44 protein-coding genes (2 of these 44 running past the window's edge) are annotated in these 57671 nt (G+C 72.3%); 27 read left to right on the top strand and 17 right to left on the bottom strand.

What is annotated here, in order from left to right; genetic code table 11:
- Positions 1 to 456 carry the 3' end of an SPFH domain-containing protein gene (locus tag QSK22_RS19570; protein WP_285495680.1) on the top strand. The gene continues 543 nt to the left of window position 1, outside the view, so 456 of the gene's 999 nt are visible here — the last part of the coding sequence; its start codon lies off the left edge, out of view; its stop codon occupies positions 454 to 456.
- 571 nt (positions 457 to 1027) lie between these two features.
- Here QSK22_RS19570 and QSK22_RS19565 read toward each other — a convergent pair.
- Positions 1028 to 2473: a catalase gene (locus QSK22_RS19565; RefSeq protein WP_285495679.1), complete on the bottom strand. Its 1446-nt coding sequence runs from the start codon at positions 2471 to 2473 to the stop codon at positions 1028 to 1030.
- A 27-nt stretch (positions 2474 to 2500) separates the two neighbouring features.
- A complete protein-coding gene (locus tag QSK22_RS19560; protein ID WP_285495678.1) occupies positions 2501 to 3016 on the bottom strand; it encodes a Fur family transcriptional regulator in 516 nt (171 codons plus the stop codon).
- Positions 3017 to 3734: 718 nt separating this feature from the next.
- Between QSK22_RS19560 and QSK22_RS19555 the strand changes: the two genes are divergently transcribed.
- From QSK22_RS19555 to QSK22_RS19540, 4 genes are all read left to right on the top strand, one after another.
- Complete coding sequence (locus QSK22_RS19555; protein ID WP_285495677.1) at positions 3735 to 4628, top strand: isocitrate lyase/PEP mutase family protein; 894 nt, start codon at positions 3735 to 3737, stop codon at positions 4626 to 4628.
- Between the two features lie 120 nt (positions 4629 to 4748).
- A complete protein-coding gene (locus tag QSK22_RS19550) occupies positions 4749 to 5735 on the top strand; it encodes a bile acid:sodium symporter family protein (RefSeq protein ID WP_285495676.1) in 987 nt (328 codons plus the stop codon).
- A gap of 59 nt (positions 5736 to 5794) precedes the next feature.
- Complete coding sequence (locus QSK22_RS19545) at positions 5795 to 6040, top strand: hypothetical protein (RefSeq protein WP_285495675.1); 246 nt, start codon at positions 5795 to 5797, stop codon at positions 6038 to 6040.
- Between the two features lie 112 nt (positions 6041 to 6152).
- Positions 6153 to 7205, top strand: a complete 1053-nt coding sequence (locus tag QSK22_RS19540) for a CapA family protein (RefSeq protein ID WP_502872338.1) — start codon at positions 6153 to 6155, stop codon at positions 7203 to 7205.
- Between the two features lie 49 nt (positions 7206 to 7254).
- Here QSK22_RS19540 and QSK22_RS19535 read toward each other — a convergent pair whose 3' ends face one another.
- Positions 7255 to 8586 (bottom strand): GH1 family beta-glucosidase, encoded by a 1332-nt coding sequence (locus tag QSK22_RS19535; protein WP_285495673.1) that lies wholly within the window; start codon positions 8584 to 8586, stop codon positions 7255 to 7257.
- 148 nt (positions 8587 to 8734) lie between these two features.
- Here QSK22_RS19535 and QSK22_RS19530 point away from each other — a divergent pair, with 148 nt between their 5' ends.
- A complete protein-coding gene (locus tag QSK22_RS19530) occupies positions 8735 to 9358 on the top strand; it encodes a TetR/AcrR family transcriptional regulator (RefSeq protein ID WP_285495672.1) in 624 nt (207 codons plus the stop codon).
- Positions 9359 to 9637: 279 nt separating this feature from the next.
- Here QSK22_RS19530 and QSK22_RS19525 read toward each other — a convergent pair whose 3' ends face one another.
- Complete coding sequence (locus QSK22_RS19525) at positions 9638 to 10672, bottom strand: CE1 family esterase (protein WP_285495671.1); 1035 nt, start codon at positions 10670 to 10672, stop codon at positions 9638 to 9640.
- Positions 10673 to 10843: 171 nt separating this feature from the next.
- On the opposite strand from QSK22_RS19525, the gene QSK22_RS19520 reads away from it, so the two are divergent.
- From QSK22_RS19520 to QSK22_RS19510, 3 genes are all read left to right on the top strand, one after another.
- Complete coding sequence (locus QSK22_RS19520; RefSeq protein WP_285495670.1) at positions 10844 to 11950, top strand: ferritin-like domain-containing protein; 1107 nt, start codon at positions 10844 to 10846, stop codon at positions 11948 to 11950.
- Between the two features lie 335 nt (positions 11951 to 12285).
- A complete protein-coding gene (locus QSK22_RS19515; RefSeq protein ID WP_285495669.1) occupies positions 12286 to 13206 on the top strand; it encodes a hypothetical protein in 921 nt (306 codons plus the stop codon).
- A 534-nt stretch (positions 13207 to 13740) separates the two neighbouring features.
- Complete coding sequence (locus tag QSK22_RS19510) at positions 13741 to 14421, top strand: septal ring lytic transglycosylase RlpA family protein (protein ID WP_285495668.1); 681 nt, start codon at positions 13741 to 13743, stop codon at positions 14419 to 14421.
- 88 nt (positions 14422 to 14509) lie between these two features.
- Here the strand turns inward: QSK22_RS19510 and QSK22_RS19505 are convergent, their stop codons facing one another.
- On the bottom strand, positions 14510 to 15535 hold the full coding sequence (locus QSK22_RS19505; RefSeq protein WP_285495667.1) for an alpha/beta hydrolase: 1026 nt from the start codon (positions 15533 to 15535) through the stop codon (positions 14510 to 14512).
- Positions 15536 to 15939: 404 nt separating this feature from the next.
- Here QSK22_RS19505 and QSK22_RS19500 point away from each other — a divergent pair, with 404 nt between their 5' ends.
- The gene (locus tag QSK22_RS19500) at positions 15940 to 16305 is read left to right on the top strand and encodes a YkvA family protein (RefSeq protein ID WP_285495666.1); all 366 of its coding nucleotides are present in this window, start codon (positions 15940 to 15942) and stop codon (positions 16303 to 16305) included.
- A 47-nt stretch (positions 16306 to 16352) separates the two neighbouring features.
- On the opposite strand, the gene QSK22_RS19495 is transcribed toward QSK22_RS19500, so the two are convergent.
- The gene (locus QSK22_RS19495; protein WP_502872337.1) at positions 16353 to 17024 is read right to left on the bottom strand and encodes an IclR family transcriptional regulator; all 672 of its coding nucleotides are present in this window, start codon (positions 17022 to 17024) and stop codon (positions 16353 to 16355) included.
- 304 nt (positions 17025 to 17328) lie between these two features.
- Here QSK22_RS19495 and QSK22_RS19490 point away from each other — a divergent pair, with 304 nt between their 5' ends.
- The 5 genes from QSK22_RS19490 to QSK22_RS19470 all read left to right on the top strand — a co-directional run bounded on the left by QSK22_RS19490 (position 17329) and on the right by QSK22_RS19470 (position 24642).
- The gene (locus QSK22_RS19490; RefSeq protein WP_285495664.1) at positions 17329 to 18519 is read left to right on the top strand and encodes a hypothetical protein; all 1191 of its coding nucleotides are present in this window, start codon (positions 17329 to 17331) and stop codon (positions 18517 to 18519) included.
- 245 nt (positions 18520 to 18764) lie between these two features.
- The gene (locus QSK22_RS19485; RefSeq protein ID WP_285495663.1) at positions 18765 to 20573 is read left to right on the top strand and encodes a fatty acyl-AMP ligase; all 1809 of its coding nucleotides are present in this window, start codon (positions 18765 to 18767) and stop codon (positions 20571 to 20573) included.
- Positions 20574 to 20649: 76 nt separating this feature from the next.
- Positions 20650 to 23280: an MMPL family transporter gene (locus QSK22_RS19480; protein WP_285495662.1), complete on the top strand. Its 2631-nt coding sequence runs from the start codon at positions 20650 to 20652 to the stop codon at positions 23278 to 23280.
- 119 nt (positions 23281 to 23399) lie between these two features.
- Positions 23400 to 24122, top strand: coding sequence for an SDR family NAD(P)-dependent oxidoreductase (locus QSK22_RS19475; protein WP_285495661.1), 723 nt, complete (start codon positions 23400 to 23402; stop codon positions 24120 to 24122).
- The gene (locus QSK22_RS19470; protein ID WP_285495660.1) at positions 24112 to 24642 is read left to right on the top strand and encodes a MarR family winged helix-turn-helix transcriptional regulator; all 531 of its coding nucleotides are present in this window, start codon (positions 24112 to 24114) and stop codon (positions 24640 to 24642) included. Before QSK22_RS19475 ends, QSK22_RS19470 begins: the two co-directional genes overlap by 11 nt.
- Positions 24643 to 25081: 439 nt before the next feature.
- Here the strand turns inward: QSK22_RS19470 and QSK22_RS19465 are convergent, their stop codons facing one another.
- The 3 genes from QSK22_RS19465 to QSK22_RS19455 all read right to left on the bottom strand — a co-directional run bounded on the left by QSK22_RS19465 (position 25082) and on the right by QSK22_RS19455 (position 29420).
- Complete coding sequence (locus QSK22_RS19465; RefSeq protein WP_285495659.1) at positions 25082 to 25465, bottom strand: YybH family protein; 384 nt, start codon at positions 25463 to 25465, stop codon at positions 25082 to 25084.
- A gap of 142 nt (positions 25466 to 25607) precedes the next feature.
- Entirely contained in the window at positions 25608 to 26849 is a 1242-nt protein-coding gene (locus tag QSK22_RS19460) for a glycosyltransferase (RefSeq protein WP_285495658.1), read from the bottom strand.
- A gap of 9 nt (positions 26850 to 26858) precedes the next feature.
- Positions 26859 to 29420, bottom strand: coding sequence for an MFS transporter (locus QSK22_RS19455; protein ID WP_285495657.1), 2562 nt, complete (start codon positions 29418 to 29420; stop codon positions 26859 to 26861).
- A gap of 310 nt (positions 29421 to 29730) precedes the next feature.
- Here QSK22_RS19455 and QSK22_RS19450 point away from each other — a divergent pair, with 310 nt between their 5' ends.
- Together QSK22_RS19450 and ccrA are read left to right on the top strand one after the other, a co-directional pair.
- A complete protein-coding gene (locus tag QSK22_RS19450) occupies positions 29731 to 36198 on the top strand; it encodes a type I polyketide synthase (RefSeq protein ID WP_285495656.1) in 6468 nt (2155 codons plus the stop codon).
- Between the two features lie 44 nt (positions 36199 to 36242).
- Complete coding sequence (ccrA, locus tag QSK22_RS19445) at positions 36243 to 37577, top strand: crotonyl-CoA carboxylase/reductase (protein ID WP_285495655.1); 1335 nt, start codon at positions 36243 to 36245, stop codon at positions 37575 to 37577.
- Positions 37578 to 37584: 7 nt separating this feature from the next.
- Here the strand turns inward: ccrA and QSK22_RS19440 are convergent, their stop codons facing one another.
- Entirely contained in the window at positions 37585 to 38319 is a 735-nt protein-coding gene (locus QSK22_RS19440) for a serine/threonine-protein kinase (protein ID WP_285495654.1), read from the bottom strand.
- 480 nt (positions 38320 to 38799) lie between these two features.
- Here QSK22_RS19440 and QSK22_RS19435 point away from each other — a divergent pair, with 480 nt between their 5' ends.
- The 3 genes from QSK22_RS19435 (at position 38800) to QSK22_RS19425 (ending at position 42169) form a co-directional block, all read left to right on the top strand.
- Positions 38800 to 39420 carry a TetR/AcrR family transcriptional regulator gene (locus QSK22_RS19435; protein WP_285495653.1) on the top strand — a complete coding sequence of 207 codons (621 nt, stop codon included), beginning with the start codon at positions 38800 to 38802 and terminating at the stop codon, positions 39418 to 39420.
- Positions 39421 to 39424: 4 nt separating this feature from the next.
- Positions 39425 to 40582: a GDSL-type esterase/lipase family protein gene (locus QSK22_RS19430; protein WP_285495652.1), complete on the top strand. Its 1158-nt coding sequence runs from the start codon at positions 39425 to 39427 to the stop codon at positions 40580 to 40582.
- 339 nt (positions 40583 to 40921) lie between these two features.
- On the top strand, positions 40922 to 42169 hold the full coding sequence (locus tag QSK22_RS19425; protein ID WP_285495651.1) for a helix-turn-helix domain-containing protein: 1248 nt from the start codon (positions 40922 to 40924) through the stop codon (positions 42167 to 42169).
- Positions 42170 to 42258: 89 nt separating this feature from the next.
- On the opposite strand, the gene QSK22_RS19420 is transcribed toward QSK22_RS19425, so the two are convergent.
- On the bottom strand, positions 42259 to 43023 hold the full coding sequence (locus QSK22_RS19420) for a helix-turn-helix domain-containing protein (protein ID WP_285495650.1): 765 nt from the start codon (positions 43021 to 43023) through the stop codon (positions 42259 to 42261).
- 827 nt (positions 43024 to 43850) lie between these two features.
- Between QSK22_RS19420 and QSK22_RS19415 the strand changes: the two genes are divergently transcribed.
- The 4 genes from QSK22_RS19415 to QSK22_RS19400 all read left to right on the top strand — a co-directional run bounded on the left by QSK22_RS19415 (position 43851) and on the right by QSK22_RS19400 (position 46504).
- The gene (locus QSK22_RS19415) at positions 43851 to 44207 is read left to right on the top strand and encodes a hypothetical protein (RefSeq protein ID WP_285495649.1); all 357 of its coding nucleotides are present in this window, start codon (positions 43851 to 43853) and stop codon (positions 44205 to 44207) included.
- Between the two features lie 86 nt (positions 44208 to 44293).
- A complete protein-coding gene (locus tag QSK22_RS19410) occupies positions 44294 to 44614 on the top strand; it encodes a hypothetical protein (RefSeq protein WP_285495648.1) in 321 nt (106 codons plus the stop codon).
- Positions 44611 to 45162 carry a hypothetical protein gene (locus QSK22_RS19405; protein ID WP_285495647.1) on the top strand — a complete coding sequence of 184 codons (552 nt, stop codon included), beginning with the start codon at positions 44611 to 44613 and terminating at the stop codon, positions 45160 to 45162. Before QSK22_RS19410 ends, QSK22_RS19405 begins: the two co-directional genes overlap by 4 nt.
- Positions 45163 to 45325: 163 nt before the next feature.
- Complete coding sequence (locus QSK22_RS19400) at positions 45326 to 46504, top strand: methyltransferase domain-containing protein (protein ID WP_285495646.1); 1179 nt, start codon at positions 45326 to 45328, stop codon at positions 46502 to 46504.
- 128 nt (positions 46505 to 46632) lie between these two features.
- Here QSK22_RS19400 and QSK22_RS19395 read toward each other — a convergent pair whose 3' ends face one another.
- Both QSK22_RS19395 and QSK22_RS19390 read right to left on the bottom strand, forming a co-directional pair.
- Positions 46633 to 47625 (bottom strand): TIGR04222 domain-containing membrane protein, encoded by a 993-nt coding sequence (locus tag QSK22_RS19395; RefSeq protein ID WP_285495645.1) that lies wholly within the window; start codon positions 47623 to 47625, stop codon positions 46633 to 46635.
- 79 nt (positions 47626 to 47704) lie between these two features.
- Positions 47705 to 48550 carry a helix-turn-helix transcriptional regulator gene (locus QSK22_RS19390; protein WP_285495644.1) on the bottom strand — a complete coding sequence of 282 codons (846 nt, stop codon included), beginning with the start codon at positions 48548 to 48550 and terminating at the stop codon, positions 47705 to 47707.
- A gap of 154 nt (positions 48551 to 48704) precedes the next feature.
- Between QSK22_RS19390 and QSK22_RS19385 the strand changes: the two genes are divergently transcribed.
- A complete protein-coding gene (locus QSK22_RS19385) occupies positions 48705 to 49712 on the top strand; it encodes an aldo/keto reductase (RefSeq protein WP_285495755.1) in 1008 nt (335 codons plus the stop codon).
- 12 nt (positions 49713 to 49724) lie between these two features.
- Here QSK22_RS19385 and qcrB read toward each other — a convergent pair whose 3' ends face one another.
- Positions 49725 to 51371: a cytochrome bc1 complex cytochrome b subunit gene (gene qcrB / locus QSK22_RS19380; protein ID WP_285495643.1), complete on the bottom strand. Its 1647-nt coding sequence runs from the start codon at positions 51369 to 51371 to the stop codon at positions 49725 to 49727.
- Between the two features lie 332 nt (positions 51372 to 51703).
- On the opposite strand from qcrB, the gene QSK22_RS19375 reads away from it, so the two are divergent.
- Positions 51704 to 52978 carry a PucR family transcriptional regulator gene (locus QSK22_RS19375; RefSeq protein ID WP_285495642.1) on the top strand — a complete coding sequence of 425 codons (1275 nt, stop codon included), beginning with the start codon at positions 51704 to 51706 and terminating at the stop codon, positions 52976 to 52978.
- Positions 52979 to 53021: 43 nt separating this feature from the next.
- On the opposite strand, the gene QSK22_RS19370 is transcribed toward QSK22_RS19375, so the two are convergent.
- From QSK22_RS19370 to QSK22_RS19360, 3 genes are all read right to left on the bottom strand, one after another.
- Positions 53022 to 54095: a sensor histidine kinase gene (locus tag QSK22_RS19370; protein WP_285495641.1), complete on the bottom strand. Its 1074-nt coding sequence runs from the start codon at positions 54093 to 54095 to the stop codon at positions 53022 to 53024.
- Positions 54092 to 54787, bottom strand: a complete 696-nt coding sequence (locus QSK22_RS19365) for a response regulator transcription factor (RefSeq protein WP_285495640.1) — start codon at positions 54785 to 54787, stop codon at positions 54092 to 54094. The genes QSK22_RS19370 and QSK22_RS19365 overlap by 4 nt, the downstream gene beginning before the upstream one ends.
- Before the next feature lie 70 nt (positions 54788 to 54857).
- Entirely contained in the window at positions 54858 to 56339 is a 1482-nt protein-coding gene (locus QSK22_RS19360) for a glutamate-cysteine ligase family protein (protein ID WP_285495639.1), read from the bottom strand.
- A gap of 332 nt (positions 56340 to 56671) precedes the next feature.
- Between QSK22_RS19360 and QSK22_RS19355 the strand changes: the two genes are divergently transcribed.
- On the top strand, positions 56672 to 57671 hold the 5' portion of the coding sequence (locus tag QSK22_RS19355; RefSeq protein WP_285495638.1) for a sensor histidine kinase. 395 nt of this gene lie beyond the right edge of the window; only the first 1000 of its 1395 coding nucleotides appear in the window; its start codon is at positions 56672 to 56674; its stop codon lies beyond the right edge, outside the window.

Raw genomic sequence — 57671 nt, 5'->3', positions numbered from 1 at the left:
CAGATGCGCGCCGAACGGGAGCGGCGCGCCACGATCCTGACCGCCGAGGGCATCCGGCAATCCAAGATCCTCACCGCGGAGGGGGAGAAGCAGGCGGCGATTCTCAAGGCCGAGGGCGCCAAGCGGTCGGCCGTCCTGGAGGCCGAGGGACAGGCCATCGCGGTGGAGCGGGTGTTCCGGTCCGTCCACGACAACGACGCCGATCCCAAGCTGCTGGCCTACCAGTACCTGCAGATGCTGCCGAAGCTGGCGCAGGGGGAGGGCAGCACGTTCTTCGTCGTCCCCAGCGAGATGACGGCCGCCCTGCAGTCCTTCGCCAAGGCGTTCGCCGGCGCCGCGCCCGCCGGGCAGCCCGCCCGGACCCCGGCGGCGACCGCCGGCCTGCCCCCGCAACCGGAACCGGACGGAGTCGAAACCCACACCCCGCCCTACGAACTGGCCCCCGGCCAGCGATGACCGCCCCCAGGGTGCGAGACACGCCCGCGTGAGCGACCGGTGCGGCGTCCTCGCGGTGCGGCGGCCACCGCCTCGCCTGGGCCGGTGGCGGCAGGCGGGTCGCGCTCCCACACCTTGCCGCTGCTGTGGCAGAGTCGGCCCGACGATTGCGGCCACCGTGTGTGCTTTCCAGAGGGATGCGCCCGCCGAACCTGTGGTGGCGGTCTTGCTGTGTGGCGGCCACGGCTTCGCCTGGGCTGGCAGTGGTGGGCAGCATGACTCACGCTTGGCCGCCGTTGCGGCAGGGTGTGGTGTGGCTGCTGGGGACGCAGCCTGGCGGGGATGTGCTGGCCGAGTCTGTGGTGGTTACCGCCACCACAGGCCCGGCACGGGGCGCCGACCTGGTGTGGGCGGGGGGCTGCCGCCCAGCCGCCAGAAGCGGGCGCGCCTGGCCGCTGTTGCGGTAGGGCCGGTCGGACACGTGTGCGCTGTCCGGCGGTATGTGTCTGTTCGGTGTCCGCGTGAAGAAGAGGCAGGGGCGGCCCCGAGTGCGGGAGCCGCCCCTGCCTCGATCCGGGAGGGGATGGCGTGCTCAGGAGCCGTTGACGCCCAGGCCCGCGGCGACGCGGTCGCCGAGGTCCTTGTGGACGTTGCGCCAGTACTCCACGATGCGCTTCTTCATGTCGGCGGTGACCTCGGGCGCCGAGGCGTGGCCGACGATGTTGCTCACCAGGTGGTCGCGGTCGACGTCCGACAGCACCTTCTCCCACAGGGCGCGCGGCTGGACGTAGTCGTCGTCCTCGCGGTGCAGGGTGTAGGCGCTGCGCACGATCTCGCCCGCCACCTCGTAGGACTCGCCCTTCCACAGCTCGGGGTCGGCGACCGGGCCGCCGAAGGAGTTCGGCGCGTACACCGGGTCCTTCGGGTTCCGGTACGCCATCGGGCCGTCGAAGTTGTACGAGTGCACCTCGGTCTTCGGCCGGTTGACCGGCAGCTGCAGGTAGTTCGGGCCGATGCGGTAGCGGTGGGCGTCGGGGTAGGAGAACAGCCGCCCCTGCAGCATCTTGTCCGGGGACGGGCCGATGCCGGGCACGAAGTTGGCCGGTTCGAACGCGGCCTGCTCGATCTCGGCGAAGTAGTTCTCCGGGTTGCGGGTGAGCGTCCACTTGCCGATGGTGATCGGCGGGTAGTCCGCGTGCGGCCAGACCTTGGTCAGGTCGAACGGGTTGAACCGGTAGTCGGCCGCCTCCTCGAACGGCATGATCTGCACCTGGACGGTCCAGGACGGGTAGTCGCCCCGCTTGACGGCCTCGTACAGGTCCTTGATGTGGACGTCCGGGGGCTGGCGGTCGGCCTCCTCCGCGGTGAAGTTCTTGATGCCCTGGTCGGTCTTGAAGTGGTACTTCACCCAGTACTTGTCGCCGGCGGCGTTGTACCAGAGGAACGTGTGCGAGCCGTACCCGTTCATGTGGCGCCAGCTGGCCGGGGTGCCGCGGTCGGTCATCAGGAAGGTGACCTGGTGGGCCGACTCGGGCGACAGCGTCCAGAAGTCCCACTGCATGTTGTGGTCGCGCAGGTGGTTGTCGGCGCGCCGCTTCTGCGAGTGGATGAAGTCGGAGAACTTCTGCGGGTCCCGGATGAAGAAGATCGGGGTGTTGTTGCCGACGAGGTCGTAGTTGCCGTCCTCGGTGTAGAACTTGATCGCAAAGCCGCGCGGGTCGCGTCCGGCGTCCGCGCTGCCCAGCTCGCCCGCGACGCTGCTGAAGCGCACCAGCGATTCGGTGCGGGCGCCCTTCTGGAACAGCTTGGCCTTGGTGAACTGGCTGACGTCCTCGGTGATCTCCAGGACCCCGTACGCACCGCCGCCCTTGGCGTGCACGACCCGCTCGGGCACGCGTTCGCGGTTGAAGTGCGCCATCTTCTGGATCAGGTAGTGGTCCTGCAGCAGCAGCGGGCCGTTGGGCCCGACGGACTGCGAATGCTCGTCGCTCGGCGCCGGGATGCCGGCGTCGGTCGTGGTGGTGGGCCTGTCGGTCATGAACGCGGTTCCTCCGTGTCTCGTTGGCTATTCGGATCCGCGGGCGGTGGACGGTGCACCCGGTGACACCGCCGCGGCGGTGTCGGACAGGGCGGTGTCGGACAGGTCGTCCACGAGCCTGTCACGGCAGTCCGGGCACAGCCCCCAGAACGTGACCTCCGCTTCGTCGACCACGTATCCGGCGGTGTCGGACGGTCGCAGGCACGGGGCGCGTCCCACGACGCAGTCGACGTCGCTGACCGCTCCGCACCGGCGGCAGACCAGGTGGTGGTGGTTGTCACCGACCCGTCCCTCGAACCGGGCCGGGCCGCCGGCCGGTTCGATCCGGCGGACCAGTCCCGCCGCGGTCAGCGCGTGCAGGGCCTCGTACACCGCCTGCAGGGAGACATGCCCGACGCGCTTGCGCACGCCTCCGGCGACGGCCTCGACACCGAGGTGGTCACCGGTCCGGACGGTCTCCAGGATCGCGACCCTGGCGGCCGTCACCCGCAGGCCGGCCTGCCGCAGCTGGGCGGCGGCGGTCTGGAACGCGGGATCGGTCATGCCGCCAACATACCCGGCTAAATCTGAATCATTCAAGTCTTTGAGGAGCCCCAGAGTTGTGGGGTGCTGCTCGGTCCCGCCCTGATCTGCATAATCGGACACCTTCGGGCGGCGGTCACGGAGAGTGGTCGGAGAGGTCGTCGGCGGCGCGAGCCGGTGGTCTCGTCAGTGCGTCGGCCGTCCGCCGTCGGGTGGGCGGGGCGCTAGGACCTGTTTCGAAGTGTGATGAGTGGCGGCATGTCGCACGCCGGACGCAGTGAGGCATCGCGGCCACGATCTGTGAATCAGGCCGACCGCCGGCGCCGACCCGGCGTCCGCGGCGGCCGACCGTCCGGGTTCGGCGAGCTCGGCGTCCGCTACCAGGCCACCGTCCATATCGCCGCCATCAACGAACGGCTCTGGCCGAGTTCGAAACATGCCCTAGCGGGCATCGCCGGAGCGCCGTACGCGACGGGCTTCTCGGCGTGGGCGGGGGCGTGCAAAACGACAATCACCCCCTGACGCTCCGCCTACAGGAAAGGGCAAGGGGTGGCCACAGTTTGCAAATGTTCTTTTACTCTCTGTATCCACTCGGTAACTGGTAAGCATCGGCTCCGTATGAGTGACTATTCATGCGGCGACATGAAGATGCAGCTCGACCGCCGGTCGGTCGTGCGCGATGTGCGCCGCCACCTGTTCTCGATCGGGCGCAGACGCCGGGAGGGAGAAGTCACGGAACATGACCATGGGCTACGGAACCGCACTGCGGCGCGACATCAAGGGGGAGGGCACCACCCCGCTGATCGGGGTGTTCGACATGTTCTCCGCGTCCGTCGCCGCCAAGCACTACGACGGGATGTTCGTCTCCGGATTCGGGTTCGCGGCCTCCCACTACGGCCTGCCCGACATCGGGTTCATCGCCTGGCCCGACATGGTGGCCTTCGTCCAGCGGCTGCGCCTGGCCTTCCCCGGACACCACCTGCTGGTCGACATCGACGACGGCTACGTCGACCCGGAGGTCGCCTGCCACGTCGTCGAGCAGCTGGAGATGGCCGACGCGTCCGGGGTGATCCTGGAGGACCAGGCCCGGCCCCGCCGCTGCGGCCACGTCGACGGCAAGCGCATCCTCCCGCTGGAGGAGTACCTGGAGAAGCTGGAGCTGGTGCTGCAGACCCGCCGCGACCTGGTCGTGGTGGCCCGCACCGACGCCACCACCGAGGAGGAGATCCTGCGCCGCGCCCGGGCGCTGGCCGAGACCGACGCCGACGTCATCCTGGTCGACGGCGTGCGCAGCGTCGACTGGATCGACAAGGTCCGCGCGGTCATCGGCGGCAAGCCGCTGCTGTTCAACCAGATCGCCGGCGGTCGCTCTCCGCGCCTGTCCCTGCCCGAGCTGGCCGAACTCGGCGTGGACGTGGCCATCTACAGCACGCCGTGCCTGTTCGCCGCGCAGCGCGCGATGGACGAGGCGCTGCTCGAACTCAAGCTCAACGAGGGGCGGCTGCCCGAGGTGGCCGACGGCTCCGGCGCCGTCGGTGTCCAGGAGGCCCTCGCCCTGCTCGAAAAGAACATCAGCCGTCACCGTTCCCGAGACTTCCGGTCGCCCAGGCAGACCGCAGGGTCGACGATGTGACCAACCAGAGTTCACCGTGCCCCCCGCGCAACCTCCCACCCCACGCGGGTGGCCACGCGCCGGACGGCCAGGACCGCCCCTACCCCCCTCCGCAGCGGCTCGGCGCGGTCGTTCCGGGCGGTGCACAGACTCGTCGGGGCGGTGGTCCGGCGGGTGCGGGTCGAGCCGTTCGTCGCGGCCGTTCTCGGGGCGGTGGCGGCCGCTGCGCTGGTTCCGGCCCGTGGTGAGGCGGCGGAATGGCTCGATCGGGGCGTGGACGTGGCGATCACCGGCCTGTTCTTTCTGTACGGCGTGCGGCTGCCCACCCGGCGGGCGGTGGCGAGCATGCGCGACTGGCGGCTGCACGGGGTGATATTGGCGATCACCTTCGGGCTCTTCCCGTTGCTGGCGTTCGGGTGCGCGCCGCTGGTGCCCGACGTGCTGGCCGCGGGCGTGGTGTTCCTGTGCGTGCTGCCGTCCACCGTCCAGTCTTCGATCATGCTGACCTCGCTGGCCCGCGGCAATGAGGCGGCCGCCATCTGCAGCGCCTCGCTGTCCAACCTGCTGGGCGTTGTGCTGACACCCGTGCTGGTGGCCGGGATGCTCTCGGTGGGCGACGGCGGCCTGCCGCTGTCGGTCGTCGTTGACACCGTGCTCGTGCTGCTGGTGCCGTTCGCGGCCGGGCAGGCGGCGCGCGGGCTGCTGGGGGACGAGCGGGCGCAGGCGTGGACGGCGCGGCTGGCCATGTTCGACCGTGCCGTCATCGTGCTGGCCGTCTACACCGCGTTCGGCAAGGGCGTGACCGGCGGCGTCTGGGGCCGGGTGGCTCCAGCGGACCTGCCCGCGCTGCTTGCGGTCGTCGCCGGGCTGCTGGCGTGTGTGCCGGCGTGCTCGGCGCTGGTCTCCCGCGGCCTGGGCTTCGCGCACGGCGACCGCGTCGCGGTCCTGTTCTGCGGCTCGCAGAAGAGCCTGGCCAGCGGGCTGCCCATGGCCACCGTGCTGTTCCCCGGCGCGGTCGTCGGCATCACGGTGCTGCCGCTGATGCTCTACCACCAACTCCAGTTGCTGGTCTGCACATGGCTGGCCCAGCGGCTGGCGCGTTCGGCCCCGGCGGGTGGGCCCCGCTGAACCCGCGTACCCGGCCTGACCGGCGGGTCGGGTCTCGCCTCACCTCGACAGGAGTACTCATGCACGTCATCGGCAAGGTTCTGGTCGGCGCGGTGCTGCTGGGCGCCGTCGCCCTCGTCTCGGCGCCGTCCGCGGCGGCCGACGTGGTCTGCAACTGCGCGCCGAGCGTCGTCGTCTTCAACAACACCGGCGCCGACAGCGGGAACGACAGCATTCTCGAAGTCGACCGGACGCTGAACCTCAACCGCGGCCCGGGCAGCGCCGGCAGCGACAGCGAGGGCGCGTTCCCCGACATCCTCCATTAGCCGCATATGGCCGCACCGCTCGCCGGAACACGCGCCGGACCCGTGGCATGCTTGTGCCGGCGAACGGGGGAGTTCAGTGATCAGACGGAAGTACGCTGCGCTTGCGACGGTCATGGCGGGAGCGCTGGCCCTGACGGCGTGCGGCGGCCGGTCCGACGAGGCCGAGGCCGAGGGGAATACATCCGCCCCGCCATCGGCGTCCCGTACGGCGGCGCCGTCCACCGCAGCTGCGGCCAAGCAGCCGATCACCCTGGCGTTCGGCGGGGACGTGCACTTCGAAGACCACCTGCGCGCGCGGCTGGCGCAGCCGTCCACCGCGCTCGGCCCCATCGCCAAGACGCTGCGCGCCGCCGACCTGGCGATGGTGAACCTGGAGACGGCCATCACGACGCGCGGCACGCCCGCGCCGGGCAAGCAGTTCACCTTCCGCGCCCCCGCGTCGGCGTTCACCGCGTTGAAGGCCGCGGGCGTGGACGTCACCTCCATGGCCAACAACCACGGCATGGACTTCATGGAGACGGGCCTGCGCGACTCCCTCCAGGCGATCCGCCGCACCGGATTCCCCACCGTGGGCATCGGACGCAACGCCGACGAGGCGTACCGCGCGTACCGGGTCACCGTGAAGGGCAACCGGCTGGCGATCGTCGGCGCCACCCAGGTGCTGGACGACCACCTGATCCCGGCGTGGACGGCCACCGACACCAAGGGCGGCCTGGCGTCGGCGAAGAACGTGCCGCGCATGGTGCGCGCCGTCCGCGAGGCCCGCAAGGGCGCCGACCTGGTCATCGTCCACCTGCACTGGGGCGCCGAGCTGCAGCCGTGCCCGCTGCCCCGGCAGAAGGAGCTGGCCAAGCAGCTCATCGACGCGGGTGCCGACGTGATCGTCGGCGGGCACGCGCACATCCCGCTGGGCGGCGGCTTCATGGAGGGCAAGTACGTCCACTACGGGCTGGGCAACTTCGTGTTCTCGTCCGCCCGCGGCCAGACCGCCAACTCGGGGGTGCTGGTGCTGCGGGCCGAGAACGGCAGGATCACCGCGGCGAAGTGGAAGCCCGCCCGCATCTCCGCCGGGCTGCCGCGCCTGCTGACGGGCGCGGCGGCGACGGCGGAGCTCAAGCGCTACAACGGTCTGCGCGGCTGCACCGGCCTGTCCGCCACCCCCTGAGCGGCCCTCACCGGCCGGGGACGACCGCGCCCGGCGGGAACTGTCCCGGTCAGGCGCGGCGCGCGGCGGCGATCAGGTCGCGGTACCAGGCGTAGGACTTCTTCGGAGTCCGGCGCTGCGTCGCGTAGTCGACGTGGACGAGGCCGAAACGCGGGTGATAGCCCTCGGCCCATTCGAAGTTGTCGAGCAGCGACCACACGAAGTAGCCGCGGACGTCCACGCCCTCGTCGATCGCGGTGCGCACGGCCGCGATGTGCGCGTCCAGGTAGTCGATGCGGGCGTCGTCGTCCACGCGTCCGTCCGGGCCGGGTTCGTCGGAGAACGAGCAGCCGTTCTCGGTGACGTACAGCGGCGGCAGTGCGGGCCCGTAGCGTTCCTTGAGCGTGCGCAGCAGCGACAGCAGTCCGTCCGGGGCGATCGGCCAGCCCATGCCGGTGACCGGATGCCCGTCGGGAGGCGGCGCCTCGTCGAACGGCAGCGGCGCATCAGGGGCGGGGGCGTGCAGCCAGGTCGGCTGGTAGTAGTTGACGCCCAGAAAGTCGATCGGCGCGGCGATGACGGGCAGGTCCTGGTCGCGGATGTGCGCGGCGAGGCCGTCGGCCGCCGGGTCGGGGAGGCGGCCGAGCAGGACGGGGTCGGTGAACAGGCGGTTCAGCAGCGCGTCGAAGGTGTCGGCGGCGGCTCGGTCGCCCGGGGAGGACGGGTCGGCGGGCCGCGCGGGCGAGTAGTGGTTGGTGATGCCGACCGCGCGGGCGCCGCGTCCGCGCAGCGCGGTGACCGCCAGGCCGTGGCCGAGCAGCTGGTGATGCGCGGTGGGCAGGGCGGCCATGCCGAGCGCCCGGCCCGGCGCGTACAGGCCACGCGCGTAGCTGTACGCGGTGACGACGACGGGCTCGTTCAGCGTGATCCACATCGACACCCGGTCGGCGAGGCGTTCGGCGGCCAGGTAGGCGTACTCGGCGAACCGGTAGGCGGTGTCGCGGTTCATCCAGCCGCCGTCGTCCTCCAGCGGCTGGGGCAGGTCCCAGTGGTAGAGGGTGGCGGCGGGGGCGATGCCGCGGTCCAGCAGGGCGTCCACGAGACGGTCGTAGAAGTCCAGGCCGACGGGGTTGGCGGGGCCGCGTCCGGTGGGCTGCACGCGCGGCCACGCGATCGAGAACCGGTAGGCGTCCACACCGAGGCCGGCGAGCAGCCGCACGTCCTCGGGCCAGCGGTGGTAGTGGTCGCAGGCGACGTCGCCGGTGTGGCCGTCGCGGACCCGGCCGGGTTCGCGGCAGAACGCGTCCCAGGTCGACGGGCCGCGGCCGTCCTCGTCGACGGCGCCTTCGATCTGGTACGCGGAGGTCGCCACGCCCCACTGGAACCCGTCCGGAAGCCCCATCGCCACCCCCTGGTCAAACGCGAATATTGTTCGGATCGTAGGGGTTGGACGTTCCGTCCACCAGACGTCCGCGTCCGGCGGAAACGGCTGGTCCGGACGGGCACGCGTAGCGGTGCGGCACCCGCTCCGCACAGGAGACAATGGTCGGGTGACCGAGCTTCGTACGCCGTTGCGCCGCCGTCCCGCCCAACGCCGCAGTGCCGAACGCGTGCAGCGCATGCTCGACGCCTGCGCCGAAATCCTGGACGAGGACGGCTATGACGGACTGACCACCACGCGCATCGCCCAACGCGCCGAGGTGGCGATCGGCTCGGTGTACCAGTTCTTCCCCGATAAGCGGGCCGTGGCGCAGGCGCTGGCCCTGCGCAACCTGGACCGGTTCGGCGAGCGGGTCTCCCGGCGGCTGGCCGAGGGCGACTTCGACCACTGGTCCGACACGGTCGGCGCCGTCATCGAAATCTTCGTGGACATGCACCGCACCGTGCCCGGCTTCCGGGTGCTGCGCTTCGGCGACGTCGCCGACGTCAACCTGCTGGACGCCGCCGCCGACAACAACTCGGTGGTGGCCGACCGGCTGCGCGCCCTGATCGTGGAGCGGTTCGGCGTCGCCGACACCCCGGAGCTGGCCCGCGCGCTGGCCATCTCCGTGGAGGCCGGCGATGCGGTGCTCAAGATGGCCTTCCGCCGCGATCCCGACGGCGACCCGGCCATCGTCGCCGAGGCCGAGCGGATGATTCACGCCTACCTCGCCCACCACATCAGCGACCGCTGATCCGCGCCCCGCAAGGACTGCGCGGGTCGCTGCCGGAACCGTGCGTCGGACGCTCCGCGGGGACGTGTGCCGGCCGCTGCGGGCCCGGCGTCGGGCGTCGGGTCGGTGTTCAGCCATCGTCGGGGTCGTGGCGTGGGGCGCCGTGCGCAGGCCGCTGCCGGCCCTGGCGCCTCGCACCGGGCCGACCGTTCGGTCGTTGCCCGGGGCGCGGTGTCGGGTGCTCTGCGGGGGCGGGGCGGTGGTGCCGGCCCGGTGTCTTTCGTGCTGGGTTGTGTGCGGTTATTGGCCGGGGCGTGGTGCGGGGTGGTCTGCGGCTGTGTCCGTTCGGCGGGAGCTTGTCGTGGCGAACGTGTTCAGCATGATCCGGGTTGCGTCGATTCGCGTGGTGCTGGGGCCGGCGCCCAGTGAGGGGGAGCCCGGCCAGCTGTGGCCGCCGCCGGCCACGGTGTAGAAGTCCACCCGGGCGCTGTCTCGGCATCCGGTGCGGCTCACCAGGGTGACGCCCGTGGCCGCCTGCCGCCGGGAGGTGCGTCCGCAGCCGAACGACCGCGCCCAGCGATCGACCTGGTCGCGCACGGACGGCAGGACGAGCGAACCGCCGCCCGCCGGGCGCATCCAGCCCGGGACGCGCGCCACGTTGCCCTTGTACGGGGCGCCGCCGCCGTACGGGACGATCGGGTCGGCCGTGCCGTGGAAGACGAGCATCGTGGTGGGCCGGGGGTTGCCGCACGGGCGCGTCAGGTTCAGGCCCGCCACCGGCGCCACGGCCGCCAGGCGTCCGCCGAGCCCGCACACCAGCGCAGCCGACATGCCCGCGCCGTTGGAGAACCCGGTGGCGAACTCGCGCCGCGTGTCCACGCACAGCGTGCCCTCCAGGTGGTCGAGCAGGTCGCGGATGTAGCGGATGTCCGCCGTGCCGTCCGCCATGCCGGGCAGCCGCCAGCCCCGGGGCTGGGTCGCGCCGTTCGGTTCCACGACGGCGAACCCGCGCGCCGCGCCCAGGCTCGCGACCCGGCTGTAAACGGCCTCCTGAAAGCCGTTGGAGCGCAGTCCGTGCAGGTCGAGGACCAGCGGGACGGGTGTGCGGCCGCGGGAGCGCGGCAGCGTCAGCAGGTACGAACGCCCGCCGAAGCGGTACCGGCCGCTGGTGGCGGTGGGCGTCCGCCTGCACCCCGCGCTCGGGGCGGCCGCCGCGGCGGTGCCGCCCGCGCTCGTCGGCGGGCGCCCGGACGACGCGCCGCGCGACCCGTTCACCGAGCAGGCGGTCAGCGTCAGCGCCATGCCGAGCAGCGGCGCGGCGACCTGGCGGAGCACGTCTTCGATCGTAGTGCCCCGGTCGTCCGCGGCGCGGTGCGCGGCCGCGGGGGTATGGCCTTCGCGGGCTTTACATGTTACGAAGTGATGTAAAGCGCGTGGGCGGTACCAGGCTCGCGGTACAACCCCTCGCGTCGCGGCAGCGGCGTCGACGCCCGAGGAGGCACCCCGGTGACTTCGTTCGACTTCTACACCACCCCCGTCCCCCAGGAGACGTGGAACGTCCCGATGTCCGGTGACACCCGCTTCACCTGGGAGTACGACGACGGCCGCGACCGGCTGCTCAGCCTGTACCAGAAGGGCAAGGACAAGCAGTGGGACGCGCAGAAGCGCATCGACTGGGACCTGGAGGTCGACCCGAACAACGTGGTCGGCCTGCCCGAGCAGTTCAACCCGCTGTTCGGCTCGCGCATCTGGGACCGGATGACCGAGAAGGAGCGCCAGGAGTACGGCCGCCACCAGGGCTCCTGGCTGTTCAGCCAGTTCCTGCACGGTGAGCAGGGCGCGCTGAACGTCTCGGCCCGCATCGTGCAGACCGTGCCCGACCTGGACTCCAAGTTCTACGCCGCCACCCAGACCATGGACGAGGCGCGCCACGTCGAGCTGTACACCCGGTTCCTGAACGAGAAGATCGGCATGTACTACCCGATCAACCAGGACCTGGCCAAGCTGCTCGCCGAATCGCTGGAGGACAGCCGCTGGGACCTGCCGTACCTCGGCATGCAGGTGCTCATCGAGGGGCTGGCGCTGGCCGCGTTCGGCGTCTACCGGGACATGGCGACCAACCCGCTGGTCAAGCAGCTGCTGGCGTACGTCATGCAGGACGAGGCCCGGCACGTGGCGTTCGGCCGCCTGGCGCTCAAGGACTACTACGCCGAGCTCACCGAGAAGGAGCGGGCCGAACGCGAGGAGTTCGTCGTCGAGGGCTGCTACCTCATGCGCGACCGGTTCAAGGGCCGCGAGGTGGTCGAGAACCTCGGCCTGCCCGTGGACGAGTGCATGGAGTACGTCGAGAAATCCGAGATGTACACGCTGTACCAGTCCCTGTTGTTCAGCCGGATCGTCCCGTGTGTAAAGGACATCGGGCTGTGGGGGGAGAAGGTGCGGTCCGCCTATGCCGACATGGGCGTCCTCGACAACGCCAAGGCCGATCTGGACGCGCTGATGCGTCAGGACGAGGAGATCGCCGACGCCGTCGACCGGGAGCGTTACGAGCAGGAGCTGGCCGTCCGCAAGCAGGAGGTCGACGAGGCCATCGCCCTCGGCCGGGAGTCCTGACCCGCCGATTCGGATCGGTCGGCCGCCCCCCGGAGCCGCCCGGGCGCGAAATGTGTTTGCGGCCGTATTTCGTCCCGGCCGGGCCGATATGACCGGCCGGGACGATTCTCCGCCGCACGGTCAAGACCGCGTACGGGCTGCGATTCGGCGTATATCGCTGCGCTAAATCTTCTTCCGCGTTGGCCAAGCGACCCGGTGGTTCGTGCCGCGACCCTCGGGGGCGTATTAACGTCCCCGTACGTCGGTGTGCCAGAAATCCGCGTCCGGTGAAAGGAACCGGTTCGGCGGCGCGCACACGTGCAAAGGGTCGAGACGACCAAACGCCGGGGGGATGTATGAATCGATCCGTCAGGAGCCTGCTCAGGGGCGCGGTACTGGCCCCCGTGGCCGCCGCCGTGACCGTCGCCGCCGCACCGGGGGTGCTGGCCGGTCAGGGGTCGGTCGGCGGTCCCGTCCGGGAGGGCATCGACACGTTCGCCCCCGTGTCGGTGGCGCCCGCCGTCGGGAAGGTCGCCAAGGGGCCCTCTGCGGCGGTCGACGGCATGCTGGGGGTGGGCGGTAAGGCCCGGTCCGTCAAGGGCGGCGGGCACGCGGACGTCCAATTCACGGCGCGCCGCGCCCTGGGGGCCTACCACACGGCGACCAAGCCCAGGTCCGCCGGCCTGGACCACACCCAGGAGCAGTTCGCCGAGGTCAAGAGCGACTGCAAGGTGAACAACAGCACCACCGGGCAAGGCTCGGGCACCACCACCAAAAAGCCCAAGTCCTCGCGCGACTGCTCCGGCAACAAGCATGTCGCCACGTCCAGCGGCGAGGACGCGCCGGAGTTCCGGTTCGCCTCCGACACCGCACTGACCGGGGACTTCGCGCCGGTCAACGGCCGCCTCGCGCGGACGCCCGGTAAGTCGGCCCGGCCCGCCCGCCCGGCCGAGGCGTCGACCAAGGCCCAGGCCGACGGGCCCGCGCCGGAGGCGGGCGCCGGCGGCGTGCTGCGCCAGCTGCTGGCCGGCCTGCTGGGCAGGCCCGCCGGCAACCAGCGGCAGCAGAAGGCCGACCAGGGCACCGCGCAGCGGCCGTCGACCGCCGCCAAGCCCGCCGCCAAGCCGTCCGCTGCCAAGCCGTCCGCTGCCAAGCCCGCGTCCGGCCAGGAGGCGGCGTCCGTCAAGTCGGCGTCCGCCGCGAGTCCGACGGCGCAGGAGCAGACGCAGGGAGACTGGCGCCTGCCCGGCTTCGACAAGTTCCGCACCGCCGGCTGAGCAGATCCCGCCGAACGGGGCGTCGCGCGATCGCGCGACGCCCCGTTCGCCTTTTGTGAACATTTCGGGGGAACCCCGGTTTCGCCCACAAGATCGACATCCAAAGGACAATAAAGGCCATCCTGTAATTTGATCACGGTGCGTATGTGATCGACTCCAGCGGGCAAAAACTCATCGTGACAAACCCCACAAACAACGGCCCACCGGTTGATTCCCACGGATTTCAACGTACGGTCATGGACTTGTGTGCGGTGTCCGCAAGGGATCCGTGATGCGCGAGTGCGGCGCCGCACCTGCCGGACGCCGGATTTCCGCGATGATGCGGTGGCGCTGAATACAGGCGCACGGTCAGCCGGGGCTCGCCGATGGCCCACGGCAGGCGCCCGCGGGGCCGTTCACCCCGGACGGGCCGACCGTGCGCGGCGGGGGATTCCGTGACGTGACGATGTCCGCGCGGCCTGCCCGCCGCGCCGAACGGCGGCGCCCAAGGCCCGCCGGGCGTCCGGGGTCCTGTTCCCGACCGAAGGATTCTCTGTGGGCAAGTCCGGCGAACATCGCCTCAAACGCCACGTCAGGAACATCATCATCTTCGGCGTCGCCGCCGCCGTCCTCGCGGCGGGCGCCTGGGCGCTGGCCTCGGCCGGCCGCACTTCCGGGGCCACAGGCGCCGCGTTGGACACACCGCCGCAGCCGGACCAGCCGCGCACCGCCCCCGGCGACCGTGCCAGCCGCGGCGGGACGCGCTCCCCCGACCCGTCCGTATCCACCGGCCCACCGTCCGCGTCCCCCGAGCCGTCGCAGCCCACCGGGACGCCCACGCCGACCAAGGCGCCGGACGCGCCCGAGTCCACGGGCATGCGCAACACGCTCAGGACCAAGGCGAAGAAAAAGAAGAAGAAAACCAAGAAGCGCAGGTCGCGGGTCGTGCGCACCGGCTCTTGCGAGGCGTCCTACTACTCGCAGGGGCAGACGACCGCCAGCGGCGAGCGGTTCGACCCCGACGCGCTGACCGCCGCGCACCGGACCTTGCCGATGGGCACCAGGGTCCGTGTGATCAACAAGTACAACGGCCGTTCGGTGACCGTGCGCATCAACGACCGCGGCCCGTTCGTCGGCGGCCGCTGCCTGGACCTGTCGCGGGCCGCGATGGCCAAGGTCGGCGGCACCGGCTCCGGGGTGATCCCCATCCGCTACGAGGTACTGGCCGGCACCTGAGCACACACCCGGGCGTCCACCGGACGCCCCCGAACGTCACCGGCCGAGGGCGCCCCGGTCGCCGGGCTCGGGTGCGCTGGGCGCGGCTTTAGACTCTCGAGCCCTCGAAGCGCACCGGGGCGGGACCGTCGCCAGTCGTGCCGCCTTGTGCGGCTGCGGGCGGGGTGGGGTCGGTGCCGCCTGAGGCCGTCGCGACGTCCGGGAGCGTCTGCGACGGCGACCCCGCGCCGGCGGTGACCTGGCCGGAGCCGAGGTCCGGGGTCACCTCGGCGAGCCGGTCGCGGAACCAGTCGGTGACCGCGCCGTCCACCCGCACGGCCTCGGTGGTGGGCGGGCGCGCCTCGGTGCCGGGTTCGGCGGCCAGCGCGTGCCCCATCCGGAAGGTGGCCGCCTCCACCGACGCCGCGCCGCGCCGCCGCAGCAGGTCGCGCAGTGCGGTGATCTCGCCGGGCGCAACGAGGCGGTCCTTGGTGCCGGCGACGAGCAGCAGGGCCGCGTCCCGGGCGGCGATGTCGCCGGCGCGGGCGCCGAGGTCGAGCCGTTCGGCCAGCGCGGTGGCCCGCTCGTTCCAGTCGCGTTCGCGGGCCGAGCGCTTCTCCAGGGAGCGGGCGGCGTGCGCGGGCGCCACGATGGGCGCGACCAGCGCGGCGGCGGTGACCGGCACGATGTCGCGCGCCAGCGTCAGCAGCGCGACGGCGCCGCCGGTGGAGAACCCGGCCAGGCCGATCGGACCGTCGCCGAGGCCGAGGTCGCGCCGCAGGTCGGCCAGCACGGCGGGCAGCCGCTCGGCGGCCTGCTCCACCGCGGCCCCGTACGCCTCGACGCCCTCGGAGGTCAGCAGCGCGCCGGAGTCGAGGCCGCCGGCCGGGCGGCCGTCCACGGCGGGCAGTTCAAGGTAGACGCGCCAGGTCGGCACCCCGGTCAGCGGCAGCGCGGCGGCCAGCGCGGGCGCGGTGCGGGGCGGGTCGAAGCCCGGCCAGGCCACGATGAGCCGGGTGGGGCCCGCCGGGCGGGCGTCCACCGCGGTCGGCGGCAGGGCCAGGTAGCCGATGCCGTCGGCGGTGCCGGAGATGGGCCGGCCGACGTCGGGGCGGTACGGTCGGTCGCCGCTCATCTGCTCGTGTCAGCTCCTGGGGGTGTCGACTGTGCCGGGCGTGTGGACCGGCTCGTGCCGGGAACGCCGGGGGCCGGAGCGTTGGGAGCCGGCGCCCCATCCCACAACCCAGACGGTTCCCCGACATCATGTTCGCAGCGGACGGCGGATAATGCGGCCGAATCCCCGTAGCTCGCACGCCGCAGTGATGAATTCCTCACTTCTGGTAACATGACCGCCTCCACCAGGAGAGGAATACCGACCTCGGGCACGGGGACATGCGTCGCGTTCCCCTGGTGAGGAGGGCGAAGACGGCTCAGGGGAACAAGTCTGGCGAATCGGGCGTCCAATAGGGCGGCGCGGCAGGTGGGTCCGGTCGGCCGCGCCCCGCACCCCGGCCACACGAGTCGGACGAGGGAGAGCCTGTGAACAGCAGACGCAGAGCGGAGGCCGCGGGCCAGGCATGGCACATTTACAGCCAGACGCTCGGCCCCGACACGCCCGGGCTCATGACGCGGATGCGCGCCGTGCCGCGCATGGTCAAGGCCGTCCTGCGCGGCGAGTACAAGGGGCTGCCGTACCGCACCCTGGGCCTGCTGGCGGTGGGGCTGGTCTACATCCTGTCGCCGCTCGACGCCATCCCCGAGATCCTTGTGCCGCTCGTCGGGTTCACCGACGACATGGGCGTCGCGCTGTGGCTGGCGGCCGTGCTGGTCAAGGCGGCGGGCGACTATCTGGAATGGGAGCGCGGCGGACGCCCGACGGTCATCGTCGGCGACGTCGTCGACTAGCGGCATCGACTAGCGGCATCGGCCAGCGGCCCGCACCGGGCGGGCGCTCACGACGGGGTGAGCTCTCGGATGAAGCGTTCGGCCGCGGCGCGCATCACCGGCACGATGTCGGTGACGGCCTCGGCGGTCAGCCGCGCCGACGGCCCCGACACCGAGATCGCCGTCAGCGTGGGCGCCCCGGGCAGCGGCACGGCCACGCAACGCACGCCGACCTCCTGCTCCTCGTCGTCCACCGCGTAGCCGCGTTCGCGCACGCGCGCCAGCTCCGCCACCAGCGCGTCGGCGTCGGTGATGGTGCGCGGCGTCTGGGCCGCCATGCCGGTGCGGGCGAGGATGTCGCGCACGGTCGGCTCGGGCAGCAGCGACAGCAGCGCCTTGCCCACGCCCGTGCAGTGCGGCTGGACGCGCCGCCCCACCTCGGTGAACATCCGCATGGAGTGCCGGGACGGGGCCTGCGCCACGTAGACGACCTCATCGCCCTCCAAGACCGCCATGTTGGCGGTCTCGCCGACCTCGTCCACCAGCCGGGCCAGCACCGGGCGCGCCCACGTGCCCAGCAGGCGGCTGGCGCCCTCGCCGAGCCGGATCAAGCGCGGACCCAGGGCATACCGCTTGGACGGCTCCTGCCGGACGTAACCGCGGTTGACCAGCGTCCGCATCAGCCGGTAGATCGTCGGCATCGGCAGCCCGGACACCTCGGTGAGCTCCGACAGCGCCATCTCGCCGCCCGCGTCGGCCAGGTGCTCCAGCAGCTCGAAGGCGCGCTCCAGGGAGCGGACGGCCTGGGCGCCCCCCGCCTGGGCACCGCCCGCCCGGGCGTTCCCGGCCTGCGCCACCGGCGGCTCCTTTCTCGCGACCGTCCGATTCTACGGAGAGTCGATTTCGGTGCGCGAAAGAGACGGCGTATGTTACCCGCAGTGATCACCTGGAAATAATCTTCTGAGCCCGGCGCCGACCGGCGCCGCCCCCCGGGCGGAAGAGGCCGCAGACAAGGGGGAGCGGGTGCCTACCGGCGAATGTGTCGTGTTCGGACGCGTCCGGGCCCGGCGGTGGGGCGTCGCGACGCTCGGGGCGGCGCTGGCCGTCCCTCCGGTGCTGCTCACCGGCCCGCAGGCGGACGCCGGGGACGTGCGGCTGACCGCCTCGGCGGCGCTGGCGGGCACCCGGACGCTCGCCCGCGAACGCGTCCACACCTACGTCTTCACGGTGCGCGCCCACGGCGGCGCGGCCCGCAACGTGCGGCTGAGCCTGTCCGCGCCCTCGCCGCTGTCGTGGGGACGGCCTCCCGCGCGGTGCACGGCGGCGCAGCGGCGGCTGCGATGCGCGCTCGGGGACGTCGACCGGTCGCGGCGGCTGCGCGTCGACGTCCACGCCCCGCGCGCGTTCCGCATGGCGCGCCTCCCCGCGCTCACCGTGCTGGTGACGGCGGGCAACGCCGACCGGCCGTCCCGGCTGCGGATCGCGCCCCCGCCCGTCGGCGTCCCGGCCGATGTGCCGCCGATGCCGAAGGTTCCGGCGATGCCGAAGGCCCCGGACGGGCCCAAGACGCCGCCCGAACTGGACTCCCCGGGCGCGCCCGCCACGACGAGCCCGACGCCGGAGCCGGACAAGCCGCGCAAGAACAAGGGCAGGCCGAAGGACAAGCAGAGACCGAAGGACAAGCAGAGGCCGAAGGCCGACAAAAGCGACGTCCCGGCCGCTCCCAAAAAGACCAAAAAGCCGAAGAAGCCGTCCGCAAAGCACACGCGGCCCGTGCCGCACGCATCGCCGACGTCGAAGGCCGGGCGCGAGCCGTCGAAGAAGCCGTCCGGACTGGTGCCCGTCCCGCAGCGCACCACCGGCACCGCGCCGAGCACCGCGCCCAGCAAGGCGCCGGGCAGCGCCCCGAACCGGTCGCCGGGCGCCGTGCCGCCGCCGGGCGCCGTGCCGCCGCCGGGCGCGGGGCAGCCGCTGCCGCCCATGCCGCCCGCGGCACCGGCCGTGGCGCCGCCCGCCGGCCGCCTGCCGATGGCCGGCAACGGCATGACGCTGATCTCCCCGACCGGCCTGTACGGGGAGAAGGGGACGCCCTGGATCGTCGTGTTCGGCATGGTGCTGGTCGCCGAGGTGGCGCTGCTGTGGCTGGCGACCTGCCTGGCGCTGCTGCGCAGCCGCCTGATCGCGTCCATGGCGCTGCGGGCCGCCCGCCGCACGGGCGACGGCCACCCTGGGTGACCGTTTCCGGGAAACGCATACGGGCCGGTGATCCCGCTTGTCATCGGCGTGACAAATCGTTTCGGCGGTAATGTGCCGCGAACGCGTTTCACTATTCTGTACCATCGGGTAACTTCGCGCTGCACGATCACCGCCGCGTGCCCCCCACCGGAGGGCGCCGGATGCCGGGAGGCCGGCCGGGACCAGCGGAGCCGGCCGGACCTTTCGTCCGACGCCGCACGCGGCCCTTCCCCCGGAGAAGATCTATGGCACTGGGCTCGCTGCTTCCCGAACTGGCGCCCGGCGGTTCGGGCCGTACCCCTCTGATCGAGCGGGTCGCCCGGTGGGCCGCGGACAAGCCGGACGCCCCCGCCTACACCTTCGTCGACTACTCCCTCGACCCCGCGGGCGTGAAGGTCACCGCGACGTGGGCGGACACGCACCGGCGCGCCCGCGCCATGGCGACCCGGCTGCGCGCCGCCGCCGAGCCGGGCGAACGCGCCGCCCTGCTGCTGCCGCAGACGCTCGACTACATGATGACGATGCTCGGCGCGCTGTACTCGCACGTGGTGGCGGTGCCGCTGTTCTCCCCGGACCTGCCCGGCCACGCCGAGCGGCTGCTGGGCGCCTACACCGACTCCGCGCCCGCCGTGATCGTCACCTCGCGGGACGCGCTGCCGCACGTGGACAAGTTCCTCGCCGACAACGACGTGCCGCGGCCCCGCGAGATCGTCGTCGCCGACGAGGTGGACGACGCGCTCGCCGCCGACTGGCGCGACGAGCCCATCGGCTTCGACGACCTGGCCTACCTGCAGTACACCTCCGGCTCGACCCGCAGCCCCGCCGGGGTGGAGATCACCCACGGCAACGTGACCGCCAACGCGGCGCAGCTGTGGGCGGGCTGGGCGCCCGACCGGCCCCAGCCGGAGCTGGTCAGCTGGCTGCCGCTGTTCCACGACATGGGGCTGATCTCCACGATGGCGCTGCCGATGGTGAACGGCGACCACGCCATCTACACCGACCCCGTGTCGTTCGTCATGAACCCGATGCGCTGGCTGGAGCTGATCGCCGAACGGCCCAGCAAGAACGTCTACACGGCCGGGCCGAACTTCGCCTACGAGTACGTGGCGTCCCAGGCCACCCCCGAACGGCTCGCCGGGCTGGACCTGTCCGGCCTGGTGACCTGCCTGAACGGGGCCGAGCCGATCCGCACGTCCACACTGTCGATGTTCGCCGACACGTTCGGCCCGGCGGGGCTGCGGCCGGGCGCGCAGGCTCCGGGATACGGGCTGGCCGAGGCGACGGTGTTCGTGTCCGCCAACGCCGACGACACCCCGCCCACCATCGTCCACGCCGACCGGGAGGCCCTCACGCGCGGCGAGCTGGTCGCCTGCGCCGAGGGCTCCGACCGCGCCGCGGCGCTGGTGTCGTGCGGAGGGCCCGTCGGGCAGCTCGTCGCGATCGTCGACCCGGAGACCCGGCGCGAACAGCCGGACGGGCGGGTCGGCGAAATATGGGTGCACGGCCCCAACACCGCGCGCGGCTACTGGCGCAACCCCGAACGCACCCGGGAGACCTTCGGCGGCGAGCTGGCCGAACCGGGCGGCCTGCCCGCCGGGCCGTGGCTGCGCACCGGCGACTACGGCGTCGTCCACGAGGGCCGGCTGTACGTGACGGGCCGCATCAAGGACCTCATCATCGTCGACGGCCGCAACCACTACCCGCAGGACATCGAGGTCACCGCGCAGGAGGCGCACAACGCCATCCGGCCCGACCACGTCGCGGCGTTCTCCGTCCAGGGCGACGACTCCGGGGAGCTGCTGGTGGTGGTGGCCGAACGCAACCGCCGCGTCCCGCTGGCCCGGCTGGACCTGGACGAGGTGGAGAACGCCGTGCGCGCCGCCGTCAACGTCGAACACGAGATGAGCGTGCACGACTTCCTGCTGGTCGAGCCGGGCGCGGTCGTCCGCACCTCCAGCGGCAAGATCGCCCGCTCCGCCACGCGGCAGCGGTACCTGGACGGCGCGCTGCCCACCACCCGGCAGCGGCTGGAGTCGCGCCGCAAGGACGGTTAGCCTCGGCCTTGGCCGCCACCGGACGGGGCCACGGCCGCCGGAGCGCAACCGGCGGCCCCGACAACACGGGAGGACCATGCTCGCCGGGCTGGGGCGTGTCATCCACCGACGGCGCTGGACCTGCCTGGTGCTGATCCTGCTGGGCACCGCACTGGCCGGCGCCTGGGGCCTGGGCGTGTTCGAGCGGTTCAAGCAGGGCGGCTTCGAGGACCCCAAGGCGCCGTCCACCCTGGTCGCCAAGCTGGGCGCCACCTACTTCGGCAGCACCAACCCCGACGTGCTCGTCCTGTACCGCAGCGACACCATGACCGTGGACGACCCCCGGTACATGGCCGCCGTGGTCACCACCGTCGCCCGGCTGCCCACCGACCGGGTGGCCGAGCAGATGTCGTACTGGTCGTTCGAGGGCCGCGACGCCGCCTCGTTCGCCTCCCGCGACCGGCACCAGACGTTCGTCGCCATCAAGCTGCGCGGCGCGGACGACGCCGCCAAGGCGCGCAACTACGACGCCATCAAGGACCGGCTGAACGCACCCGGCCTGGACACCCGGCTGGGCGGCAACGTCCCGCTCGGCCTGGAGTTCGGCGAGCAGGTGGTGGCCGACATCGTGCGCGCCGAGACCATCACGGCGCTGCCGCTGCTGGTCCTCCTGCTGCTGCTGTTCGGCGCGATCACCGCGTCCCTGCTGCCGATGGCGGTGGCGCTGTTCTCCATCGTCGGCGGCCTGGCGGTGCTGCACGCCGTCACCTACGTCACCGACGTGACGTCCTTCGCGCTGGAGGTCGTCACGATGATGGGCGTCGGGCTGGCCATCGACTACTCGCTGTTCGTGGTGTCCCGGTTCCGGGAGGAGCTGGCGCGCGGCATGGCCGAACGCGGCGTCCCCGACGGCAAACCGTGGAAGACCGCCGGCGGCCGCCGCGAACGCCGCGCCGCCAAGAAGGCCTACCGCAGGACACTGGCCCCGATCCGGCAGGCCGCGCTCGCCCGCACCCTGGCCACGGCGGGACGCACCATCATCGTCTCCGGCGTGACGGTGTCGGCGGCGCTCGGCGGGCTGCTGCTGTTCCCGCAGATGTTCCTGCGCACCATCGGCCTGGCCGGCATCGCCACCGTGCTCGTCGCCGTGTTCGGCGCGACCGTCCTGCTGCCGACCATGCTGGCGCTGCTCGGCCCCAGGGTGGAGTTCGGGCGCATGCCGTGGCGGCGTCCCGGGCGCGCGCGGCGCGACCCCGACTCGGGGTTCTGGTACCGGCTCGGCCACAGCGTGATGAAGCATCCGCTGCCGTACTTCGCGGTGACGCTGGCGATCCTGGCCGTGCTGTTCGGGCCGTTCCTGAACGTGCAGTTCTCCAGCGTGGACGCGCGCGTCCTGCCCAAGGACAGCCCGACCCGCGCCGTTGTCGAGACGGTCAAGCGCGACTTCCCCAACGGCTCGGCCGAACCCATCGACGTGGTCATCTCCGGGGACCTCATCCCGCGCAACTGGCGGCCAAGCGGCCAGGGCGACAACATCCCGCCCTACCTGGAGAACTTCCGCAAGACCCTGGCCGCCCTCCCGGGCGTGACCGACGCCCGCTTCAGCGGCTACTCCGGCACCTACGGCGGCGTGCGCATCTCCGTCACCCACCGGTACGAGCCGATGGCGCCCCAGGCACAGGACCTGGTGAAACGCATCCGGGCGATGAAGCTGTCCAAGGACGGTTACCCGCTGCACATCGACGTCGGCGGCAGCACGGCCGCGCAGATGGACCTGATGGCCAGCCTCATGCGCAGCCTGCCGAAGATGGCGGTGTTCGTGGGCGTGGCGACGTTCCTGCTGCTGTTCATGTTCTTCGGCTCGCTCGTCCTGCCGGTCAAGGCGATCGTGATGAACGTGCTGTCCATCGGCGCGTCGTTCGGCGCGATCGTGTGGGGCTTCCAGTACGGCCACCTCGCCGGGCCGCTCGACTTCACCCCCACCGGCGGCGTCGAGGCCACCAGCATGATCCTCATCCTGGCGGTGGTGTTCGGCCTGTCCATGGACTACGAGGTCTTCCTGCTCAGCCGCATCCGCGAGGAATGGGACCGCACCCGCGACAACCGCGCCGCCGTCGCCGTCGGCATGCAGCGCACGGGCGGCATCATCACCAGCGCCGCGCTGCTGTTCCTCGTCGTCATCGCGGCGTTCAGCACGGCCGGCATCACGGTGGTCAAGCTCATCGGCGTCGGCATGTTCGTGGCGGTGGTGGTGGACGCGGTGCTCGTCCGCTCCCTGCTCGTCCCCGCCACCATGCGGTTCATGGGGGCCGCCAACTGGTGGCTGCCGCGCCCGCTGGCGGGCCTGCACTCCCGCATCGACCTGCGCGAACGCGACGACGCGGTTGCGTCCGCCGCCGAGGCGTCGCCTGCCCCCGCCCCCGAGGCGTCCCCGGCGCCGCCTCCCATCCCCCTGCAGTGGAAGCCCGCCCCCGAACCGCCTCCCGCGACAGGGCCCGCCCGACCCTCGGCGGCGGGCACGAACGCGGCCGCTGCAGACGTGCATGCGTCTTCCGACGCCGGGCGAGGGCGCCCGCGGGAGGGCGCCAACGGCCACGCCCGCGCGGACGGGCCGTGGCGGCCCTGGGCGGACGGGCAGCCGGCACCGCCGCAGCGGCAAACCGTCCAGGGCAAACGCAAGATCGTGCCGGACCCGGACGGAACCGGCTGGCGCTGGGAGGACGATTAGCCACTGCGGGCCGCGACGGCGCGGCGAAGAGGCCCGTCGCCCCGGAAACCTGGTGCGAACCGGCGGAGCGCAGCCCGCTTTAGACTTGAGTTTAGATCTAAAGTCATGGGGGTTGAAGCATGTCACGCACGATCGTGGTCAGCGGCGGGGGCACCGGCATCGGCAGAGCGGTGGCGGCGCGCTTCGGTGCGGACGGGGAGCGGGTGGTGATCATCGGTCGCCGCGCGGACGTCCTGGAGAAGGCGGCCGGGGAGCTGGGCGCCACCGCGGTTCCGGCCGACCTGAGCGAGCCGGCGCAGGTCGAGCGGGTGCGTGCCGTTCTGGCCGATCGCTTCGGCTCGATCGACGTGCTGGTCAACAACGCGGGCGGCAACTTCGAACGGCACGGCGTGCCCGGCGGCGTCGCGGAGCGGTGGACGGGCAACTTCCGGGCCAACGTGCTGACGGCGGTGCTGCCGACCGAGGCGTTCCGCGATCTGCTGAACCCGTCCGGGCGCATCGTGTTCATCTCCTCGATCGCGGCCCTGCGCGGATCGGGCGGCACCTCGTACGGCCCGATGAAGGCGGCCCTGCATCCGTACGCGTTCGACCTCGCCGCCGCCCTCGGGCCGCGCGGCGTCACGGTGAACGTGGTCGCGCCGGGCTTCATCGCCGACACCGAGTTCTTCGGCGGCACGCTGGACGACGAACGCCGCGCGACGCTCGTCGCCCAGACCCACACCGGCCGGGCCGGGACGCCGCAGGACGTCGCCGAGACCGTGCACTGGCTCGCCTCGCCCGGCGCCGGGCACGTCACCGCGCAGATCGTCCAGGTGAACGGCGGAGCCGAACGTGGCCGCTGAGCCGCCGCGCGACCAAGCCGACGCCATCCAGGACGCCTGGCGGCGCGAGCTGCCGGGCGTCCCGGTGGAGTCGATCGGGGTCATCACCCGGATCTGGTGGGCCGCCAAGTTCTTCGGCGACGAGCGCCGCCGTCTCCTCGCCCGGCACGGCGTGGACGTCGCGACGCTCGACCTGCTGTCCACGCTGCGGCGCGCCGGCCCGCCGTACCGGATGAGCCCGGGGGAGCTGGCCGACGCGTGCATGGTGACGCGCGGCGCGATCACCCAGCGGGTGGAGCGGGCGGTCAGGGCGGGCCTGGTCGAACGGACCACCACCGGGTCGGGCTACCACGCACGCGCGGTGACCCTCACCGACGCGGGCAACGCCCTGCTCGACCGCGTCGTCGCCGACCTGCTCGCCGCCGAAGACCGCCTCATCGCCCACCTCGCCCCCGAACGCCGCGAGCAGCTGGCCGACCTGCTCCGCGACCTGCTCGCCGGTCTCGGCGGCCCGCTCCCGACCGGCCAGGTCGGAGACTGAGCTTCCGGCGTACTCGCTCGCGCGCCGCGTAGCGCCGCTGTCGGGTGCGGCCGGCGGCCCAATGAGGCACGCCGCCCCTGCAGCCAACGTCGCCTCGCGACCTCCGTCGCGCTCTGGCAGAGGGGCAAGAGGACTCCAAGCTCGACCGCCTGGCCGCAGGACGTCTCTTTCGGGCAGTCCGATGATCTGCATGGTCAGGGGACCGGGGTCGGCCGCACTCGCCGCTCGGCCGACGCCTAGTGAGGGCCCCTTGTCGACACCCGAAGACCGCATACACCTGAGCCGGAACATCGCGGCGCCATGCTGTGCGACAGCCGAATGCTCGGGGGGCGGGCCCGCCGAGCCGGGCTGGCAGCCGCCCCCCATTCTTGACCGGGACGGCCTGCCCGCCCCCGTTTGGAGAACCTGCTGTGTGAAAAGGCGCGGCGGCGCCTTCCGGTCAGGCTATGCCGTGCGGGTTGTCGATGACGTAACGCCACGTTCCGTCAGCGCCACGCCGGATCACATCGGTAGCGGTCCCTTTCATGGCGATCTTGCGACCGTCCGGCCCGGTGCCGTTCAGCGACCAGTCGACCAGCAGTAGCGCGATGTCGTCGGCCACGTAGACACGCCGCGTCTCAGCGGCCATGGGCAGGCCGAGCCCGAGCAGATGGCGGTTGGCGGCGGAACGTTCGGGACCGGTGACGGCGTGTCCGGGAACGGGCACCACGACACCACGCTCTTCGTAGAGCGCGTCGAGTCGGTTGAGGTCCCCGGCGTTGAACGCGGTCACGAACCGCGCGGACAGGGCAGCCGGGTCGTCGAAGTTGTCATGACTTGTCATGACAAAAGAATTGTATCGCGACTTCCGCCACGCACTCGGGAAGACACGCCGCTATGGCCTGTTTCAGTGTGGGTCGTGTCGGTCGTTCTTGCTCGGAGTTGCGGCTGAGCGGTGTTCTGGCCGGTCGGGGTGCTGCGGGGGGTTAGAGGGTGTCGATTATGAGGCAGGCTTTTTCCAGGCCGTTTTCGGTGCGGATGCGGCGGCCCAGGGCGGTGGCGCGTCGCCAGATGTCCTCGTCCTGGACGGCTTGCCGGATGGCCTGGGCCAGGCGCGGCACCGTCAGGGTGCGGAAGGGGACGGGGCGCGGGCCGACGCCCAACGCGGCGACGCGTTCGGCCCAGTAGGGCTGGTCGCCGAAGAACGGGCACACCACCGTGGGAACACCCGCGCGCAGCCCGGCGGCCGTGGTTCCGGCGCCGCCGTGGTGGACGACCGCCGCCGTCTGGGGGAACAGCCACGAGTGCGGCACGTCCTGCACGGCGAGAACGTCGTCGTCGGATGTGGACGGGTCGCCCTGGACGATGCCGCGCACCCCGGCCAGGCGCAGGGCCGTACGTACGATGCGGTCGGTCATCACCGGGTCCTTGGGCACCATGCTGCCGAAGCCCACGTAGACGGGTGGCGTCCCGGAGGAGAGGAAGTCCTTCAGTTCGGTGGGCGGCTGCCAGGACGGCTCGTCCAGGAACCAGTAGCCCGTCACATGCACGTACCGGGGCCAGTCGCGGGGGCGGGGGACGACGCATGGGCTGAAGCACGCCAGCACGGGGCGGCCCTCGCGGCGCGCTTCGTGCATGGGGCCGCGCACGGACAGTTCCGGTAGCGCGAGGGCGTCGCGGCGCCACGCGTTGATGAACGGACGGGACAGCTGCCAGGCGAGCTGGTCGACGACCAGGTAACTCGCCCGGTTGCCCAAGGCGCCGAGCACGCGCGCCTGGGGGAGGAACGGGTGCGGGAACGCGCCCGTGGGCTGGCTGGGCTGGAAGTGGATCAGCGCCCAGGGGATGCCCAGGTGTTCACCCAGGTGGCGTCCGAGCAGGCCCAGTGTGGGGCTGAGGATGAGGTCGGCGTCTTTGGCGGCGTCCCGGCATTCGTTCAGCAGCCGTTCGGCCATGGGGCCGAGGATGCGCCGGAAGCCGCCGAGGAACGCCACCGGGTTGCGGCCCCCGGCGAGCAGTTCCTGCCCCGCGTCCGAGTTGAGGATCTCGGTGGGGTCGGCGGTGAGCGGCGCCAGGTCGAGCCCGGCGGCGAGGGCGAGGGGGGCGTAGCGGCTGCTGGCGACCAGGCGGACGTGATGCCCGCGTGCGGCCAGCGCCCGCCCGAGCGCCGCGCACGGCTGGACGTCGCCGCGCGACCCCGCGGCGAAGATCACAATTCGGCGGCTCAACGGTCCTCCTCACCAGGCGTCGCCGCGGCGGGGCGCCTCCCACTCGCCCCACGGATCGGTGTCGTCCTCGGGGATGTACGGGTGGTACCAGCCTTCGGGTGGCGGAGGGAAGGGGCTACGTGACGTCGCCTCACCGGACGCCGCAGTCTCGGAGCGGGGCGCACCGCCAGGGGGTAGGTCGTCCCGGTGTGGCCCGCCCCCGGTCGGGGGCATGGCTTCACGGCCCCGGGCTCCGGCGTCGCCTGGTAGCGGCCCGTGTGCGTGTGCCGCGTCGGGTGGTGCTCCGTGTGTGGGCGCGTCGTGAGGTGGCGCCGTTTCGGTGGGGCGTGGCGCAGCGTCACTGGGGGCTGGGGTCTGTTGGAGCGGACTGCCCCCGGTTGGGGGTTGGGCGTCGCGGGTTCGGGTGACGTCTTGGGATGCTCCGGCGTCGCCTGGTAGCGGCCTGTGTGCGTGTGCCGCGTTGGGTGGTGGTGTTTGGGTGGGCGGTGGTGTGTCCCAGGGGGTGTTGCCGGGTGGCATTGCGTCGTGGGTTGGGGCGATGGCCCGAGTTGGGGCGGTGTTGCTTGGTGGTGCTCCGTGTGTGGGCATGTCGTGAGGTGGCGCCGTTTTGGTGGGGTGTGGCGCAGCGTCACTGGGGGGTTGGGTCTGTTGGAGCTGACCGCCCCCGGTTGGGGTTCGGGTGACGTCTTGGGGTGCTTCGGCGTCGCCTGGTAGGGGCCTGTGTGCGTGTGCCGTGTCGGTGGGCGGCGGTACGTCGCCGGGCGGCAGCGCGTTTGCGGCTCGGGTGACGTCCTGAGTTGGTCCGGTGTCGTCTGGTAGTTGCCCGTGTGTGGGCACGGCGTTGGGGGGTGTGCCCCAGGGGTGTCCCGATTCGGGAGGGCTGGGCGGCATCGCGTCGCCGATGGGGTTGGTGTGGCGTCGTTGGCCGTATCGGGGGGACACGCGTGGTGCGACGCGGTGGGGCGGTGGGAGGTGTTCAGGGGGCGCCGGCCTGCGGGGTGCGGGGGCGTGCGGTTGCGCGGCGGGTGGTGCCGCCCTGTGACGGGTCAAGGGGGCGTGGGGGTGTGCCGCCCCGGCGGTGTCCGCGCGGTGGGCAGAGGCCTGGCGCGTGGCGGGGACGGGGGCGGCCAGGGCGGGTTCGGGGGCGGGGGCGGCTTCCACGGGGGTGGAGTGCTTGCCGTGTTTGGGGCCCAGCCAGCCGCGTTTGCTGGGGAGGGTCAGAGCGCAGATGACGCCGCCGATCAGCACGGCCGCGGCGCCGACGATGAGGCCGGAGGCGGTGCCCTGGCGGAAGGTCTCCAGGCTCTCGGCGCTCGCGCCGGGCTCCGGCACCTCGTGGACGAGCAGGCCGACGATGGCGATGCCGAACGCGCCGGACGCCTCGCGGATCACGTTGATGATGCCGCTGGCCACGCCGGCCTGGTGCTCGGGGATCGCCTTGAGCACGTACATCACCAGGGGCATGGCGAGAGCCGCCCCGGCGCCGACGATCATCACGCCGGGCATCAGCTCGGCGTAGCCGTCGCCGCGCCGCAGGGTGGCGAACAGGAACATGCCGAACGCCATCAGCGCCATGCCGCCGCCGATGGCGCCGCGCGGCCCGGCCTTGGCGGCCAGCCAGAAGCCGACGGGGGTCAGCACCATGATGGCGATGGACGGGGGCAGCATGACCAGGCCCGCCTCGGGCGGGGTGAAGCCCAGGTAGCGCTGCAGGAACGTGGCCGAGTAGAAGATCATGCCGTTGAAGCCGATGCCGTAGAGCATCTGCGACAGCAGGCCCCCGGTGAACACCCGGTTGCGGAAGAACCGCAGGTCGATCATGGGGTCGGGGGCCCAGCTCTCCACCGCCACGAAGCAGACCAGGGCGATCAGCACCAGGGCGAACACGCTGAGGACGGACGGGTCGGTCCAGCCGATCGTGCGCCCCTCCTCGAGCCCGTAGGTGAAGGCGAACAGCAGGGTCGCCGAGATCAGCACGCCGGGCAGGTCCACCCGGGCGTCGGCGTTCTCGCCGTGGCCGGTCAGCACGACCAGGCCGAGCAGGATGACCAGGACGCCCGGCACGATGTTGATGAGGAAGATCCAGCCCCAGTGCCAGTGCTGGACGATGAGCCCGCCGATGGTGGGGCCGAGGGCGGTGGCGGCCGAGCCCGCGCCCACCCACACGATCATGCCGAGCGAGCGCTGTTTGTCGCTGCGGCCCACGGTGACCATGACCTGGGTGGCGGGCAGCGCCAGCGCGGCGCCCGCCCCCTGCGCCACCCGGGCCAGGACCAGCACGGTCGCATCGGGCGCCAGACCGCAGGCGGCGGACGCCGCCGTGAACACCGTCATGCCGGACACGAACGTGATCCGGCAGCCGTACACGTCGGTCAGCCGCCCGCCCGCGATCATCAGGCAGGAGAACATCAGGATGTAGCCGGTGGCGACCCAGTCCTTGGCCGTGGCGGACATGTGCAGGTCGGCCATGATCGTGGGCAGGGCGTTGGCGACCACCGTGTTGTCCATGGTGATCATGAACGCGCTGACGGCGACGACCGCCAGCGCCCATCTGTATCGGCCGTGGGTCAACGCACCTGCGCGGCGCTCTTCCCCTGGGCCCGGACGGCCGGGCCGGAACGCGGGGAAACGGGCCGCTTCCCCCTACAAGCGTGAGTGGCTATTGTGACGGTTTGTTTGCGGGTGGTCACCGTTCCTTGTGCTCGGACCGGGTCGTCCAACTATCCCATGAGGCCACAGCGGCGGGCGTGGGGTCTTGTCATGGCGGTGACAAGCAAGCCCCGAAGAAAGTGGTCTGGATGCGCATCGGGGGCCGGTGATCGTAGGACAAGGTGGACCCTCCGCTTCGAACGATCCTGGATTCATTGGGGGATCCGCACGCATGCAGAGCACCGATCGTTCCGGAGCCGCGCCAGACGGCACGCGGATCAGCGAGGATTCGGTTCGCCGGTTTCTGGTCGAGCAGATCGCGCGCCGCTCCGGCGTCCCCGCCGCCGACATCGACACCGCCCGCCCCCTGGAGGAGTTCGGGCTGGCCTCGCGTGACGCGGTGGCGGTCGCGGGGGAGCTGGAACGGCTGCTCGGCCGGGCGCTGCCCGCGACGCTCGTCTGGGAGCATCCGACGATCGACCGGCTGTCGGCCGCGCTCGTCTCCGGCGACCGCCCGCAACAGGCCCCGGAACAGGCGGCGCCGCCGGCCGAGCGGCCGCGCGCGGACGAGCCGATCGCCGTGATCGGCGTCGGCTGCCGCTTCCCCGGCGGCGACCGCGACCTGTGCGGCCCGGGCGAGTACTGGCGGTTCCTGACCGGGCGCGGCGACGCGATCCGCGAAGTGCCCGAGGAGCGCTGGGCGCCGTTCGACGACGGGTCCCCCGAGGTGGCCGACCGGCTCGCCGCCACCACCCGGCTGGGCGGCTTCCTGGACGACGTCGCCGCGTTCGACGCCGAGTTCTTCGGCATCACCCCGCGCGAGGCCGCCGTGATGGACCCGCAGCAGCGGCTCGTCCTGGAGGTGGCCTGGGAGGCGTTCGAGCACGCGGGGCTCGGCCCGGCGGCGCTGCGCGGCTCCCGCACGGGCGTGTTCGTGGGCGTGTCGGCGCCCGAGTACGCCGCGTTCACCGCCTCCGACCTGGCCGCGCTGGAGGCGTTCACCGCGACGGGCGCGGCGCTCAGCATCGTCGCGGGCCGGCTGTCGTACCTGCTGGACCTGCGCGGCCCCAGCATGATCGTCGATACCGCGTGCTCGTCGTCGCTGGTGGCGGCGCATCTGGCGGTGCGGGCGCTGCGCGACGGGGAGGCGGACGTGGCGCTGGCGGGCGGCGTCAACGTGCTGCTGTCCCCGACGATCACGATGACGTTCGACCAGGCGGGCGGCACCGCCGCCGACGGGCGCTGCAAGGCGTTCGACGCGTCGGCCGACGGCATGGTGCGCGCCGAGGGCTGCGGCGCGCTGGTGCTCAAGCGGCTGTCGGACGCGCGGCGCGACGGCGACCGGGTGCTGGCGGTGATCCGCGGCAGCGGCGTCAACTCCGACGGGCGCTCCAACGGCCTGGTCGCCCCCAACTCCGAGGCGCAGAAGGCGCTGCTGCGGCAGGTGTACGCGGCGGCCGGCGTCGATCCGCGCGACGTCGACTACGTGGAGGCGCACGGCACCGGCACGTTCCTCGGCGACCCGATCGAGGCGTCCGCGCTGGGCGAGGTGCTCGGCGCGGGCCGGGACGCCGATGCCCCGCTGCTGATCGGGTCGGTCAAGTCCAACCTCGGGCACCTGGAGTCGGCGGCGGGCGCGGCGGCGCTGGTCAAGACCGTGCTCGCCCTGCACCACCGGGTGATCCCGCCGAGCATCCACTACAAGGAGCCCAACCCGCACATCCCGTTCGACGATCTGCGGCTGCGGGTGGTGGCGGACGAGACGCCGTGGCCGGAGCGGGACCGTCCCGCGCTGGCGGGCGTGTCGGGCTTCGGCTTCGGCGGGACGAACGCGCATCTCATCCTGGAGGAGGCGCCCGAGCCCGCGCCGCGCCCCTCGCCTCCCGCCGCGACGCGGCTGTTCCTGCTGTCGGACACGGCCGGCGACCGCGTCCGCGACCACGCGGCCGTGCTCGCCGAGTGGCTGGGCGGCCGCGACGAGGTGTCGCTGGCCGACCTCGCCCGCACCCTGCACCGCCGAAACGGACGCGGCCGGGCCCGCGCCGCCGTCGCCGCCCGCGACCGGGCCGGGCTGCTGGACGGGCTCGCCGCGCTGGCCGAGGGCCGTCCCCACCCCGGAGTCGTCACCGGCACCGCGCTCGGCGTGCCCGGCGCACCCGTGTGGGTGTTCTCCGGGTACGGGGCGCAACGCGCCGGCATGGGCCAGGCCCTGCTGGAGGAGGAGCCCGCGTTCGCCGAGGCCATCGACGACCTGGACGCGCTGTTCGCCGAGGAGGGCGGCCCCGCGATCTGGGACCTGCTGGAGTCGGGCGCCGCACCGGGCGGCCCGGTCGAGTCGATGTGCGCGCTGTTCGCCGTGCAGATCGGGCTGGCCCGCACGTGGGCGTCGTACGGGGTGACGCCGGGCGCGGTGATCGGCCATTCGATGGGCGAGGTCGCCGCCGCCGTCGTGGCCGGGGCGCTCACCCTGGCGGACGGCGTCCGGGTGATCCACCGCCGGTCCCGGCTGCTGACCCGGCTGGTCGGCGGCGGCGCCATGGCGGTGCTGGGCGCGTCCGCCGCCGAAGCGGAGCGGCTGGCGAGCGGGCTGCCGGACGTGCACGCCGCCGTCCACTCCTCGCCCCGGCAGACCGTCGTCACCGGCGACGCCGACCAGATCGCCGAGGTCGTGGCGCGGGCCGAGGCGGAGGGCCGGCTGGCCCGCATGGTCAAGGCCGAGGGCGCGGGCCACTCCCCGCAGGTCGATCCGCTGGTGCCGGAGCTGCGCGAGCAGCTCGCCGAGGTCGGCGCCGAACCCGGCACGCCCCTCGCCGACGGCGTCCGCTTCTACACGACCGCGCTGGACGACCCGCGCGCCTACCTGCACGACGCGCCCTCGCTCGGCGCCGACCACTGGGCCGCGAACCTGCGCAACCCGGTGCGGCTCACCGACGCGGTGACGGCCGCGTCCGAAGACGGCTTCCGCACGTTCGTCGAGGTCAACGCGCACGCGCTGCTGACGCACGCGCTCGGCGAGACCCTGGAGGGCACCGGCGCGTTCGTCACCCACACCCTCAAACGCGCCCCCAAGGGGAAGCAGACCGACGACACGCTGACCTTCCACGCCCAGCTCGGCGCCCTCGCCTGCCAGGGCCACGCCACGGCCGTCCCGTCCGACGGCGACGTGATCGACGTGCCGCACTCGCCGTGGCGGCACGAACGCCACTGGGTGGACCTGTCCCGCCGCCGCACCGGGAGCCGCGACGAGCACCCGCTGCTCGGCGCGCATGTCGAACTGCCCGGCGAGCACCGGCACGCCTGGCGCGCCGACGTCGGCACCGCCGCGCAGCCGTGGCTGGCGGACGTGCGCGTCCACGGGGCGAACATCCTGCCCGCCGCGGCCGCCGCCGAAATGGCCCTGGCGGCGGGCGCCGCCGCGCTCGGCGACCGGCGGATGCGCGTCACCGGCCTGAGCATGGAGCGGCCGCTCGCGCTGACCGAGCACACCACCGTCACCACCACCTTCACCGAGGACGACCACCGCGTCGAGATCCACGCGCGCACCCCCGCCGGCACCTGGACGCGGCTGGCCGTCGCGGACGTCGGCGCCGACCACCGCCCGCCGCCCGCCCCGCTGACCGGGCCGTCCGCGCAGGTGGCCGGGGCCGACCGGGGCAGCCGCCACTACCTGCTGCATCCCGAGGTGTTCGACCGCTGCCTGGCCGTGTTGACGGCCGAGGCGGCGCGCGCCGACGAGGGCGTGTGGCTGCCCGAGTCGATCGGCGGGCTGGGCGTGTACGGGCCGACGCACCGCGGCGGGCATGTCCGCACCGAGATCAAGCCCGTCGGCGAGGGGCTGCTCGGCGCCCTGCAGTTGCTGGGCCCCGACGGCGACGTGCTCGCCGAGGCCACCGAGATCGCCCTGCGCAAGGTGGAACGCGCGGACGTGCCCGTCCCGCTCACCGACAAGATCGCCGAAGTGGTGTGGGACGAGCAGCCCGCGCCCGCACCGGCCGGGCCCCGCGACTGGCTGCTGCTCGCCGACCGCGACGACGCCCTGGCCGCCGCCGTCGCGTCCGAGCTGGAGGCGCACGGCCACCGCGTCGTGCGCGGCGAACTGTCCGCCGAGCCGCCCGCCGTGCCCGGCGACGCGGCGGGCGTGCTGGTCGTGCCGCCGCCCGACCTGGTCGACGAGCAACTCGTCCTCACCGTCGCCGGGGTCGCCCGCGCGCTGCCCGACACCGCGCGCCTGTGGGTCGCGACCCGCCGCGCCCTGCCCGTCGAGGACGGTGAGAGCGGCGAACCGAACCAGGGGTTCGTCCGCGCGCTCACCCGTGTGCTGGCGTTCGAGCGGCCCGCCCTGCGCGCCACGCTGGTCGACGTGGACCGCCCGGCCGACCTGGTGGACGAGCTGCTCGGCGACGGCGCCGCCCGCGAGGTCGCCTGGCGGCGCGGGGTCCGCCGCGTCGCCCGCCTCGCCCGCGCGCAGCTGCCCGCGGCCGAGGGCCGGCCCCGCCGCGTCGTGCGGCGCGGCGGCGCGTACATCATCACCGGCGGGTACGGCGGGATCGGCCTGGTCACCGCCCGGCTGCTGGCCGAACGCGGCGCCGGGCGGCTGGTGCTGTCGGGCCGGTCGGGGCCGGACGCCGACGCCGAGAAGGAGATCACCCGGCTGCGGGAGAGCGGCGTGGACGTGGACGTCGTGCTCGGCGACATCGCCGCGCCCGGCACCGCCGACCGGCTCGTCGCCGCCGCGCGCGACGGCGGCAAGCGCCTGTGCGGGGTCGTGCACGGCGCGGGCGTCCTCGCCGACGGCCTCATCGCCGACCTGCGCGCCGACGACCTGCACCGGGTGTGGGCGGCGAAGGTGGAGGGCGCGCGGGCGCTCAGCGCCGCCACCTGGGACCTGGACCTCGACTGGTTCGTCACGCACTCGTCGGCCGCCGCGCTGCTCGGCTCCCCGGGCCAGGCCGCCTACGCCGCCGCCAACGCCGCGCTCGACGCCCTCGCCGCCTACCGCCGCGCCCACGGCCGCCCCGCCACGACGGTCAACTGGGGCACCTGGTCGCGGGTCGGCGGCGCCGCGAAGCTGTCGGTGGCGGTGCTGGACCCGATCAGCCCGGAGGAGGGCGCCGAGGCGCTGGAGGCGCTGCTGGCGGCCGACCGTCCCGCGACCGGCGTGCTGCGCTTCGACGCGGCCGCGGCCGTCGAGCTGTTCCCCGAAATCACGGACATGCCGTACTTCGCGGCGCTCACCGAGGCGGCCGCCGCGGCGCAGGGGAGCGGCGCGGACGACTGGCCCGGCATCGACGAGATCCGCCGGCTCGACGCCGCCGAGGCCCGCGCCGCCATCGCCGCCCGCGTCCGCCACCGGATCGCCTCGGTGCTGGGCTTCGACCCCGAACGGCTCGACCCGTCCGTCCCGCTCACCGACCTCGGCCTGGACTCCCTGGTGGCCGTGCGCATCAAAAGCGGCGTCGAACACGACCTCGGCCTGACCGTCCCGCCGTCGGTGCTGCTCAAGGGCGCCAGCGTCGACGTGTTCGAGGAGTGGGCCGCCGGTGAGCTCGGCCTCGCCTCCGCCGCGCCGCCCGCCTCCCCGTCGGCCACGGCCAACGCCGTCAACGGGTACGTCATGCCGCGCGACGCCGCCGAACGCCTCGCCGTGCGGATCTTCGAGGACGTGCTCGGCCTGGACCGGGTCAGCGTCACCGCCGACCTGTTCGCCGACCTCGGCGGCGGCGACGAGCACGCCGACCGGATCGTCGCGCGCGTCGCGGCCGAGTTCGGCGGGGAGGTCACCCGGGGCGAACTGCTGGCCGTGCCGACCGCCGAGCACGTCGCCGGGTTCCTGCGCGCCGCCGACGAGCGGGCCGCGCGGCAGATGATCCGCCCGCTGCGCGCCGCCGGCACCCGCCGCCCGCTGTTCGTCGCGCACCCGGCGGGCGGCACCACCGCCTGCTACCGGCAGCTCGCCGCCCTCCTCGGCGACGACCAGCCCGTCCACGGCCTCGAACGGTTCGACGACGCCCCGCCGGTGACCGAACGCGCCGCCCGCTACGCCGAACGCCTGGTGGAGGCGCAGCCCGAGGGCGCGTTCCGGCTCGGCGGCTGGTCGTTCGGCGGCGTGCTGGCCTACGAGACGGCGCGGCAGCTCACCGCCGCCGGACGCGAGGTCGAACTGGTGGCGCTGTTCGACGCGGGGCTGCCGCTGCCGGTCGACGACGAGTCCGACACCCTGGCCCGCCGCTTCGCCGCGTTCGTCGACTACGTCAACCAGACCTACGATCTCGACATCGTCCTGTCCTACGAGGAGCTGTCCGGGCTGTCGGAGGACGAGCAGTTCGCGCTGGTCATGGAGCGCGCCGCCCCCCTGGTCGACCACATCCCCCCGGCCGCGCTCACCCACCAGCTCACCTCCCACCAGGACACCCGCTCCCTTGAGGCGTACCAGCCGCAGCCCTACGACGGCCGCGTCGTGCTCTACCGCGCCCCGGAGAAGACGCCCTGGACCGTCCAGGACGCCCGCTACGTGCTCGACGCCACCAACGGGTTCGGCCCGCTGTGCCCGAACCTGGAGATCGTGCCGATCCCCGGGGCGCACCATCTCAACCTGCTCGACCCCCCTGCCGTGCACGTTCTCGCGGCCGACCTGGGTGAACGGCTCGCCGTGGGCGCGACGGACGAGGACGGCCTGCCGGCGACCGCGCCGGCGCCCTAGGCTTCCGGGCACCCCCAACCCCCCGCCCATCACGGAGGAGATCCATGGTTCAGCCCGCCTCGTCCGATGCCCTGCTCGACGCCGTCCGCGCCGGAGCCGACGGCCGGCAGCTGCTGGACTGCCCGCTCCCCACCCGGTTCCGCGCCGCCCACCTCCGCAGGGACGAGGTGGGCATCTTCGAGGGCCAGACCGACAAGGACGTGCGCCGCTCCATCCACGTCGGCGAGGTCGAGATGCCCGAACCGGCGCCCGACGAGTGCGTGGTCGCCGTCATGGCCGCCGCGATCAACTTCAACACCGTCTGGTCGGCCATCTTCGAACCGGTGCCGACGTTCGCGTTCCTGGAGAAGTTCGGCCGGCAGGGCTGGTACGGCGCCCGCCACGACCTGCCGTACCACATCGTCGGCTCGGACGCCGCCGGCGTCGTCGTGCGCACCGGCGCGGGTGTCAAAAAGTGGAAGCCGGGCGACCGCGTGGTGGTGTCCCCGGCCTACGTCGACGAGGAGGACCACGGCTCCTACGACGACGGCATGATGAGCGAGACCCAGCTCGCCTGGGGCTTCGAGACCAACTTCGGCGGCCTGGCCGAGTACTGCGTCGTCAAGGCCAACCAGCTCATCCGCAAGCCCGGCCACCTCACCTGGGAGGAGGCCGCGTCCAACACCCTGTGCGCGGCCACCGCGTACCGCATGCTCGTCGGCTCGCACGGCGCCCGCATGAAGCAGGGCGACGTCGTGCTCATCTGGGGCGCGACCGGAGGGCTCGGCTCGTACGCCACCCAGCTGGTGAAGAACGGCGGCGGCATCCCGGTGGCCGTGGTGTCGTCGGAGGAGAAGGCCGAGCTGGTGCGCGCCCAGGGCTGCGAGCACGTCATCAACCGCACCGAACTGGACCTGGGCGAGCAGGGGATGCGCCACCCGAAGGCGGGCCGCGTCCTCGGCGAGGCGATCCGCCGCCGCGTCGGCGAGGACCCGGGGATCGTCTTCGAATACCTCGGCCGCGAGACGTTCGGCGCCTCCGTCTACGTCGCCAAGCGCGGCGGCAAGATCGTCACGTGCGGGTCGTCCACCGGCTACCGGCACGAGTACGACAACCGCTTCCTGTGGATGCGCCTGAAGAGCATCATCGGCTCACACGGCTTCAACTACGCCGAGGCCGTCGAGGTCAACCGCCTCATCTCGCTCGGCATGATCCACCCCACCCTGTCGGCCGTGTACCCCCTGGAGCAGACGGGCGAGGCCGCCCGCGTCGTGCAGACCAACCGGCATATCGGCAAGGTGGCCGTGCTGTGCGGCGCCACCGAGGAGGGGCAGGGCGTGGACGACCCCGCCCTGCGCGAACGCATCGGCGAGGAGAAGCTCACGCTCTACCGCCGGTGACCCCTGGTCAGGCGTCTCGGCGGACCGTCACGCGAACCGTGCCGTAGGTGTACCGGTCGTCGTCCTGTACGGCGACGATGAGTGCCGGACCGGGGCGCAGTGACGGCCCGGCCGGTGTGAAGGGCGCGTCGTGGCCGTCGGCCTCGCGGATCGCTCCGACGGCGCCGCGGACGATGCGTCCGGCCTGCACGGCGGTGTAGGCGGGCGGGATCCCGGTGGCGGATCGCATCCGCGGCCGGAGGCCCACCACGGCGCGGTCGGCCGGTTCCTGGATGCGCACGGTGGCGGGCACGTCCGGGTCGATCCGCCCGTCGGGTGTGCCGTCCGCCCGGGAGTGGACGACCACCGCGCGCACCGGCCGCAGCGAGTCGTCCTCCACGAGCAGGTAGAGGAACCGACCGGGCGTGCCGCGCCCCTGTGTGGAGGAGGCGATCAGCTGCCAGGACGCCGCCGCACGCGGCGACGGTTTGAGGTCGTCCAGCGCCGCCGCCAAGGCGTGCCGCGTGCCGTACCGCCGCTGCGCCTCGGGGGTGAGCATGCCCCACGCCGTCGCGACGTCGCCGTCTGCCACGGCCGCTTGCCACCGCTCAGGGACGTCTTCGATCGCGCTGGTGTCCGGCGGCAACTGGCAGCAGACGTGGTCGGAGTGCGCCGACCACGGCTTCGTCACCACGACGGTGAGCACGACCGCGGCGCCCAGTACGAGCCCGCCCACCACCAGCGCCCACCGCTTCGCACCCACAGGCACCCCCACGTCTCGTCTCCGATATGGATGCCCGCGCCGCGCCCGCGGTTCCGCCCCGGGCCCATGCTTCCGTCGCGAAGCGGCGGAAGGTGGGCCTGATGCGCAGACGGGTCTCCGATTCCACGCGGGTCGGCTTCCCAGAGGTGCGGACGAAGTAGAGGCCGGTGATGCGGCCGTCCTCGACACGGGCCTTTGAGTACGCCGTCCTGGCGCAGGAGCAGCGCCGGGCCGCCGTTGACCACCGTGGGTTCGAGGTGATCGCGCCCTCGCTCCCGCCGATGAGGTAGCGGCCGACCCTGTAGGCGCCGACGATCGGCCGCCGCGCCGGTCTCGGCAAGCAGATGCAATGCACACGGGCCGATGATCTCGACGGACTTGGTGGCGGTCGGCGGAGGGAGCGCCTCCTTGACCGTTAACCGATTTGCCTAAATCTTTTAGGTAGACGGATAATGCATGTCGGCAATCGGGAGGAGGGGCATGGTTCGAGTCGGGCTGACCCCGCAGCGTCTGGCGCGGGCAGGGGCGGAACTCGCCGACGAGGTCGGCTTCGACCAGGTGACCGTCTCGGCGCTTGCCCGGCGCTTCGGCGTCAAGGTCGCGAGCCTGTATTCGCACGTGCGCAGCTCCCACGACCTCAAGACCAGGATCGCCCTGTTCGCTCTGGAGGAACTGGCCGACCGGGTCGCCGACGCCGTGGCCGGGCGCGCGGGCAAGGACGCCCTCGCCGCCTTCGCGGCCGCCTACCGCGACTATGCCCGCGAGCACCCCGGCCGCTACGACGCCGCGCGGTTCAGGCTCGACCCGGAGACGGCGGCTGCCGGCGCGGGCGTCCGGCACTCGCAGATGACCCGGGCGATCCTGCGCGCCTACGACATCGGCGAGCCGGACCAGACGCACGCCGTCCGGATGCTGGGCGGCGTCTTCCACGGCTTCATCAGCCTGGAGAGGGCCGGGGGATTCGCCCACACCCCTGTGGATACGCAGGAGTCCTGGGCCTGGATGGTCGATTCCCTGGACGTCCTGCTGCGCAACCGGACCACGCACCCGCCGTCGGACGAGGCGCCACCCGCGCCCGGCCGACCCGCGACATCAGGCTGAGGCGATGAACAACTTGATCACCACACCGGTCACCACCGACATGCTGCGCGGCGCTCTCGACGTGGAGCACACGGCGCGCGGGCTGCTGCCGCACCGGCTGCCCGGCTGGGCTCGTCGGCAGATCCCGGACGACCACCTGGCCTTGGCCGAGGCCCAGCCGTCCGGCGTGCGGCTGGCCTTCCGCACCCGGGCCACCGTCATCGAGCTGGAGACGCTGCCCACCAAGCGGGCCTACCGGGGTGTCCCGGCCCTGGCGGACGGCGTGTACGACCTGCTGGTCGACGGCGGTCTCACAGCCCAGGCCACGGTGACCGGCGGCAATGTCCGCACGGTCCTCGACATGGTCACCCAGGCCGTCGAACTGCGCGAAGGCCCTCCCGGCACCGCCCGGTTCACCGACCTGCCCGCGCGTGACAAGGACATCGAGATCTGGCTGCCGCACACGGAGATCACCGAAGTGATCGCCCTGCGCACCGACGCCCCGGTGTCGCCCGCGACCGCCGGCGGCCGCAAGGTGTGGCTGCACCACGGCAGCTCCATCAGCCACGGCTCGAACGCGACCCACCCGACCGCCATCTGGCCCGCCCTGGCCGCGGCCCGGGGCGGAGTGGAACTGGTCAACCTGGGCTTCGGCGGCGGCGCGCTGCTCGACCCGTTCACCGCCCGCGCGATGCGCGACACCCCCGCGGACCTGATCAGCATCAAGATCGGCATCAACATCGTCAACAGCGACGCGATGCGCCTGCGCGCCTTCGCCCCCGCGGTGCACGGCTTCCTCGACACCATCCGCGAAGGGCACCCGGATGCGCCCCTGCTGGTGGTGTCACCCGTCCTGTGCCCGGTCCAGGAGGACACCCCCGGCCCCCTCATGCCCGACTTCGACGGCGGGACCCTGCGTTTCAAGGCCACGGGCGACCCGGCCGAACGCGCCGCCGGCCGCCTGACGCTCAACGTCATCCGCGACGAACTCGCCCGCATCGTCCGGCAGCGGGCCGCCGACGACCCGAACCTGCACTACCTGGACGGCCGCGAACTCTACGGCGAAAAGGACCACGCCGAACTCCCGCTGCCCGACGCGATCCACCCCGACCAAGCAGGCCATCAACGCATCGCCGACAACTTCACAAGGCTCGTCTTCGGCGCCAAAGGCCCGTTCACCTGAACCGCGACCGCCTTCGCGTCATGGCCGGCCTGTCCGGTTGAGCTGCCATTGCAGAGCGGCGCGGGCGGCGCGAGCTTGGTTGGGGACGCCCGGCGGGTCGGGCAGGGCCACCGCCCCCGCTCGGCGGGGTTCGGCCAGCGCGCCGACCTCGTCCACGCGGTCGGGGGCGGTTGGGCAGGCCGCCTTGAGGCCGCTGTCGGAGGCTGGCCGGCGGCATTGATGAATTTCGGATCGTTTCGTCCGACGGGCATATGCGTGTATTCCGATTGGTCTCCTGACGGGCTGGGGTTTGCGTTTTAGCCTGTGGGTGTCGCCGATGCGCGGGAGGTGCCGGGGCGGATGCATGACGAGGTCACCATCGGGGCTCGGCTGCGGGCGCTGCGCAGTTGGCGGGGGATGACGCAGTCTCAGCTTGCGGATCAGGCGGGGTTGTCGACCTCGTTCATATCGATGGTCGAGCACGGTCATCGGATGCTCGATCGGCGGTCGCACATCTCCGCGGTCGCCGCCGCGTTGCGGGTGTCGGAGGCCGATCTGACCGGCCAGCCCTACATGACCGCCGACGATGGAGAGAACGGGCCGCACGCCAAGATCGCTGCTATGCGGAGGGCGCTGGCGACCAACGAGATCGGCGACGCTGTCATCGATCGGGCGCGGCCTTTGGCGCAACTGCAAGACATCTTTTATGGACGCACCACCGTAGAGGTGGGCGACGGCCGTGTCACTACGGTGCCCAAGCTTCGGCAGGAGTCGAACCTCTCCGCGCTGGGCGGCCTTCTGCCCGACATGATCGACGAGATTCATTATCTCGTTGCCGCGGCTGACGAGCGGCAGCGCGCGGACGCGCTCAGGCTTCTCATTGATGTGTTGCACCCTGCGGCCTTCGTATGCGCCGTACTCGGGTCCTCTGATCTGGCGCGGCTCGCGGCGGTGCAGGCGGCCGAGGCGGCCCGCTATTTGGATGATCCGGTCTATCAGGGCGTCGCCGACTTCATGCGGGTGATGACCGCGCCGCGGGCCGGATCGTGGGACCGCATCCTGAAGATCAGCGAAGACGCCGTGAACAGGCTGGAACCCCACGTCACCGACGAAGTCGGCATCCAGGTGTACGGCATGCTCCACCTGACGGCCGCCCTCGCCGCGTCCGCAAACTCGTACCGCATGGACTCTGCGAACGACCATCTGGCTGAGGCCGCGGATCTGGCCGGGCGGCTCTCCCAAGGCGGTAACGCGTTCGGGATGTCTTTCAACGCCGCCAATGTCGGCGTGTGGCAGGTCATGGTCGCCGCCGAGTATGGGGATTACCCGACGGCCGTGGGGTTGGCGCGCGACGTCGACCTGTCGCCGCTACCTGCTAACCGGCGATGCCAGTTCCATCTTGAGGTCGGGCGTTCTCTGGCGCATCAGCGCGGCAAGGAGCGCCAGGCGGTCATGACGCTGAAGCAGGCCGAGGACGCCGCGCCGCAGCGTATGCGCAACAGCACGGTGGCCCACGAGACCGTGACCTACCTGCTGGGCAGAGTCAGGGCCACTGGACTGGCGCGCGAGCTTCGGGGCATGGCCTCGCGCATGGGCATCCCGCACTGACAGCCCCGGCCTGGCTGCGGCGTGGGCGCCTTCCGCGTCATGCGTGACCGTGTTCGTGGCCGGGCCCGCTCGCTGCTGGGTTCACCGTCTCACTCACGGTTTTGCTGGTCGGTGATGGTGATGGGGCGCCCGCAGTTCCACAGTTCGGCAACGTGGTAGGCGAACCGGTCGAAGAGGCCGTCTTCCTGGTGGCGCTGCACATGCAGCATGGGGGAGTCGTGGCCGACCAAGTGCGCCAGATGCGGCGTCACGAGCATCTCATCGTCGAAGATGAAGACGCTCATGGCGATGTGCTCATCGCCGAAGCGGACTTCGATCCCCGGGACATCGATGATCTTTGACAACTCGTCAAGGGTGATCTTGATTCGGGTGCTCACGGTCAGGGGCACCTGCTCGAGTTCCTCCCGGCGCCGCGTGACGTCGCTTTCGGGATCTCCGAGCAAGAAGCGGACTCGGCATCCCCGCTCGGCCTTGCGGCGGAGGACGGTCCGGAGGTTGGGGATCTCCAGCCACAGGAAGTAGTTGGTGTATCCCGCGAACGTAAGTTCCCTGCCCGCTTCGCTGATAAGTCGACGCCAGACGGACTTTGGACAAGCCGACCGATAGGGGTATACTGCCACGATTTCGCGGTCTGGTCCGGTCTTCACGTTCTTGCGGATGGCGTCGGGCCACAGCACGGCCTCATCAACTCCCAAGACCTCTGAAGCTGCCCATCGGTGACGCGGGTGCGGCGTGCGACCTTCGTCCGCTACCCACCGGGACACGGTCTTAACGTCAACCTGACACGCTTCGGCTAGTTCCTGCTCTGTCAGTTTGGCACTGATCATGGCCTGCCGCAGTGCGTCGTTGGCCACAGCCGGCCCCCTCGGTTGGACGTCTGGGACGTTCTTGAACGGTAACGCGAAAACGTCCTGGACGTCCCAGGAACGGTGTTCAAGCGTCCGGCGAAGAGGGCGCATCCTCATGAGACACAAAACGAGGCGGGCTCGGACGCAGCGATTGCCCCGTTGGCCGAGTCCTTGACCGGAGGGAGTTTCGGCATATGCCCGATCTTAGGGGCCAAAAAGACTACTGCAATCAGTTGGTGGTGTTGGGTACGCGTTTGTCCGCAGTCGAATGGTCGTGGACTGCACCGCCTACGGGCTGAAGGCACAGAACCCGGTGGCGGTTGCGCTTCCTGCGGCTCGTGCTCTGCTGGCGAGACGGCCGGAGGACGTGATCGCGAGGGACATCGAACGAACGACGGGTTGGGTGGTGTGGTTCGGCCGTGTCACCGGGCACTACTGGGCGACGCCCCGGGTGCCGCACCCGTGGGCTCGTCTGCTGGAGAGCGACTCCCCGGATGGTCTGAGAGCGGCCATCGTTCAGGTGGAGATGTTCTACGGCGGCGTCGCGCCGCTGTCAGGGGGCCGCGCTCGCGTTGCAGTGCCGTGTCCCAGAGGTGACGGTGGCGCTGGTGGCGGTTCCGGAGGGCGAGACAGCGTCACGGGGTGAGGTGCTGCGTGTGACGTATCGGCAGTGGGACCCGGGATATCGCCTGGGACAGCAACACCGGGGTTTGCGTGTCACGCAGGCCCTTCGCGGGTGAGTGATTCGGGCCCGCAGTAGAAGCGGCAGTCGATCACGTCGGGTCGGCTGTCAGGGCGGGCCGATCAAGCGATCAGGAAGAGGAGGACTGCCGGTGGAGTCAGAGTTCGTCCAGTCGGTTGGACCGGCGATGGCGGAGGAGATGCCGCCCCGGCTGGTGGACGCGTTCGCCGAGGTGCCACAGCTGCCGGGGGTTGTGCACGACGCAATGGCCCACCTTGAGGAGCTGCGCCACGAGCTGATCAGTCGTGGCTGGAAGGCAGACATCCGCAGGACCGACCGTCGTGTCGCGCTGCGCGTGAGCAACCCGGAGCAGCCCAGGCTCAACGACGACATCGTCTGTGACGGCGAGGTGTTCCGGTGGCCTTGGGGGCAGGGCATCGGGGCGGTGGGTGAGGTGGCGGGGGTCGCGGAGCGGGTCATGTACGTGCTGCGCGAGGTCGGCGAGTGAACGGCGCGGGCTCGCTGCGGCGGGACTTTCCCGGGTGGCTCATCACCCATGACGGCGACGGGTGGTCGGCCGAAAGAGCGGATGGCTTGCGGCTTTCCGCACTGGTGGTCACGCAGGTGCGGGCCGCGGGCTTCGAGGCGCTGCGGGCGGCGCTGGAGGTCATCGCCCGTGGTGACGCCGAGATCCTGCTGCGGCGTCTGGCGCGGGCGTTGGGCAAGCGGGGGCGTCGGGCTCGGGTGTGCGGGGGCTGCCTGACGGTGCGTGCGCCTGACGGGCGGGAGAAGGTCGTCACCTGCAACGGTGGTCGGTTCCGATGGGAGGGCGGCTGGGCGGTCGGGTCGGTCACCGATGTGGAGGAGACGGCCGCTCTCATCGACAGGGCGTTGTGGAAGGTGTGCTCGCGATGAGTCGCGACGCGGTGGGCCACGCGCTGGCGGAGGACGTCCAGAGGAGGTTCGCGGGCACCGGCGTGCTCACCTGGTACGGGAACGCCACGGGGAGCTATTGGGCCTATCTGCCGCCGCCGCTGTATCGGCTGCTGGAGGCCGACGACCCGGAGCAACTCGCCGCCTGCATCGCGCATATCCGCAGAATGGGCGGGCTGTCGACGGATGATCATCCGCAGGTGCGGAGGGGAGACGCCGGAAAGGGGCAGCGGAGCGTCTCGGGGGCGTGCGGTGGAATCCATGTCCATCCGATGCGCGTGCGGGCCCTCAAAATGCACTGGTACCGGATGTGGGGGCCGGAGCGGGCGCGGGTGCTGGAATCCACGTGCTCGTTGTGCGGCCCGGTGCGGTACCAGCTCGTCACGGTCGGTGGCGCGTACGCGATCAGGCGCATCGAGGTCGGGGCGGGAGAGACCCGGGTGTGGATGACGCCGCGCGATGTGCGGCGCAGGACCGTCCTGAAATGGTGGCATGCGCTGGTGGACGGCGCAGGAACGCAACGCAGGTAAAAGCCGCCGGGTACCGGTGGCGGAGAAGTGCGACGGCGAGGAGGATGACGGTGGGAAAGCACGAGGACAAGGACCAGAAGGAGATCCAGGGCGACCGGCAGCAGAAGGGCCGTCCGATTCCACCGGCGGACCCCGGCAAAGGCAGCGGGAAGCGAGGTAAGTGATGGACGCGGACGCACGAATCGACGCGCTGGTTGATCAGCTCGTCGCTCGTGGCGACCTGGCGGACGACTCGTGGCGTGCCGCACTCCACGCGGTTCCTCGACATCTGTTCGCCCCGCAGGTGGCGTGGGCCGCGCCCTTCGGCGGTCCGCGGCACAAGATCAACCTAGAAGAGGATCCCGCCGGCTGGTGGCAGGCGGTGTACGACCCCGGCACGGCCATCCTCACCCGGTTCGGCGACAGCACCGGCGACAACGAGCCGCGCGCCCCCACCTCGTCGCTGTCGGCGCCGAACATCGTGCTGCCCTTCCTGGAACTGCTGCACCCGATCGGCGGTCAGCGGACGCTGGACGTCGGAACGGGAACGGGATGGACCGCCGCCCTGCTGAGTGAACGGGTCGGCGCCCACAACGTGGTGTCGGTGGAGATCGACGAACACGTGGCCCGGCAGGCGGCGGAGAACCTGGAGGCCCTCGGTACCCGCCCGACCCTGATCACCGGGGACGCCGTCACCTGCCTCCCGGAAAATGAAACGTTCGATCTCGTGCACGTGACCTGCGGCGTCACCGAATTCCCCTACCAGTGGGTGCGGCAGACCCGCCCGGGCGGCGCCCTCGTGTTCCCCTGGATGCCGGACTTCTCCTACGGGTACCGGGTCCGGCTCGACGTGCTGCCCGACGGGGTGGCGACCGGACGTCTCGCCGGGTCGGCCGGGTTCATGATGCTGCGGTCCCAGCAGGGCCACCGCACCACCCCCATGGGCGAGTGGGTCGCCGCCGTCGAAGACTTCGCGGCGTCCACCACACGCCTGGACCCTCGGTTGCTCTTGCACACCCCCGGCGGCGGGTTGGAGGCCGCCATGTCCGCCCTCGTCCCGGGCGTGCGCGCCGACCTGGTGTACGACCCCGAACCTACGGGCGAGGCCACCCTGTGGCTGCTGGAGGCCACCGGCCCCGGCGGTGCCTGGGCCTCGGTGGACTACGTCCCCGGCAAAGACGAGTTCGCCGTGGAGCAGGCCGGCGACCGGCGTCTGTGGGACGAGGCCGAAGCCGCCTACTTCCAGTGGATCCGCTGGGGGCGCCCCACCCTCGAACGCTTCGGCCTCACCGTGACCCCGGACGGGCAGCAGGTGTGGCTAGACGACCCCGGCAACCTCATCGGGCGAGCGTCGCGCGGTTGAGCGCACGGGTGTCAAGGACGGTCGCACCGGCGGGCATGGCGGCTCCTCAGGGGGCTCGGTTCACCTCGGCGACCAGAGTCCCAGGAGAAGCGGTCAGAAAATGACCGCTTCTCGCGCGGACCGGGGTGTCAGCTGCCGCCGCCGCAACCGCTGCCGCAGCCGCTGCCGCAGGACGATCCGCAGCTGCTGCCGCAGGAGCTGCCGCCGCTGCAGCCGCTGGACGAGCAGACCGACGCGGAGGACGAGCACGATGGCCCCGAGTAGCCGATGCCGCCCGACGACGACGCCGCCCCCGCCATCTGCATGAGCCGTCCCAGCCCCGCGGCCTGCGAGAACATCGGATCGATGCTCATCAGCGCCGCCGTGCCGAACAGGGCCACGCCCATGGCGGCCGCGGGAGTTCCGTAGGTGGACCAGGCGGGGAACACGCGCGGATCCAGGTGGCCGTGCCGCTGCCGGGTGTCCTTCAGGGCGGCCTTGACGGCGCGGGTCTTGTCGGTACCGCCCTGCATCAGGGCGAACGCGATCAGCAGCACCATGACCAGCGGCACGATCATGACTCCGCCGAACGGGACGGTGGGGCCGTCGAACCACATGTTGTCGGCCATGTACCAGGCCAGGCGGGCCATGCTGACGCCGAGCACCAGCCACAGCGGCACGGCGGTGAGCCGGGCCAGACGGCGGTGGCGCTCGTCCATGAACATGCCTTGCGGGACCAGGCCGTCGCGCAGGGCCTTGATCGCCTCTTTGACGGTCTCGTTCGCGGCCACCGCCGCCACCGTCCGCGCCTCGCGCCTGCGGACGGCCTCGTGCACGGCCTCGTCCAGCGGGGTGTTCGCCGCCCGCCGCTCGCCGGTGACGTGCAAGTCGCCGCCGGGATGGTCGGCCCGGATGGCGCCGTCCAGACGCAGTGAAAGCAGCACCGCCGCGATGACGTGGCGTCCGCCGCCGGTGAGGTAGGCGACCTCGTACGGGTGCAGCGGCCGCGTCGGCGGGTGGCCGCGCCGCAGCCTGAAGCGCACGACGACCGCGACCACGACGGACAGCCCGCCCAGGATCGCGGCGACCTTCAGGAAGGCGTAGTCGGGGACACCCCACAGGTCCCCTTCCAGCTGCGGCATGTCACCCTCCCGTCAGGCGTGCGCATCTGGGTAGACGCGACGGCGCAGCGGCCGGTTCTGGCCGCACCCTGCCATGACGCTAGCCCCGTACCGCGTGCAGGGCGCCGGGCCGACGGTCGAGATGGTCCAGGGCGGCGGAGGTGGCGTCGTCGGCGGGAAGGTGGACGACCAGGCGCTGCCCCTCGGAGTCGAGCGTCTCGTAGGCCAGCCGCAGCTCCCCCACCTCGGGGTGGACGAGGCGTTCGACGCCGGTGCGGCGCGGCGGGGTCGGCGGGGCCTGCAACCGCCGGGTGAAAGGCGCTCCGGCCAGGACGGTCAGTTCGTCGACGAGGTGGGCGAAGTACGGGTCGTTCGGGGAAGAGCCGGCCCGCAGGGCGGCGACCCGCTCGTCGGCGACGCGGTCCCAGTCGGGGTAGGCGGCGCGGGCCCGCTCGTCGGTGAACACGAACCGGATCTGGTTCGGCGGCTCGCCGTCCAGCAGGCCGATCGGCCCGGCGAGGCGCTCGTAGGAGGACGTGTGGGCCACGATGTCGCCGAGCCGGTTGAGCAGCACCGCCGGGGTGGAGTCCAGCCGGTCCAGCAGCGCCCGCATCGTGGGTCGCACCCGCCGTTCGGGCGGTACGGCCCCGGGGCACAGGACGTCGACGCCGGAGGCCGCCTTGGCCAGGTTGCGCAGTTGCACGCGCTCGTCCGGGGACAGCCGCAGCGCGTCCGCGAGCGCGGCCAGGATCTGCGGCGACGGATGCCGGTCGCGGCCCTGTTCCAACCGTGTCAGGTAGTCGACGCTCACCCCGGAGAGGGTGGCCAGCTCGGCGCGCCGCAGTCCGGGCGTGCGGCGACGCGGCCCGGCGGGCAGCCCCACCTCGCCCGGAGTGACGGCCTCCCGGCGGCTGCGCAGGAACGCGCCCAGCTCATTGTCGCTCACGGCGACGAGTGTACGGACCGCGCCGCCGGATCCTGGCCCCGCCGGGGCCAGCCTCAGCCCGGCCTCCCCGGTGTCCGGCCCGCCCGCGCACAGTGGACGCATGACCTTCACCGCCGACGAGATCGATACGGGCGCCGCCGGGGGACGCGGCGTGATGCGCGACCGGCTGTTCGGGCCGACCGGGCTGCGCGTCTCGGAGCTGTTCCTGGGCGCCATGACCTTCGCCGGGCCGGACGAGGCGGACGAGATGATCAGGCTGTACGCGGACGCGGGCGGCAACGTCATCGACACCGCCTCGGCGTACGGCGACAGCGAGGAGGTGCTCGGGCGCCTCCTCCGGCACCGCCGCGACCGGTTCGTGCTGGCCACCAAGTTCACGCTGACCCGCGACGCCCGGGACCCCAACGCGGGCGGCAGCCACCGCAAGAACCTCACCCGGTCCCTCGAAGCGAGCCTGCGGCGGCTGCGCACCGACTACATCGACCTGTTCTGGGTGCACGCCTGGGACGAGCACACCCCGATCGAGGAGACCATGCGGGCGCTGGACGACGCCGTCCGCGCCGGGAAGGTGCTGTACGTCGGCGCGTCCAACCTGCCCGCGTGGCTCGTCTCGCGCGCGAACACCCTTGCCGAATGGCGCGACTGGACCCCGTTCGCGGGCATCCAGGTCCCCTACAGCCTGCTCAAACGCGACATCGAACGGGAACTGCTGCCGATGGCCGAGGCATACGGCATGAGCGTCGCCACCTACGGCGCGCTGGCCGGCGGTGTGCTGTCGGGCAAGTACACCGGACCCGGCGGCGCCCCGTCCGGCGGCAGGCTCGACCCCGCGTCGCTCACCGAACGCGACCACCGGGCCGCGCGCGCCGTCCAGCAGGTGGCCGAGGAACTGGGCGTGACCGCGTCGCAGGTCGCGATCGCCTGGGTCCGCACCCGCTCTCCCGCCGTGCACCCCATCATCGGCGCCCGCGATGCCGCGCAGCTCAAGGACAACCTGGGCGCCCTTGGCGTCACCTTGCCGCCGGGCGCCGTGGACCGCCTGGACGCGGCGGTGGAGTTCGACCCGGGCTACCCGACCGACCTCAACGCCGGCCCCCGCCCCTGGATTTTCGGCGACCGCGGCCCCCTCCTGGACGGCCGCACCCACCGAACGCGGCCGTGAGGGCGGGACTGGCTAGTGCTTCTCGTGTTCTTCGAGGGCGCGGCGCATGCCGGGGGCGCCTTCCTCGGGTTCGCGGGTCGGGACGGGGGCGAGGTCGCTCCGGAAGCGGCGGTTGAGCGCGATGCGGACCCGGCTCAGGCGCCCGCGGGCCTCGGGCGGCACGACGCCGTCGCCTTCCGGACGGCCGATGGGCAGGGCGGCGGGCGGGCGCGGATCGGTGATGGCGGCGATGTCCTCGTCGGACAGCTTCTGCTCGATCTCGGTGTACTTGCCGGTGGTCGAACGGCGGATGATGCCGGTCTCCAGGCCGTGTTCGAGGAGGGCGCGGTCGCGGCGCTGCAGGCCGAGGCAGATCCGGTAGGCGATCACGAACCCCAGGATCGGGCCGAGGAGGAAGGCGAACCGGAAGAACCAGGTCGTCCAGAACAGCGGGATGTCGAAGGTCTTGGCGATGATGTCGTTGGCGCCGGCCAGCCACAGCGAACCGTAGGCGACCACGCCGCCCACGCCGATGCCGGTGCGCGCCGGGACGTCGCGGGGCCGGTCCAGCAGGTGGTGGATCTGGTGGTCGCCGGTGACCCAGCGTTCCAGCCACGGGTAGACCGCCAGGCCGACGAACAGCACCCCGGGCACGGCCAGCGCGGGTATCAGCACGTTCATCGGCAGCGTGTGGCCCCACGCGTTGATCTCCCACGAGGGCATGATCCGCAGCGAGCCCTCCAGGAAGCCCATGTACCAGTCGGGCTGCGAGCCGGCGCTGATCGCGCCGGGGTCGTACGGGCCGAACAGCCAGATCGGGTTGACCTGGAAGAAAGTCGCCATCAGCGCCGTGATCGCGAACACCCACAGGAAGAACGCGGTGGTCTTGCCGATGAACACCGGGAAGAACGGGCCGCCCTGCACGGTGGTGTTGGTGCTGCCCTTGCCCGGGAACTGGGTGTGGGTCTGCCGCCAGGTCAGGATGACGGCGTGCAGCGGGATGAGCGCCAGCAGGATGCCCGGGATGAGCAGGATGTGGGTGACGTACAGCCGGGGGATGATCTCGGTGCCGGGGAACTCGCCGCCGAACACGAACATCAGCAGGTAGGAGCCGACGATCGGGATCGACTCGATGACGCCCGCCAGGATGCGGATGCCGGTGCCCGACAGCAGGTCGTCGGGCAGCGAGTAGCCGAACAGCCCGTTCAGCAGGACGAGCATGAACAGGATCACACCGATGACCCAGTTCAGCTCGCGGGGCTTGCGGAACGCGCCGGTGAAGAAGTTGCGCAGCAGGTGGATGATGATCGCGCCGAGGAAGATGATCGTCGACCAGTGGTGGATCTGCCGCATGAGCAGCCCGCCGCGCACGTCGAAGCTGATGTGCAGGGTGGAGGCGTACGCCTCGCTCATCCGCACGCCGCGCAGCGGTACGTAGGTGCCGTTGTAGACCGTTTCGGTCATGCCGGGCTTGAAGAAGAAGGTCAGGTAGACCCCGGTGAGCACGACGATCGCGAACGAGTACAGCGCGATCTCGCCCAGCAGGAAGCTCCAGTGGTCGGGGAACGCCTTGCGCATCGCCTTGCGGCCGAACCCGGCGGCGCCGAAGCGGTCGTCGACGGCCCGGCCCGTCGCGGCCAGCGCCTTTTCGGTCCCGGTGGGTCTGGGTGGCGTGGGCACAGCCGACCTCCCCGCACTCGGCGGCCCCGGCCGCCTGTCGCGTACGACCGGAAGGCGTGCCCTGGTCCGGGTGACACGCCCCGGTTCTGACCAACGTGGCAACTACCCCTGGAGGCGGACGGAACGCCCCCGTTGGGCCAGCATGCGCCTCCACCCGGCGTCCATGTAACAAACCCACATTTCGCTTGGCCGAAATTGGTCGAGTCTTGACTTGTGCTTGGCGGACGGGTGTCCAACAGGACATGATTTTCACCACACGGGTCGCGTAAGTGAGTAATTGCCCCTCGTGTCCGAAAGGTAACGGAGGGGCGCGGACGACGGGGAGGCACAACGTGGCCGACGACGGGTCCACCGCTGCTCACGGACGCCCCTGGGCCGACCTGCCACGGGAGCTCGCCGAGCACATGCGGCCCCACCTGGACGAGGTCGCCGACGACATGATCGAGGAGATCCGCACCCGGGTGCGCGAGTACGACCGGCCCGGCGACGGGGCCTACTCGGGCACCCTGCGGCTGGCGGTCGAGCGGGTCCTGCACTACTTCGTGGACCGGGTGGCCGACCCCGGGCACGAGGCCGCGCAGGTCGCCGACTTCTTCCGCGCCATCGGCCGCGGCGAGGCCGGGGAGGGCCGCAGCCTGGACGCCATGCAGTCCGCGATGCGGGTCGGCGGCGTGGTGGCCTGGCGGCGCCTGACCGAGGGCGCCGAGCACCTGGGCGTGTCCCCGCGCACGCTGGGCGCGATCGGCGAGGCCGTGATGCTGTTCCAGGACGAGCTGGCCGCGGCCGCCGCCGAGGGCTACGCGCAGGCCCAGGCGGCGGTGGCCGGGGAGATGCAGCGGCGCCGCAAGCGGCTCATCGACCTGATGTTCGCCGACCCGCCCGCCACCCTGGAGGCGATCGCCGACCTGGCCGCCGCCGCGCACTGGCCGGTGCCGCGCACCGTCGCCGCGGTGGCGCTCGGCCGGACCGGCGGGGAGGCCCGGCAGTCGGCGCTCCCGCCCGACATCCTGGCCGACCTGGAGCGCCGCACGCCCAGCCTGATCATCCCCGACCCGGACGGGCCGGGCCGGGCCAAGCTGGTGGACCGGGCGCTCAGCGGCTCGCTGGCCGTGGTGGGCCCGACGGTGCCGGTGACCGAGGCGGCCCGCTCGTTCCACTGGGCCCGCAAAACGCTCAACCTGGTGGAACGCGGCGTGATCGAGGCCGACGGCGTGGTGCGCAGCGTCGAGCACATGTCCACGCTGATCCTGTTCCAGGACGAGGAGCTGATCATGTCGCTGGCCCGGCTGCGGCTGGCGCCGCTGGCGCACCTGCGCGCCGGCCAGCAGGACCGGCTGGCCGAGACGCTGCTGGCGTGGCTGCAGTCGGGACGCAACGCCAACGAGGTCGCGATGCGGCTGCACGTCCACCCGCAGACGGTGCGCTACCGGCTGCGGCAGCTGGAGGAGCTGTTCGGCGACCAGCTGCTCGACCCGGACCTGCGGTTCGACCTGGAGATCGTGCTGCGGGCGCGGGCGCTGCTGGCGGGCGGGGCGGGCGACCCGCTGCTCCCGGCGGCCAAGGAGGCGGTCGGCGAGTCCGCCGAGATCGTCACCTTCCGCCGCTAGCCGCGACCCCCGCCGGCCGCGCCCCCACTGGCCACGGCCCCGCTCAGCCGCAGCCACGGCCGGCCTCGGCCGCCGCGGCGGGGTCGGCGGGGATCGTCACGCGGATCCGGCAGCCGCGCGCGGTGTCGACGACGTGGATGTCGCCGCCGTGCAGCTCGACCGCCCAGCGGGCGATGGCCAGGCCCAGCCCGGTGCCGCCGTCCCGGGCGCCGACCTGCCGGCCGTAGGAGCCGGTGCCGCGCGAGAAGCGCTCGAAGACGCGGGCGCGCTCGCTGGGCGGGATGCCGGGCCCCTCGTCCGCCACCTCCAGCACCAGTCCGCCGTCGCCGCCCGGCCGCGCGGTGACGGTGACGGGACGTCCGGGCGGGCCGTGCCGGGCGGCGTTGTCCAGCAGGTTGGCCAGCACCTGGTGCAGCCGGTCCCGGTCGGCCAGCGCCCGCAGGCCGGCCGGCACGTCCGTGTCGACCTGCACGCCCGGGTGGCCCGCCTCCGCCTCGGCCGCCACGTCGGCCACGAACGCGGCGACGTCGAACTCGGCGAGGTCCAGGGCGGCGGCCCCCGCGTCCACCCGCGACAGGTCGAGCAGCTGGGTGACCAGGCGGCCCAGCCGCTCGGTCTGCTCCAGCGCCGACTCCAGCACCTCGGGGGTGGCGGGGGTGACGCCGTCGGCGACGTTCTCCAGCACCGCGTGCAGGGCGCTGATCGGCGTGCGCAGCTCGTGCGAGACGTTGGCGACGAACTCGCGCCGCTGCCGGTCCGCCTCGGCCAGGTCGGCGGCCATCGTGTTGAACGCGGTGGCCAGCTCGCCCACCTCGTCGCGGGACGTGGCCCGCACCCGGCGGCTGTAGTCGCCGCGCGCCATCGCCCGCGCCGCCGCCGTCATCTCGCGCAGCGGGGAGGTCATGCCGTGCGCGATGAGCTGGGTGACGCCCAGCGAGATCAGCATGCCGACCGGCAGGGTGTGCCGGGTGCGGAAGCCCAGCGCGTACCCCCACACCACGATCAGGATGGCGGTGCACGCGGTCACCACCGCCACCACCCCGAACTTGATCTTGATGGAGCGCAGCGGGTCGAGGGGGCGCGGCAGCCGGGCCCGCAGCCCGTCCAGCGCGCTCACGGCCGCCCCTCCGCGGGCGCCTCCAGCGCGTAGCCGACGCCGTGCACCGTGCGGATGAGCCCGGCGCCCAGCTTGCGGCGCAGCGCCTTGACGTGCCCGTCGACGACGCGGGTGCCGCCCGCGCCCGCCCAGTCCCACACCTGCTCCAGCAGGACGGCGCGGGTCAGCACCGTCCGCTCGTTGCGGGCCAGGCACACCAGCAGGTCGAACTCGGTGGGCGTCAGGTGCACCTCGCGGCCGTCCACCCGCACGCGCCGCGACCGCTGGTCCACCTCCAGCGGGCCGACGCGCAGGGTGTCGCGCTGCGCCGGGTCGTCCCCCGACCGGCCGACCCGGCGCAGCACGGCCCGGATGCGCGCCACCAGCACCCGCATGCTGAACGGCTTGGTGATGTAGTCGTCGGCGCCCACGCCCAGCCCGACGAGCAGGTCGGTCTCGTCGTCGCGGGCGGTGAGCATGAGCACCGGCACCGGCCGCTCCGCCTGGACGCGGCGGCACACCTCCAGGCCGTCGAAGCCGGGCAGCATGAGGTCCAGCACGATCAGGTCGGGCCGGCCGGCGCGGGCCTGCTCGACCGCCGACGGGCCGTCCACCGCGATGTCCACGGCGAAGCCCTCGGCGGTCAGCCGGTCCGCGACTGCCCGCGCGATCGTCGGCTCGTCCTCCACGACGAGGATCCGCTGTCGGTTCACGCTCCGCACTCTAGGAGCGGGTTCGGTGTGCGGTCGCGGGTGGATTGTGTGGATTATGTGTTGATTGCGGTCATGCTGCGACGGGCCAGGTGTGGACGGGCTCGTTGGAGCGCATCGCCTCCACGTAGCCGCGGACCATCTCGCGCAGCGCCTCGGGCCGCGTGGCGCCGTTCCTCTCCTCCAGCGCGCGGACGGTCTCGACCTGCCAGCGCGCCCCCGTGCGCCGGGTGAGGCAGCGCTGCTCGATGATGCCGAGCAGGCGGTCGCGGCGGGACGGGTCGACGCCCCACCGGTCCAGGCCCTGGTACGCCAGCGGCAGCAGCCGGCGCAGCACCAGGTCGGTCACGTGGACCTCGCTCATGCCGGGCCAGTACAGGCGGGCGTCCATGCCGCGGCGTGCGGCGCGGTGCAGGTTCTCCTCGGCCGTGCCGAACGACATGCGCGTCCACACGGGGCGCTCCTCCTCGGCCAGCATCCGCACCAGGCCGTAGTAGAACGCGCCGTTGGCGATCACGTCGGCGACCGTGGGCCCGGCGGGCAGCACCCGGTTCTCCACCCGCAGGTGCGGCCTGCCGTCGACCACCGCGTACACCGGGCGGTTCCAGCGGTAGACCGTGCCGTTGTGCAGCATCAGCTCGCCGAGCTGGGGGATGCCGCCGCGCTCCAGCACGTCCAGGGGGTCCTCCTCGTCGCACAGCGGCAGCAGCGCGGGAAAGTAGCGGGTGTTCTCCTCGAACAGGTCGAACACCGAGGTGATCCAGCGTTCGCCGAACCACACCCGCGGCCGCACGCCCTGTGCCTTCAGCTCCTCCGGCCGGGTGTCGGTGGCCTGCTCGAACAGCGTGATGCGGGTCTCGTCCCACAGCCGGTGCCCGAACAGGAAGGGGGAGTTGGCCGCCAGCGCCACCTGCGGGCCGGCGATGGCCTGCGCCGCGTTCCAGTACGCGCCGAACTGCTCCGGGCTGACCTGCAGGTGGAACTGCACGCTGGTGCACGCCGCCTCCGGCAGGATGCAGTCGGCGTGCATGCGCAGCGGCTCGGGCCCGTCGATGTCGATGCGCATCTCCTCGCCGCGGGCGGCGAAGATCTGGTCGTTGAGCATCTTGTAGCGGTCGTTGGCCGACATCGACTCCTCGCCGATGTCCGAGCGGCGCAGGGTGGGCAGGATGCCGATCATCACCAGCTCGGCGCCGACCTCGCGGGCGCGCGCGTCGGCGTGCTCCAGATGGCCGAGCACCTCGTTCTCCAGCTCGCCGGTGCCTGCGCCGCCCAGCGTCCGCGGCGGGATGTTGATCTCAAGGTTGAACTGGCCCAGCTCGGTGGCCCAGGCCGGGTCGGCGATGGCCTTGAGCACGTCGGCGTTGCGCATCTGCGGATCGCCGCAGCCGTCGATCAGGTTGAGCTCGATCTCCATTCCGATGTGCGGGCGTTCGAACTCGAACTGCGACTCGCCCAGCATGCGCGCCAGCACGTCCAGACAGCGCCGCACCTTCTCCCGGTACCGGCGCCGGTCCTGGCCACTGATCCTGGCCGCTGCCACGTCCCTGCCCATGTGTGTCCGCCCTAGGTGTCGCTCGGCGTGTCCAACATGCGGATGTCCGATATGACCGCTCGTGAAACCATCTGAACTGGAATCAGGCGTCTTGGAGGGGGTGCCCGCTCTGCCGCGCCGGCAGCGCCCACCGGATCGGGTTTCCGGTTCCGGTGGGTATTTACCCTGGTCAGTGCCCTGGCGTGCGCGCCGGGCCCGGCGGGCCGCCGGGACTCGCGGCGGTACGTTGGGGCGAGTGCCGGACGCGGATCCGGAGGTTCGTGACACTCTGTAATGGGACGCGTCCGCAAGGAGGACGGGCCGTCCGCGGCGCGGTGAACAAGGGGAGCTTCATGCGGCTGCGGCCCAGGTCGATTCGGGCACGCGACACGCTCGTCGCCGCCGTGCTGGCCGCCGTGGCGTTCGGACTGGTCGCCGTCGGCATGGACCTGGTGCTGCGCGCCTCCACCGAGAACCGGCTGCTGCAGGAGACCCAGCTGGCCGGGCGCCGCATCAGCGCCATGGTCCGCGACGGGACACTGGTCGGCCAGGTCCCGGACGAGACCGGCGGCCGGGTGCTGATCCAGGTGGTCGCGCCCGGCGGCAACATCCTGGGCGCCACCAAGTCGGCCGCCCGCTACCCGCGGCTGAGCCACACCTGGCCGCCCGCCGACCAGCGCGTCCAGGACATGGTGCAGTGCCCGGACGACCCCCGGCTGCCGCGCTGCATGGTCGTCGAGGCGATCCGGGTGGACACCTCGTTCGAATCGGTGGTGGTGTACGCGGCCCGGCCGCTGCCCGGCTACCTGGTCAACGGGCTGCTGGAGGCGGGGCTCACCGGGGCCGTGCTGGCGCTGACCGCTGCGGCCGCCTGGATCACCTGGCGGATCGTCGGCCGCACCCTGCGCCCGGTCGAGCAGATCCGCCTGCAGCTCGCCGAGATCAGCGCCACCGACCTGAGCCGCCGCGTGCCGCAGCCGTCCGGCGAGGACGAGATCGCCGAACTGGCCCGCACCGCCAACGGCACGCTGGACCGGCTGGAGCGCGCGGTGGCCCGGCAGCGCCAGTTCGCCTCCGACGCCTCGCACGAGCTGCGCACCCCGCTCGCCGGCCTGCGGGCCAACCTGGAGGACGCGGCGATGCACCCCGACGACACCGACATGCGGGAGGCGATCCGGTCGGCGCTGCGCGACATCGACCGGCTCCAGACGATCGTCACCGACCTGCTGCTGCTCGCCCGGATCGGCACCGGCGGCGCCGTCCAGGAGCCCATCGACCTGGCCGAGCTGACCGCCGCCGAGCTGGGGCGGCGCTCCACGCGGCTGGAGGTCACCACCGACCTGGCGCCGGACG

This window comes from Actinomadura sp. NBRC 104425 (assembly GCF_030269545.1).
GTDB classification, from domain to species: domain Bacteria; phylum Actinomycetota; class Actinomycetes; order Streptosporangiales; family Streptosporangiaceae; genus Spirillospora; species Spirillospora keratinilytica.
The sequence above is the reverse complement of the archived record's forward strand: the minus strand, read 5'-3'. Positions and strand labels throughout refer to the sequence as shown.

What these genes read in the sequence shown, in the direction of transcription:
- QSK22_RS19565 (WP_285495679.1), bottom strand. Translation starts at nt 2,473, where the DNA reads ATGACCGACAGGCCCACCACCACGACCGACGCCGGCATCCCGGCGCCG.
- QSK22_RS19560 (WP_285495678.1), bottom strand. Translation starts at nt 3,016, where the DNA reads ATGACCGATCCCGCGTTCCAGACCGCCGCCGCCCAGCTGCGGCAGGCC.
- QSK22_RS19555 (WP_285495677.1), top strand. Translation starts at nt 3,735, where the DNA reads ATGACCATGGGCTACGGAACCGCACTGCGGCGCGACATCAAGGGGGAG.
- QSK22_RS19545 (WP_285495675.1), top strand. Translation starts at nt 5,795, where the DNA reads ATGCACGTCATCGGCAAGGTTCTGGTCGGCGCGGTGCTGCTGGGCGCC.
- QSK22_RS19540 (WP_502872338.1), top strand. Translation starts at nt 6,153, where the DNA reads ATGGCGGGAGCGCTGGCCCTGACGGCGTGCGGCGGCCGGTCCGACGAG.
- QSK22_RS19535 (WP_285495673.1), bottom strand. Translation starts at nt 8,586, where the DNA reads ATGGGGCTTCCGGACGGGTTCCAGTGGGGCGTGGCGACCTCCGCGTAC.
- QSK22_RS19515 (WP_285495669.1), top strand. Translation starts at nt 12,286, where the DNA reads ATGAATCGATCCGTCAGGAGCCTGCTCAGGGGCGCGGTACTGGCCCCC.
- QSK22_RS19505 (WP_285495667.1), bottom strand. Translation starts at nt 15,535, where the DNA reads ATGAGCGGCGACCGACCGTACCGCCCCGACGTCGGCCGGCCCATCTCC.
- QSK22_RS19495 (WP_502872337.1), bottom strand. Translation starts at nt 17,024, where the DNA reads ATGGCGCTGTCGGAGCTCACCGAGGTGTCCGGGCTGCCGATGCCGACG.
- QSK22_RS19485 (WP_285495663.1), top strand. Translation starts at nt 18,765, where the DNA reads ATGGCACTGGGCTCGCTGCTTCCCGAACTGGCGCCCGGCGGTTCGGGC.
- QSK22_RS19480 (WP_285495662.1), top strand. Translation starts at nt 20,650, where the DNA reads ATGCTCGCCGGGCTGGGGCGTGTCATCCACCGACGGCGCTGGACCTGC.
- QSK22_RS19475 (WP_285495661.1), top strand. Translation starts at nt 23,400, where the DNA reads ATGTCACGCACGATCGTGGTCAGCGGCGGGGGCACCGGCATCGGCAGA.
- QSK22_RS19465 (WP_285495659.1), bottom strand. Translation starts at nt 25,465, where the DNA reads ATGACAAGTCATGACAACTTCGACGACCCGGCTGCCCTGTCCGCGCGG.
- QSK22_RS19450 (WP_285495656.1), top strand. Translation starts at nt 29,731, where the DNA reads ATGCAGAGCACCGATCGTTCCGGAGCCGCGCCAGACGGCACGCGGATC.
- ccrA (WP_285495655.1), top strand. Translation starts at nt 36,243, where the DNA reads ATGGTTCAGCCCGCCTCGTCCGATGCCCTGCTCGACGCCGTCCGCGCC.
- QSK22_RS19435 (WP_285495653.1), top strand. Translation starts at nt 38,800, where the DNA reads ATGGTTCGAGTCGGGCTGACCCCGCAGCGTCTGGCGCGGGCAGGGGCG.
- QSK22_RS19430 (WP_285495652.1), top strand. Translation starts at nt 39,425, where the DNA reads ATGAACAACTTGATCACCACACCGGTCACCACCGACATGCTGCGCGGC.
- QSK22_RS19425 (WP_285495651.1), top strand. Translation starts at nt 40,922, where the DNA reads ATGCATGACGAGGTCACCATCGGGGCTCGGCTGCGGGCGCTGCGCAGT.
- QSK22_RS19405 (WP_285495647.1), top strand. Translation starts at nt 44,611, where the DNA reads ATGAGTCGCGACGCGGTGGGCCACGCGCTGGCGGAGGACGTCCAGAGG.
- QSK22_RS19400 (WP_285495646.1), top strand. Translation starts at nt 45,326, where the DNA reads ATGGACGCGGACGCACGAATCGACGCGCTGGTTGATCAGCTCGTCGCT.
- QSK22_RS19395 (WP_285495645.1), bottom strand. Translation starts at nt 47,625, where the DNA reads ATGCCGCAGCTGGAAGGGGACCTGTGGGGTGTCCCCGACTACGCCTTC.
- QSK22_RS19385 (WP_285495755.1), top strand. Translation starts at nt 48,705, where the DNA reads ATGCGCGACCGGCTGTTCGGGCCGACCGGGCTGCGCGTCTCGGAGCTG.
- QSK22_RS19360 (WP_285495639.1), bottom strand. Translation starts at nt 56,339, where the DNA reads ATGGGCAGGGACGTGGCAGCGGCCAGGATCAGTGGCCAGGACCGGCGC.